This window comes from Gordonia jinhuaensis, from assembly GCF_014639795.1.
Classification (GTDB): Bacteria; Actinomycetota; Actinomycetes; order Mycobacteriales; family Mycobacteriaceae; genus Gordonia_B; species Gordonia_B jinhuaensis.
In genome coordinates this window covers 1-57671 of the sequence record NZ_BMGC01000022.1, presented here as the reverse complement: position 1 = coordinate 57671, position 57671 = coordinate 1, and the positions used below count along the sequence as shown (strand labels likewise).

Here is a 57671-nt window from a genome sequence, read left to right as displayed (position 1 = left end):
GTCCGGCTGCCCGGCTACAGCGGTGAGTTCTCCGCGTCGGTCCGCTCTGCGACTCACCAGGGCCAGCGGTTCACCGTGGTCGCCCTCGACCGGGCCGACGGCATACGCGGCACGGAGTGGACCACCGCCATGATCATCGCGATCGAGCTCCCGGTGGTCGTGGCGGCGGCAGCCACCGCCGTATACCTCCTGGTGGGCAACGCACTTCGACCCGTCTCGCGGATCACCACACAGGTCGGCGACATCGGCAGCGACCAGCTCGACCGCCGTGTCCCCGTCCCCGCCGCCACCGACGAGATCCACACACTGGCCACGATGATGAACGACATGCTCGACCGGTTACAGACGAGCCGAGACGCCCAGCTTCGCTTCGTCGCCGATGCTTCTCATGAGCTGCGCAGCCCGCTGACCACGGTCGTCGGATTACTCGACCTCGCCACTGATGTCGACCGCGACGTGGATCTGCGGACAGTTCGCACGATCCTGCTACCCGAGGCGCAGCGGATGCAGCGCATGGTCGATGACCTGCTGCTGCTCGCGCGCCGACGAGAGGGGGTTGTCCTTGCGCACCACCACCGTCGACCTCGACGCCATCGTCGAGAGCGAACTCACGCGTCTGCGAAGCCGCCGCGATCTCGACGTGCGGGCGCGGCTGCAGCCCATACAGGTCACCGGCGACGCCGACATGCTGACCCGGGCACTGCGCAATCTCACCGACAACGCAGCCCGTCACACGCGCTCGACGATATGGCTGACCATGACCACCGATGAGGATCACGCTGTCATCACCGTCGACGACAACGGCGCCGGCATCCCGGCGGATCAGCGGGAGCGGGTGTTCGACCGGTTCGCCCGACTCGACTCCGACCGCCGCGATGTCACCGGAACCGGTCTGGGACTGGCCATTGCACGCGAGATCGCCCGGGCACACCGCGGCGATGTGCGCGTCGGTGAGGGCGGTCCCGGAGCGCGGGTGGAGTTGGTGGTGCCGCTGGCGATCGGTACCGCGCCACCTCACACTTCGCGGAGCCGGTATCCCGCACCGCAGACGGTCTCGATCGACACCACGCCGAACGGAGCGTCGATGCGTTTGCGCAGATAGCCCACGTACACCTCGACGATGTTGCCATCACCGGCATAGTTCTCGTCCCAGATCGATTGGAGGATATGACGTTTGGACACCACGTCATCCTTGTTGCGGATCAGCAGTTCCAGGATCGCGAACTCTCTGGGCGTCAGCTCGATCACGGTCTCGGCTCGTGTCACCACGCGGCGAGCCGGGTCGAGACTCAGCGATCCTGCCGTCATCACCACCGGACGCTCCCGAGATCCTCGACGGACGACCGCACGAAGGTGCGCTTTGAGAACGACCACCGAAAACGGCTTGAGCAGATAGTCGTCGGCACCGAAGTCGAGCGCTTCGGCTTGGTCGTACTCGCCGTCTTTTGCCGACAACATCACCACCGGCACCCACAACGATCGTTTGCGCAGCTCCCGAACCACTTCGTAGCCGTTGAGCCGCGGCAGCATGACGTCGAGGACCACTGCGTCGAAGTCTTCGTCCACTGCTCGCTGCAGCCCCAGGGCCCCGTCGTGGGCGACGACCACATTCCAACCGTCACTCACCAGAACCCGCTTGATGGTCTCGGCGGCATGCGGATCGTCGTCGACAACCAAGACCCGCATGTGATCAGCCCTCTCCGAGCTCACACAACGACAGGAATTCCCGATGCGTCTGCGCGTACTCGCCCACCCCGACTCGTCGTCGACCCTACGCCCCGTCATGGGGCCGCGCGGGCTCCCGATGAGCGCTGCCAGACAGCTTCGCTCCGATCCGGCACGCCTGGCCACATCCCTGCGGGCACGCGTCGGCGACATCTCCTTCGTGTCGGCTCTCGGTCGCGACATCGTCATCGCACAAGGCCCCGATGCCGCCGCCGAGCTGCTCCGCGACGCCGACCGCGCCTATGCCAACGGCCCGGTGTACGGATTCGCCTTGGGCTCGGTCTTCGAACGCGGGATACTGCTCATGGACGCCCCGGACCACAGGCGCCATCGCAGACTCATGCAGCAGGCGTTCACCGCAGCCCGATTGGATGGCTACCAGCAACGGCTCAACGACCTCATTCGGTCCCGGGTGGCCGGCTTCGGTACCGGCAGCGGGGTCGACATGCGAGCCGAACTCAAAGCCCTGGCACTTGATGTCGCATTGGACATCTTCGTCGGTGAACGGCTGCCGCAGCCGGAGGCGGACCGGCTGAACCGGGCCTTCGTCGAGCTCATCGAGGCCGGCGGTGCGCTGGTCCGGCTTCCGATTCCCGGTACCGCCCACTTCCGGGGCCGCCACGCGCGTCGCGTCGTCGACGAGATGTTCGCCGAGCTGATCCCACGTCGCAGACGAGAACCCGGTACCGACCTGATGTCTGCGCTGTGTCAGGCATGCGAGGCCGATGGCCGGCAACTGAGCGACGCGCAGATCGTCGACCACATGCGGTTCATGCTCTTCGCCGCGCATGACACCGCGACGATTGCGATGACGTCGATGACCTATCAGCTGGGCCGACACCCACAGTGGCGGGAACGCGTTCGCGCGCAGGCATTTTCCTTGAGCGATGCGCCCAGTGCGGCCGAACTTCGCGAATCGGCCGCGATGGACTCGGTGTTCAAGGAGGCTGTGCGACTGCGGCCGCCGGTTCCGGTCATCCCTCGAGCGGCGGTGAAGGACACCGAACTGGGCGGGCACTTCATCCCGAAGGGCACCTTCGTGGTGGTGGTGACCGGAAGCAACCACCGGCTACCCGAGATCTGGCCCGATCCCGACTCGTTCCTGCCCGACCGCTTCGACGGCGACACGACGCGTCATCGCATGGCGTGGATGCCCTTCGGCGGTGGTGCGCACATGTGCATCGGCATGCACTTCGCCTACCTCGAATCGGCGACGGTGGTGCACCACATGCTGCGGCATCTGGACTGGACGGTGGCCTCGGACGCCTATGAGCGTGAGGACACCGCGCTCACCGACAACATCGGCTTCGCCGCCGAGGTGTCGCGACTGTCACCTGCATAGCGCCGCGGTAACGGCATCTCGGGGTTGCGGCGTGCGCACCGCCGACCATCTCCCGAGACCTCCCACCCATCCGTCGGGGAGCCGGTGCCGAACTGCTGTTGTCGACATCCTCAGACGGTTGCCGGCATCCTCAGACGAAGGGATCCACCCGTGCGCGCTCCCCGATCGACCGCAACGACACAGCCGCTCACACCCCCGGCTGGGCCGACCCGCACCGTTGCGACTCGGCAGCCCCAGATCCGGCACCGCCCGCGGGCTACGCGCCGGACCACCTGGATCGGGGCGATGACCGCGACGCTGGCCGCCGTGCTCTCGCTGGTCGTCGGGACCGGACCGGCCGCGGCGGCCGGTTCCTCGCTGCCTGATCAGCTCAAGCCGGTGGCACATCTCGACGTCGACCGGTATCTGGGCACGTGGTGGCAGCTGGCGACGGTTCCGTCGTTCTACGGCATCCGCTGCGCGAAGGACACCAACGCCACCTACACGCTCATCAATCCGACGACTGTCGGCGTGGACAACAAGTGCACCTCGTTCACCGGAGAACCCGACGGCATCAAGGGCCAGGCCGAGGTGGTCGACACGAAGACCAACGCCCAACTCGCCGTGACGTTCCCGGGTGTCCCCAACACCATCAACGCCGGGAAGTTCCCCAACTACATCGTCGCCTGGGTCGCCGACGGCACGACGCCCGACGATCCGTACCAGTACGCGATCGTGGGGGATCCCTACCGACTGTCGGGCTTCCTGCTCTCGCGCCAGAAGGTGGTGCCCACCTCGGAGTACCTGAAGCTGCGCACACAGATCGAGAAGCTGGGCTTCAACTCGTGCACCTTCCTGATCTCCCCGATCACCGGCAGCCGCAGCGACTACTCGCCACTCTGCACCCTCTGAACACCCCCTGATATCCGGCGCTCGAAACCCGGACGGCGGCGGCGAGTACGGCTGCCCCGACTACGGCTGCTCAGCGCCGAGCAGAACACCGGTGCCCCCGAGCCCCATGCGGGGGCACCGGTTGCCCGGGCATGATGGACGCCATGGCCATCGTCAACCGCGGGTTCGTCGGACGACCCGACCGCAGCGGCGTCAAGCTGCCACCCGGTCAATACCGCACGTTCGACTTCCCCGTCCTCTCGGCCGAACCCACCCCCGACATCGCGCTGTCGGACTGGCGGCTAACCGTCCAGCCGACCGGCGGCCCGCTCCGCAGTTACCGCTGGGATGACTTCACCGCACTGCCGCACACCGACATCACCACCGACATCCATTGCGTCACCCGCTGGTCGAAGTTCGACACGCGCTGGCGCGGGGTGTCGATGGACGTGGTCCTCGACGGGATGGTCGACACCGACACCGACACCTCCGCTGAGCAGGGATATCTGATGGCCCACTGCTACGGCGGCTACACCACCAACCTCCCCATCCGCGATCTCCTGCACGGACAGGCGTGGCTGGTCGACACCTACGACGGCGAGCCGCTGGCAGCCGAACACGGCGGCCCGGTGCGACTGCTCGTCCCGCACCTCTACTTCTGGAAGAGCGCCAAATGGGTTCGGCGCCTGCGTCTCATGCCCGGTGACACCCCCGGATTCTGGGAGAGCCACGGCTATCACATGTACGGCGACCCGTGGCTCGAACAGCGCTACTCCTGACGAGTCGAGCCGCATACGAGGCAGTCACGTGTGAAGGAGGTGGGGATGAGCCAATGGCAGCTCACCACGGTGGTGTCCTCGACGATGCAGACCCCGACCGCACGGACCCTGAGTCTGGCACTCTCGCAACCATTTCGCGCACTACCAGGCCAGCACATCGACATCCGTCTGACGGCCGAGGACGGCTACTCCACGGCGCGGACGTATTCGCTGTCGGATGTCCGCGAACCGGGTATCGCCGAGATCACCGTCGAGGCCCTCGCCGACGGTGAGGTGTCGCCCTATCTGGTCGACGTCGTGGAGCCGGGCGATCCACTGGAGATCTTCGGCCCCAACGGCGGCTGGTTTACCTGGGATGCCGCCGATCCGCACCCGGTACAGCTGATCGCCGGCGGCTCCGGTGTCGCCCCGCTGATGTCGATGATCCGCACGCGTGAGGTGCTTGCACCGGCTACGCCCTTCCGGCTGTTGTATTCGGTCAGATCGCCCGAACGGGTCTATTTCCGAGACGAGTTCGCGCTTCTCACCGATCACCGGCGCCTTCCCGTGGACATCATGTTCACCCGACCGGGCGGCGGATCGGATCGGGCGGCGGCGCGACTGGTCGCCGAGGAGGTCTCGGCCGCAACGATTCCCGCTGCCGACGATCCGACTGTATTCATCTGCGGCACGAACCAGTTCGTGGAGTTCTGCGCCGCGGCGATGATCGGCGCCGGGCATGACCCCGGCCGTATCCGCACAGAACGATTCGGTGAATCGGCACCGATTCGCTAGTCCGGCATAACGTACGGACTCCTTCCACCAACACCGATCTGCTCCTACAGTTGACGCATCGGTTGCGCGTGCGGACCGATCTGGTCGTGCCACGAAGGTGATGTCAGGCAGGAGTGCGCGGTTGTCCACAACGGGTTCCACCGAAACGCCCACGCGTCAACCGTCCGGGATGCGAGAGCTGACCGTCCGCGGGATCATCCTCGGCGGCCTGATCACCCTGGTGTTCACCGCCGCCAACGTGTATCTGGGGCTCAAGGTGGGACTGACCTTCGCCACCTCGATTCCGGCCGCCGTGATCTCGATGGCCGTTCTGCGCTATTTCGCCAATCATTCCATCCGCGAGAACAACATCGTGCAGACCATCGCCTCTGCGGCGGGAACGCTGTCGGCGATCATCTTCGTACTCCCCGGCCTGATCATGGTCGGTTGGTGGACCGGGTTCCCGTACTGGATCACCGTGGGCGTCTGCGCATTCGGCGGCGCACTGGGCGTCATGTACTCGATCCCGTTGCGGCGCGCACTGGTCACCGGGTCGGATCTGCCCTATCCCGAGGGTGTGGCTGCCGCGGAAGTCCTCAAGGTCGGCGAGACCGGAGAAGGCGCAGCCGACAACAAGACCGGCCTGCGCACCATCACCACCGCCTCGATCGCCGCAGCACTGTTCAGCCTGCTGTCGTCGATGAAGGTCATCAGCAACTCACTGTCGGCGGCGGTGCGCATCGGTTCCGGCGGTACGTTGCTGGGTGCGAGTCTGTCCCTGGCCCTCATCGGTGTGGGGCATCTGGTCGGTGTCACCGTCGGCGTGGCGATGCTGGTCGGCCTGGTGATCGCCTATTTCATCATCCTTCCCATCCGCAGCTCCGGGCATATCCCCGGTACCGGCGACATCACCGACGCCGTCGACAGCGTGTTCTCCTCCGACGTCCGATTCGTCGGCGCCGGTGCGATCGCGGTCGCGGCCGTCTGGACGCTGGTCAAGATCCTGGGGCCGATCCTGTCCGGCATGGTCGAGGCGGCGGCCTCGGCGCGCGAACGACGCTCCGGGCACACCGTGGACGTCACCGAACGCGACATCCCGATCCAGATCGTCGGGATCGTGGTGCTGCTGTTGATGATCCCGATCGGCTGGCTGCTGTGGGATTTCCTCCACGACACCGCACTCGCCGATTCCGAACCGTTGCTCATCACCGTCTGCATCGCGTTCATTTTGATCATCGGCCTCATCGTCGCGGCGGTCTGCGGATACATGGCCGGGCTCATCGGCTCCTCCAACAGCCCGATCTCCGGAGTCGGCATCCTGGTCGCGATCGCCGCCGCGCTGCTGCTGAAAGTGGTCTACGGCCATGCCGACACCGATCAGTCCGCGGCGCTGATCGCCTACACGCTGTTCACCTCTGCGGTGGTCTTCGGGGTCGCGACCATCTCCAACGACAACCTGCAGGACCTCAAGACCGGCCAACTGGTCGGGTCCACGCCGTGGAAACAGCAGGTTGCCCTGCTCATCGGCGTGGTCTTCGGTTCGCTGGTGATCCCGCCGGTGCTCGAACTCATGCAGAACGCCTTCGGATTCGAGGGCGCCCCCGGGGCCAAGAGTGATGCACTGGCCGCACCACAGGCCGCGCTCATCTCGTCGCTGGTCAAAGGCGTGTTCGGTGGGTCGCTGGATTGGGCGCTGATCGGGCTCGGCGCGCTCATCGGAATCGGTGTGATCATCGTCGACGAGGTCCTCGGCAAGGCCACCGCCAACCGCATCCGGCTCCCACCCCTGGCGGTCGGGATGGGGATGTATCTGCCGATGTCGCTGACGCTGGTCATCCCGATCGGTGCGTTCATCGGCGCCTACTACAACCGCTGGGCCGCCCGCTCGTCGGCCGATGACCGCACCCGCGAACGCAAGAAGCGACTGGGCATCCTGCTGGCCACCGGCCTGATCGTCGGCGAGAGTATGTACGGCGTGTTCTTCGCCGCGGTGGTGGCGGGCACCGGTAAGGAAGAGCCGCTGTCGGTGGTCGGCGACGGCTGGAACAGCAACTGGGCCCAACTCCTGGGCTTGTTCGTCTTCGTCCTCCTGATCGGCTGGCTCTACCGACGAACCCAACGCGCCGCGAGCGATCCGGTCGGCGACGAGTGAGCGAACTGGTCGTGCAGAACTGGTTGCGTCTGTCCACCCCGGCCCCACGAACTGGTTGCGTTTGTCTGAACGCGACCACTTCCCACACACGCAACCATTGCAAAGGATGCGTACGCCAAAACTGGTCGCATCCGTCAAAACTGGCCGCGTCTGTCCACCCGCCCCCACGAACTGGTCGCGTCTGTCTCAACGCAACCACTTCCCACACACGCAACCATTGCAAAGGATGCGAACGCCAAAACTGGCTGCGCGAGCACAAACGCAACCAGTTCACGACCGGCAGCCACCCCCACAAACGCAACCAGTTCTTACGCCGGCGCACTCTCGCTGGCGCCTGCCTGCCGACCAGTTCTGCGCGTCACGGCCCAATCGATCGCGGCCACGATCAGGGCGACCACGATGAGTGCGATGGTGATCGCGGTGGCATCGATGAACGCCCTGGATTCCGATCCGGTGGCCGACAGCCGCGCGAAGAACACTGCACCAACCAGCGCGATGCCCGCCGCGGTCCCAATCCGCTGACCGGTCTGCTGAACGGCGCCGGCGATGCCTGCCCGGGTCACGGGCACCTCGCTGAGTGTCACGGTTTGGTTGGGCGAGATCACCAGACCCGAACCGAATCCCGCGAACAGCAGCGGCAGCGCGGTGGAGAACGCCACCGACCGACCCGAGTCGAGGTCCACCGCGAGAATGGCAACAAGCAGCCCCACCGTCACCATCATCAGGCCGATCACCACCAGTCGTCGGCCCAGCCGCCCCACCAGATTTCCGCCGACCCGCGCGGCGATCGCCGACCCGACCGCGAACGGTGTGGTCGCCAGCCCCGCCTCGAGTGCCGAATAGTGCTCACCCTCCTGGAGCAGGAGGGTGAAGGTGAAGAAGATGGTGGTGAAGCCGCCGAAATACAGCATCCCGATGAGACATCCACTGCTGTACGAGCGAATCCTGAACAACGACAAGTCGACCAGCGGGTCGCGGCCGGTACGGGTGAGGTAGCGCTCCCACAGCCAGAACGCTGCCGCGAACACCGCGGCGACCAGCAGCAGAAGCCACTTCCCGCTGCCGTGCCACTGCTGTTCCTGCACGAGCGGGAGCATCAGCGACACCACCGCGACGCCGAGGAGCACCACGCCCACCGGATCGAATGTCCGCCACGTCAGCGGTTGTTTCGTCTCATTCGGCCGCGCCGGGATGAGCCGGTAGGCACCCACGAGAGCGACGATGCCGATCGGCACGTTGACGAAGAAGATCCACCGCCACCCCGACGTCTCGCCGCCGGCGGCGATGAGCAGTCCCCCGAGCAGCGGCCCGATCGCGGTCGAGATGCCCACCACCACGCCGAACAAGCCGAATGCCCGACCACGTTCGGGACCCCGGAACAGCAACTGGATCAGTCCGGTCACCTGCGGCGTGAGGAAACCGGCCGCGGCTCCCTGCACCAACCGGGCAATCACCAGCAGCATCGGGGTCGGGGCGAGCCCGCAGGCGGCCGAGGCGAGGGTGAACGCGGCGAGACCGGCCATGAAGACGGTTCGCCGTCCGCGGGCGTCGCCGATCCGCCCGGCCGGCACCAGTACGAGGCCGAATGTCAGCGCATATCCCGACACCACCCACGACAGATCGGCGCTGCTCGCGCCGAGCCCGCGACTGATCGAGGGCAGTGCCACGTTGACGATCGACACGTCGAGCAATGTCATGAATCCGACGACGAGACAGACTCCGAGCGCTCTCCACCGCCGTGGGTCGGCGCCGGGGCCGGCTGCGCCGCTCGCCTGCGGATCGGTCATGCTGTTCGGCTCCTGCCGGTCGGGGGAACTCGCGCGCGAGGGCTCTCGCACGTGAGCGCACTACTTCTCCTCAGTGGAGGTGCGCAAGGGTCTGGATGAGCAGCACCACCAGTGCGATGATCACCACGATCAGTAACGCCATCAACTTGCGCAGCAGTCCGACGTCGGTCCGGTGGATGGCGAGGAAGACGATCGCGGCGAGTCCGGCGATGTAGAACCAGCCGGCCGCCTGCAGTGCGGAGTGCAGCGAGATCACCTCGCACCACGCGAGTCCGATCATGAACAACGGGATGGCCGAGGTGGGGAGCGCACCGAGCGCGGTACGCACCTGGTGCAGGAGTTCATGACCGCCCGGAAACCGCTGGTGGACCACGAGATGGGCGATGATGTCGGCGGCCAGACTCGCTGCGGTCACCGCGAGAATACCGACCGCGAGCACCGCGAACGCCTCTGCCGGATCGTCGGATTGACCCGGAACTGACAGTGCCAGAACGATGGCCAACCCGGTGAACGTCACGTAGATGCGCTCTTTGAGGTCACTCACCTGGGCGGCTGTCGGCACGCGAAGGCCGTCGGGCTCCCCGCCCACATCCCCCCGCCCCGCGTCGCTGTCGTGCATCCCTGCGTCGCTGTCCATCACTGTCAGATCCTACGGCGCTCGATCATCCCCGGCCCCCGACCACTTCCCGGTGGCCGGCGTCGATACGTCGAGTCCAGCCGCGCGCGTCGAGATACTCGAGCAACGGGATGGCGACCCGCCGGGTGGTGCCCAATGCCTGACGGGCGTCGCTGGTGGTGAAGGGCTGGCGAAGTCGCGCCAGTTCTCGCATGGCCAGAGCCGGACCGCTGGGCAACAGCACCACCGAGTCCCCCAGCCGCAGCAACCGTCCGGCACGTTCGGCTGCGGCGAGTTCCTTGGCACCCAAACCCCACGCGTGGAGATCGCGCGCCTCGGGCGCGGCAAACGGATTCTCTCCCAGCCGATACTCCAGTTCCGCGAGCGACGTCTCGATCCCGGTCAGGTCGACACCTCGTCCGGCGAGCGCGAGATAACCGGCACGCGAGTCGACCCCGGCCTCCTCGACCACCACCGCCGTCAACTCATCGGACGGCAATCCCAGACTCGACGACACCGATGCGAGCGACAACCCCGGTGCGAGCGGATCATTGTGGTGCACAGCAGATATCAGGTCGCACAACTGATGCGACCAGCGCTCGAGCACATCCCGCGAGATCAACCAGGCGCCCCGGTGGATGAGTTCGCGCGCGGTCGTCTCGGCGAGCAGTTGATCCTCGCCGTCCACTAGAAGGCCCGACCGGCGCAGCGCATCCACCGTCACCGCACCGCGCCGCGACACCTCGGCACGCAGCGCGCCGCCGCCATCGACAGCCGATTCTCGCAGCGTCGCCGCGCGACGGCCCGCGTCGCCACGCCGGGTGAGCGCCGGTGGGTCGTTGTCGAGCACCTCGACGCCGGTGATGACGGCATTGCCGGGATCGCGCAGCACGATGCGATCACCCCGGATCAGCGGCAGTGGCCGATCCAGCTGCAGCCGAGCATGATCAGCGTCGAGCGGACGTACACGCGCGGCGATCGCGGCGGTACCTGCATGAGCGGTCAGGTGAACGGGGCTGTCGCCGAAAGCCGGTCCTGTCACACGCCGCACGTCCGCGATCGCCGTCACCGGCCAGGTATCCGGCGTCAGCAGGACGTCGCCGCGCACGACGTCGCCGACACCCACACCCCGAAGATTCAGCGCCACCCGGGACACCGGGCCGATCTCATCGACCTCGCTCTCCTCGGTTTGGATTCCGCGAACGGACACGGTCTCGACCGCACTGGTGCCACTCAGAGCAAGGGTGTCGCCGACACGGACACAACCCGCTGCCAGGGTGCCAGTGACGACCGTGCCGGCGCCGGCGATCACGAACGATCGGTCCACCCACATCCGCACTCGCTCAGTGCGATCCGGCTCAGGAGTCGATCGCAGGACACCATCGAGTGCATTCGACAGTTCGGTCATCCCGAGTCGTCCGACCGCCGACACCACGACGATCGGCGACCCGCCCAGCCCGGTTCCGGCGAGTTCGTCTCGCACTTGCGCACGAGTGGCCTCGATGCGGTGTCGATCGGCACGATCAGCGCGCGAGATCACTACCACCCCGCGATCGATCCCCAACGCCGCCAACGCATCACGATGTTCCGACGATTGAGACCGCCATCCGTCGTCGGCGGCCACCACGAACATCACCACCGGCGCGGGCCCCACGCCGGCGAGCATGTTGCCGATGAACCGTTCATGGCCGGGGACATCGACGAACGCGACGTCGGCACCCGACGGCAGTGTGGTCCAGGCGAATCCGAGATCGATGGTGAGTCCGCGGCGCTTCTCCTCGGCGAGGCGGTCGGGTTCGATGCCGGTCAGCGCGCGCACCAACGTGCTCTTGCCGTGGTCCACATGCCCCGCCGTGGCGACTACGTACATCTGTTCGCCCGCTCAACTCGCCGGGATCTGCGCACGCAACGCGGTGAGCAACCGCTCGTCGTCACGTTCGGGGATACACCGCAGGTCCACCAGACACGCATCCGCGTGCACCCGCGCGAGGACGGCCGGATCCCCGGTGCGCAGCGGCCCGGCAACCGAAACAGGCAGTCGCAGAGCCCATCCCGGGAGTCGGACCCCGGGCGCGCCCCCACCGCCCACCCGGCCGTCACATTCGACGATCGGCACCCCGAGTTCGCCGGCGAGTCGCTCGGTGCGCTGCTTCACTCTTTCCGGGTCGACGTGCAGGTAGCGCGTGACCGGTGGCTGCGGTCCGGTGAGGGTGGCTTCGAGGGCGGCGAGGGTGAGCTTGTCCGTGCGTACCGCTCGTGCCAGCGGATGCGTGGCCAACCGCGCGATCACATCCTTGTCGCCGAGGAGGATCCCGGCCTGCGGCCCGCCCAGTAGCTTGTCTCCGCTGGCGATCACCACGTCCGCACCCGCCTCGAGTGCCGACGTCGCATCCGGCTCGTCGGGAAGGGCCCAATCATGGTGCAGCAGACCACTTCCCAGGTCCACGATCAGCGGGACACCATACTGATGTGCGAGATCGCGGAGTTCCGACAGTCCCGCCGATGCGGTGAATCCCTGCACCCGGAAGTTACTCGGGTGCACCTTGAGGATCGCGCCGACATGGTACTCTACGCTGCGCGGATCGTATTGCCCTGCGCCCGAGGGCAACCCGGCACCTGGTGAGAGTCCGGCGGGCGAGAACGCGTCGGCATAGTCACGCAGGTGGGTGCGATTGGTCGTGCCGACCTCACGCAGTCGCACACCCGTGGAGACGATGAGGTCGGTGAGCCGGAATCCCGCGCCGATCTCGATCATCTCTCCGCGCGAGATCACGACCTCGCGGCCGGCGGCAAAGGCGGTACACGCCAGCATGAGGGCTGCGGCACCATTGTTGACCACCAGGGCGTCGCCCGCGGCCGGACATGCCCGCACCAGCGCCTCCCGCACGCCGACGCCGCGTGTGGATCGCTTACCCGATGCCAGATCCAGTTCGACGTCGACATATCCACTCGCCTCGACCACTGCGGCAACTGCGGTGTCCGACAGTGGTGCCCTGCCGAGGTTCGTGTGCACGATGACGCCGGTGGCGTTGAGAACCGCACCCAGACTCGACGCACTCTCGCCCCGCACTGCGGCTACGACCTCAGACCCGACGGCGCTCGGGGCCAATTCGCCACGACGTGCCCTGGCCTGAACATCGTGGATGATCCCACGGATGCGGATCTCGCCGAGGCGATCGCGCGCATCGAGCACCTCGGGCAGTCCGAGCAGTACATCCGTGCGAGGGATCGACCGCCGCGGATCGTCGCCTGTCACCGTTCCTCCTGCATCAAAGCCGCGACGTGCATCAGGCCTGGGATGGCTCCGCAGCTGCCGAGCTGATCCGAGGACACGGTGGCGGAGGCGGACGGGAATCGAACCCGCCAGACCGAGATACTCGATCTCCTCGGTTTTGAAGACCGGGAGGCCCACCAGGACCCAGACGCCTCCTCTGCGTGCGCACTCACGCTAACCCAGTCCCTGCGCGACCACCCACGGACCGGCGGGCCGTGTTGCCACGGGGAGCGTCACGCGAACGGCCGAATTGGGTAACAGATCGGAAACAACAGGCGGGCACAAGCAGCAAAACTGTGATGCCCACCACGTATCGAATCGGACCAAAGTCCCTTTCCACCTGCGCAGTCGCTGACGAGCCGTTGCGCATCCGTGCCGCGTTAAGGTTTATCTCAGTTTTCTCTTGGCTTTCACTCAGGCATGTATATCAACCTGTTACATGCAAGAGACAGACGTACGGTCTGTGCAGCACGAGAAGGACGAGTTAGCCATGCGGATTCACCTCGCATGTGCGCATCGCGAACTCGCTGCGGTCACCGGAGCCTGACGGCCACCGAACCCCGCCCGAGCGAGTCGCGGACCCCGACAGGGGCCGGGTGCGACATGCGCGAGACGACAGGATCGTCTCCTCCATTCACAACAGCAACAGCACACCATTCGCCGCAACCGGTACCGAGGTATCGCCATATCCGGCGAATGAACCCGTGCTGTCGTACAACGCTGCAATGGACGGTCAATATTGTCCGAGATCCATTGGGGCCAAACCCAATCAGGAAATTTGCTTCACATGTTCGTTGTCACACAGCCGCTTCGACGTATTCGACGCGCAATCCCCAGTTCCCGCCACGCCGCAGTGTTCGGCGCGGCCTCGCTCGCACTGGCGGGCATCATCACCGCCGGAGCCATCGAGTCCACCGAACCCGCGCATGCGGAGAAGGGGCGACCCGCGCAGTTCATCACCGCGACCGAGCGTGCCCAGGCCACTGCTGCGCCCGTACACGTCGCTCCCAAGCCGGTGGTGCCCGCGCCGGCTGCTGCTCCGGCACCGGCGCCCGCTCCCGCACCGGCACCTGAGCCCGTGGCAGCACCGGCTCCGGCACCCGAACCCGAGCCGGCACCCGCCCCCGCACCGCCGCCGGCGCCGGTGTACTCCGACGATCTCGACGGCTGGATCCACCAGGCACTCGACATCCTCAGCGCCAACGGAATTCCGGCGAGTTACGACGGCATCTACCGCAACGTCATGCGGGAGTCGACGGGCAACCCTCAGGCGATCAACGGCTATGACTCCAACGCCGCCGCCGGTACGCCGTCGAAGGGCCTGCTGCAGGTGATCGACCCGACGTTCAACGCCTATCACGTCGCCGGTACCAGCTATGACATCTATGACCCGGTCGCCAACATCGCCGCCGCCTGCAACTACGCGGCTGCGACATACGGATCGATCGACAATGTGGATTCGGCGTACTGAGTCCGCATGGGCCCACTGAGGTCCACGACAGCTCTTCGTGATCTCGCCTCGTGCGAGAACGCGTCACCAACGGGCGGTGCAACGCCGCCGTCCGAGTGAGCCCAGCCGAGAGGGGTCGGCTGGGCTTCACTCGTCTTGTGCCACGCCACGGGGTCCTCGGCCTACGCTGTGGCCATGACAGGGACCCACACGGATTCGACCGACGTCGCCAACGCTGTTCGCCTCACCGGATATGCACACGGCGGTGGGTGCGCGTGCAAGATCCCACCGGGTGAGCTCGAACAGGCTGTCGCCGGGCTCACCGGCCAGACCGGCGAGCACATCCTCGTGGGTCTCGAACACGGCGACGACGCCGCCGCTGTGCGCATCCGCGACGATCTGGCGGTGCTGTCCACAGCCGACTTCTTCACGCCTGTGGTCGATGACGCCTACGACTGGGGTCGGATCGCCGCCGCGAATGCCCTGTCGGACATCTACGCGATGGGCGGACGGCCCGTGGTGGCCATCAATCTGGTGGGTTGGCCGCGTGACACGCTGCCGATGGAGTTGATGACCGAGGTACTTCGCGGCGGGCTCGCCGTCGCCGAGCAGGCGCAGTGTCCCCTGATCGGCGGTCACAGCATCGATGATCCCGAACCCAAATACGGCCTCGCCGTGACCGGTGTCGCGGACCCGAATCGGTTGATCCGCAACGACTCCGCAGTCGCAGGCCTGCCACTGACCCTCACAAAGCCCATCGGGGTGGGATTGCTCAACAACCGGCACAAGCAGACCGGCGACGTGTTCCCCGAGGCGATCGACACCATGACAACGCTCAACCGCGACGCCGCGACCGCAGCGCTGGCCGCGGGGGTGACCGCGGGCACCGACGTCACGGGCTTCGGCCTGCTCGGCCATCTGTACAAGATGTGCCGCGCCTCGGGAATCGGTGCGATCATCGACAGCTCGTCCGTGCCGACCGTTTCCGGTGCGAGAGAGGCGCTGCGTGACGGCTACGTCTCGGGGGGAACCCGCCGCAATCTGGACTGGGTGCAGGCGCATCTGTCCTCCGACACCATGGCCGACGACGACACCCTGCTCTTACTCGCTGATGCGCAGACCTCCGGTGGTCTGTTGGTGGTCGGTGAAGTGCCCGGCTATCCGATCATCGGTGAAACCGTTGCCGGACAGGGCATTGCGATCCGGTGAGTTCGGCTCGGGTGGTCACCAGCCGGTGGTGATGGAGTCGTCGGTGACCCCCTGCGCACGGCGCTTCTCAAGGCGTCGCTTCTGCGGTTCGATGGTGTAGCGAGGGTCCTTGGCCGATTCGATACCCGCGTGGAACACCCCGAAGCGGGTGCAGGCGGATGCGGCCAGGAGCGCGAGTCCTGAAGCAGCAGAAGCGATTCGGGATCTTCCCCCGAGCATCGCACCGATACCTCCTGCCACCGCGAGACGTTCGCTCCACCTCAGCAGGGTGCCCGCCCGGCCGATGTGCAGTGGCTCGGCGGCAACAGGATCCATCCGGCTCTCCATATAGTGCATCGCCGTCACGTCGGCGACCACGCCGACCGTCGCCAGGGTGCGCGCGGGTCCCGCTTCGCCGACCGGAGTGGTGAGCATCGCCAGACCGCTCGCCGCAAGGCTCGCCGATCCGGCGAACACGAACGGCAGGTCGCGATGCATGGCATTCCAGGTGGGAGTTGCCGTGTCACTCAGCAGAACTGCGGTGTAGACAGCAAGTGGCGCCGAAAACACCGCCGCCGCCAGTCCGGACGGCCCCTCCACCGCGTAGAGCACCTTGCGCAACACGCCGAGTGGAAGGCGTTGAGCGAGAAGCCGATCGACCTCGGCCACCGACGCCACCCCGAGGAAGCCGCTGTATCCCGACAGGATCCACGACCCCATACTCATCGGCGAGGTCACCTTGAACGTGCGGAGCATGTTGTAGAACCTGTCGGGGCGCCCGAGGTCGGCGACCAGTGCCACCGCACCGACGCCCGCGGCTGCGAGTCCCGATAGCCGTGCGTTGCGGCGCAACGCTTGTCGCCCGGTCAGTTGTGCACCCGCAGCCAGCAGGCCCGACCCTCCGGCGACGCCGCCGAGCAACAGATATGCAGCGACCTCATCGCCCCACGGCGCCGGCTTGACCACGGGATGCCCGTAATACGAGGTGAACTCGACCTCGGGCACCATCGGCATCTCGCGGGTTCCATCTGCCGGGACTGCTTCCCCCGGCCGACGTTTGTCACCTCGACGGCGCCGGCGCGGCTGTTCAGGCGGCCGGAAGGAGTCGTATTCTGAGGTCATTTCCTACCTCGCAGGAACGACACCGCAGCCGCGGCGATCATGCCCGCCGCCGCGACGCCGGCACGCTTGTACATCGACATCAGATCTGCGGTGCACACCCGCGGATCCGGTGGCAGGCCGTACACCTCGGGCTCGTCGAGCAGCAGGAAGACCGACCCGGTCCCGCCGACACCGTCATTGCCGTTGGCGCCGTAGAGCCTCGCCTCGGTCCTTCCCTGGTCGTGCAGCTGCGCGACTCGCTCATGCGCGGCCTCCACGAGATCATCGTGATCCCCGAATCTGATGGAGGTGGTGGGGCAGGTCTTGGCACATGCCGGCGTCTCGTCGTCGACAAGACGGTCGTAACACAGCGTGCACTTCTGTGCCACACCGCGTTTGGGAACCGGTGGCTGTTCTCCCTTGCGTTGCCCTTCGCGGGTGGTGGGGGCCGCCGTGCCGTCGGCACGCCGCTCCACCACACCGAACGGACAGCCCGCCACGCAGGTACCGCATCCGTTGCACACATCGTCTTGGACCACCACTGTGCCGAACTCGGTGCGAAACAGCGCGCCGGTCGGACACACGTCCAGGCAACCGGCGTGCGTGCAGTGCTTGCACACATCCGACGACATCAGCCACCGGAATTCCGGGGTGTCCGGCGGGGCGGTATCCACATCGCCCACCACGGAGGGCTCCTGATTCGTCGAGGTCACAGGGGTGGTGGGAGTTGTGGGCATGCCCAGATCGATCAATGCCTGCCCTGATCGACGGGCATCGGCGATCTGTCCGCCGTCCTGCTCGATGAACGCCACATGCCGCCATGTGCTCGCCCCCAGTGCGACGGTGTTGTCGTAGGACATTCCAGTGAGCGCCAGATCTCCGTCGCGCGGGTTGTCGTTCCACTCCTTACAGGCCACCTCACATGCCTTGCAGCCGATACAGATCGACGTGTCGGTGAAGAAGCCCTTGCGGGGATGCTCATGTGTTCCCCAGTGCGCATCGGCGCTGGGATCGGTCGGTCCGGACAGCTGGCCCATCAGCGATGTCCCTCCCCTGGTTGTTCGCCGGCGCCCGGCGCCTCGTCTGTCGGGGCACCGGTTCTGGGCGTCACCCGGATGTTGTCGGTCTCGACCGTCAGCCCGGCGCGCTGCTGGTAGTCACGCACCAGCGCCGGTAGTGCCGCACCCTGCGGTCGCCGGCCGGCCACCACCTCACACGAACCGACCTTCGACTCCTGGATCTGGACATTCGGGTCGAGTGTCACCCCGATGAGGTCGTTGACCGCATCGCCGCTGACCACCGCATCCGAACCCACACCCCAATGGTAGGGAAGGCCGACCTGGTGGACGATGCGACCGTTGATCGTCAACGGTCGCATCCGATCGGTCACCAACACACGGGCCTCGATCGCCGCGCGGGGCGAGATGATCGTCGCCCAGCCCTCGTTCACCAGTCCGCGCTCGGCGGCCAGCTCCGGAGAGACCTCGCAGAACATCTCCGGCTGCAATTCGGCGAGGTAGGGCGACCAGCGACTCATACCGCCCGCGGTGTGATGCTCGGTCAGCCGATAGGTGGTGAAGACGTACGGATACACCTCTGCTCCCGGCTCACCGGCACTCGGCGCGTCGAGATTGTCCTTGCGCGGGAACAGAACTCGTGCAGGTGCCTGCTGCTGGGTGTAGAGCGCGTTGTCGACCGGAGACTCCTGCGGCTCGTAATGCGCGGGCAGTGGTCCGTCCACCATGCCGGTCGGAGCGAAAAGCCATGCCTTGCCATCGGATTGCATGATGAACGGGTCGTCGCCGGCCAACGCCGCCGCACCGCCCACCGCCGGGTCCGGACGGGCGTCCGGTGCACGGTCGACCGGGAAGTCCGGCACATCGGGACCCACCCACCGCTTCTTGTCGGCATCCCACCACAGGTAGCGCTTGCGTTCACTCCACGGCTTGCCGTCGGGATCGGCCGACGCGCGGTTGTAGAGAATTCGCCGGTCGGCCGGCCACACCCAGCCCCATTCCGATTGCGCCACACCGGAACCCTCGTTGGGAACGCGACGTGCGGCGTGATTGGTCGCGTCGGCGTAGACGCCGGTGTAGATCCAGCATCCACCCGCGGTCGACCCGTCGTCGGCCATCTCGGTGTAGCTCGACAGGTTCTTACCCGCATTCGGACCGGTCAGGTAGTAGCCGTTGATCTCTGACATCACCGATTCCGGGTCGGGTTTGCCGTGTTCGTCGAGTCGGTAGTCCCACGTCATGTCGAGCAATGGGCGGTCACGGTCATCGGTCGACCCCGCCAGACGCTCGCGAATGCGCTTACCCAACTCGTAGAAGAAGTCCAGCTCGCTCTGCGCCTGGCCCGGCGGGTTCACGGCCTGATGTCGCCACTGCAGCATCCGCTGGGTCTGGGTGAAGGAACCGGCCTTCTCCACATGGGTAGCCGCGGGCATGTAGAAGACCTCGGTGCCGATGTCCTCGGTGCGGAGTTCACCAGAGGCGATCTCCGGGCCTTCCTTCCACCAGGTGGCCGACTCGATCATGTTCAGATCGCGCACCACAAGCCATTTCAGGTGTGACATCGCCATCCGCTGCTGACGACCGTTCGACGATCCGACCGCCGGGTTCTGCCCGAGGACGAAGTACCCCTCGACCTTGTCCTCGAGCATCGCCACCGTGGTCTGGTAGGTGCCCGCGGGGCCGTTCAGTCGTGGGAGATAGTCGTAGGCCCAGTCGTTGTCGGCTCTGGCGGCGTCCCCGAACCACGCTTTGAGCAGGTTCACCGTATAGGCCCGGGCGTACGCCCAGAAACCCTTCTGGGTGGGCGATGCGATGCCGGCGATGTAGTCGGCGAAGGTGTCGCCGGTCCCGACCGACGGCATCGGCAGATAGCCCGGCAGCAGGTTGAACAGGGTGGGGATGTCGGTGGATCCCTGGATGCTGGCATGGCCGCGCAACGCCATGATGCCGCTGCCTGGCCGGCCGACATTGCCCAGTAACAGCTGCAGAATCGCAGCGGTACGGATGAACTGGGAGCCGAGGGTGTGCTGCGTCCATCCGGTCGCATATCCGAAGCAGGTGGTCCGGTCGCGGCCGGAATTGTTCGCGATCGACTCGGCCAGATACTCGAATTCGGCAGCGGTGATGCCACACATCTGCTCCACCATCTCCGTTGTGTACCTGGAGAAGTGACGTTTGAGAATCTGGAACACCGTGCGCGGGTGGACCAGCGAGTCATCCCGCAGCACACCGCTTGCGTCGAGTGCCGGGCCGCCGGCGCCATGCTGATCACCGGCCGCACGCGCGGACTGGTCGGCGCCGTGCTCGGCATGCCCGGGGGTGTCCACGTGCCCACCTTCGGCATGTTCGTATGCCCAGCTCGACTGGTCGTAATGTCCGGTCTCCGGGTCGAATCCGGAGAAGAAGCCGTCCAGGTCCTCGGTGTCGCGGAAGTCCTCGTTCACCACGGTGGCTGCATTCGTGTAGGCCACCACGTACTCGCGGAAGTACTTCTCGTTCGTGATCACGTAGTTGATCAGCGCACCGAGCAACACCACATCGGAACCGGCCCGGATGGCGATGTGCTTATCCGACACCGCCGAGGTCCGCGTGAACCGTGGGTCGACGTGAATGACCCGCGCGCCACGGCTTTTGGCTTCCGACACCCACTGGAATCCCACCGGATGCGCCTCGGCCATGTTGCCGCCCATCAAGATGACGCAATCGGCGTTGGCCATGTCCTGCAGTGATTGCGTTGCGCCGCCGCGACCGAACGAGGTTCCCAAACTGGGAACGGTGGCGGAGTGTCAAATACGGGCTTGGTTCTCGATCTGTATCGCACCAGCCGCGGTGAAGAGCTTCTTGATCAGGTAGTTCTCTTCGTTGTCGAGCGTGGCGCCGCCGAGCGAGGCGATGCCCATCGTTCGGCGCAGGAGACGACCGTCCTCGTCGCGGTCCTGCCACGTGTTGCGGCGGGATTCGACGAACCTGTCGGCGATCATGTCGATCGCGGTGTCGAGTTCGAGGTCCTGCCAGTCGGTGGCGTAGGGCGCGCGGTACCGGATCGTGGTCTGGCGCAGCGGATTGTTGACGAGTTGCTCACTCGATGCGCCCTTGGGGCAGAGGCGTCCGCGCGAGATCGGCGAGTCCGGGTCGCCCTCGATCCCGATGACCTTCTCGTCCTTGACGTAGACGCGCTGCCCGCAGCCGACTGCGCAGAACGGACACACACTCTGCACCATGCGGTCTGCTGTCGCCGTGCGCGGTTCGACCGTCCGCGTGCGCGCAGATGTGACCGCAGGACCACGACCGAACAGGTCGCCCGACCGCATCTGGCGGACGACCGGCCATTCGAGAGGACTCCACGACGCCACGTGCCCACCATAGCGGGCGATGCGCCGCTTGGAGTGGCGGTTGCGCGGGTTACGCGGGCGGTTTGCCGCTTCTGAACTGGTTGCGCGGATTCGTCGGCCGCTTCAGAACTGGTTGCGCGGGTCGGTCAGGCGCCTCAGAACTGGTTGCATCTGTGCTCGCGCAACCACTTCTTCTCTACGCAACCATTGCAAAGGATGCGCCGGCGAAAACTGGCTGCGCGAAGGCCGACGCAACCAGTTCACAAGCACGCAGCCACTTCACAAGCACGCAACCAGTTCACAACCGCGCACCCGGCCCTGCCTGTCGCAGCGCTGCCGCCGGTGAAAGCGGACACGTTGGTAGCGTGTCCCGGCGACAGACGCCGCGCGCAAGCAGTGGCGAACATGCACCCAGCACCCAGCACCCAGCACCCAGCACCCAGCACCCAGCACCCGAAGGCGAGACCACAGCACATGACGACGTGGATGAACCAGGCGACACCTCCGATCCGCCCGCTCCCGCCGGTCCACCACATCTGGGTGGCATCCGACGGCGACCAGGGTCGGCTGGCCAGAGCCAGCGTGGTCCGCTCGTCCAGCAGCCGCCAGTGGGTGGTTCTCGGCGTGGTGCTCGTCGCGGGTCTGCTGCTGTCACTCACCGGTGGGGTCGTCGGGGCGATCTCGTGGATCTTCGGGATGGCCGTCGCACTCGCGATCATCTTCGGCTCGGCAATGGCTCGCTACAACCGAGTCCTCGCACCGGTGGCCTATTCGGGCGCGGTGTGGACCACCGGATTCGGACCGGCGTCGCTGATGATCGCCAACCCGCTGACCACACAGATCATCGACTACGCGGCCGTGAAGTCCATCGACGCCGGGAACGACTACGTGACGATCCGCACCCGCGCCTCGGTCATCCCCACCACCATCCCGGCCGCGCTCTTCCCACCGGAAGCCCAGTCCTTCGTCAACCAGACCCTCTCGGGGATCGGCTGACCGGCCGCATCGCTGTGTCGCACACCCCGCCACCGACCCGCCGGAACTGCGACGACGCCGCACAACCAGCCCCCGGTCGGCCGAAGGACACTACGTCATTCAGCTGACCGACAGCCGAGACGACCGATGCGGCATGACATATTGCCGTTGAGTACGGTCTGTCGATGCCGGTGCGAGCGCAGCCGACTTCAGCGCTGTCGAGCGCAGCGCTGTCGGGGGCGCACCGCACCACGCAGAGGCGATGGGTATGGGCGATGGGCATGAGGGGACGATCGAGATGACATCAGGGAGCTTCTATCGACGCGCGGCGCTCGCCGCGCTGACGGGCGCCGTCGTGCTGTCCACCGGCGGCGCGTGCGCGGCCAAGAACACACTCGACCCGAAGGCGATGGACCAGCTCGTCGCGGCCGGCCACAAGGCCGTCTCGCTCAGCGACCTCGACGCGTCGGGAGGCGGGTCTGCGCACCACTCCACCGAGGATCTCACCCGCCTGCTGTTGACCACCGACGACATGCCCCCCGATTTCCGGGTGCAGTCGGTCAACTCCACCGCCGATTCGACCGAACCGAGCCCCGACAGCAGCAGCGGCGAGAGCGGCATGTCGGTGACGAATGTGCAGCCGCCCGAATGCGAGTCGGTGGCAGCCGACGGACTCGGCGACGAGCTACTCAAGAACGAAGCCGCCTTCGGGGGGAGCACCTCCGACGGGACGACCCTGGTCGAGGAGCTGGTCCCGTGGGACAAGAAGGTCGAACAGATGGCAGCGCAGATGACCGGCGCATGCGCCTCGATGACCATGAACGACACCTTCGACGGTCAGACGATGACCCTGACATCGACAACCACCGAGACCGACCTTCCGTCGATGCCCGCCGACAAGTCGACCGGCCTGAAGATGGTCAGCCGAGCGAGCGGCATTGGCGACTCAGCCGAGCTCACCTCCTACTTCGCCTTCGTGAAGGTCGGGTCCTACGCCGTCATCATCACCGTCAACGGCACCGGAAACAGCGGATCGAGCAGCGGAACCACCACCGGGGACGACGCGACCAAGCAACAGTTCGACGACTTCACCACGAAGGCTGTCGAGAAGGTCGCCGCGTCGAAATAGCCGGCCACCCCACACCGCCTGGCGCTCGCCGCGCGACCACATCACCACAACATCTGCGCCGAGCGGCGTGACGGAAGGAACCTGTCGACATGACCTCACCGACCCTGCGCGGCACAGTCATCCCCCGTGCAGTCATTTTCTGCGCATCGGCAGCTGCAGTGCTGTCGGTGGCGGCATGCTCGTCGGGTGGGACGGTCGCCGGCACAGCCGTGGACGCTGCGTCAGCAAGCGGCGCGAAGACCGCCGCCAACGGTTCCGGCTCGGATTCCGGCTCCGGCGCCTCGTCCGATGACACGACCACCGCCGCGGCCACCGCCGACCCCTCGACGCTGCTGCTCACCACCGCTGACGTCCCCGCCGGATTCCAGGTGACCCCCGCCGAGGCCAACAAGGCCGGCAGCGACATGTCGCCGAACTGGGAAAGTCTGCCAAGATCACGCCGGAGGGCTGCCGACCGACGAGCCTGTCGAGCACCACCGATGCGAATGCGAAGATCTTCGGCGGGTTCACCCCCGACGGGGTGACCATGGTCGAGGCCGTCCAGGTCGGTGGGGCGGACATCGACAAGGCGACCGAGACCGCGCGTAGCAAGTGCTCGACGATGACGCTCGACAGCAACGTCTCCGGCCAGCAGATCCACAGCGTCAACACCAGTTCCGTCTTCGATCTGCCGCACAACGAGGCCGACAAATCCGTGGGCATCAAGATGACCAGCACCGCGACGATCGCCGGCACCGAGGTCACCACCACCTCGCTGCTCGCGATCGCCCAGGTCGGCGGCTACTCGGTGGTCACGTCGGTCGGCGGCACGCGCAGCGCCCCGTCGCAGTCGACCTTCGACGACTTCACCACGAAGGCGATCGCCAAGGTCGCCGCCGCGTCCTGACCGGGCCGTCGCCCGCCGAATCCACCGAAGCTGCCCGGCCCGATTGCACCGATCGGCTCAACACCGGGACGCGACCGTCCTATCGTGAGCCCACCGCGCCTCAACTCCGAGCGCGAGTTCGTCGTGGCACAGCGGAGGCAGCAATGGTCACAAGACCCGACAACACCGAGCGCGAGATCCTCGATGTGCTGATCGTCGGCGCCGGTATCTCCGGCATCGACGCCGCCTACCGAATTCGGGAGAAGAACCCCGACATCACCTATCGCATCGTCGACAAGCGCGACCGCATCGGCGGCACATGGGATCTCTTCCGCTATCCGGGCGTGCGGTCGGATTCCGACATCCTCACTCTCAGCTTCCCGTTCCGACCCTGGACCGGCGAACGGATGATGGCCGAGGGAGGCGAGATCCGCGACTACCTCACCGAGACGGCCGCCGAGACCGGGATCGACAAGCACATCGACTTCGGTGTCACCGTCACCGCCGCAGACTTCGACACCGCCACCGACATGTGGACGGTCACCACCGAGGAGACGAGCACCACCACCGAGGAGTCGAGCGCTACCACCCAAGAAACGAGTACAACGACCTACCGCGCCAGATTCCTCTATCTGTGTACCGGCTACTACCGCTACGACACCGCCTACCGCCCGGAGTTCGTCGGGGCGCAGGACTTCCCCGGGACTGTCGTGCACCCGCAGTTCTGGCCGGCCGACCTCGATCATCGCGGCAAGCGCGTGGTGGTGATCGGTAGCGGGGCGACCGCGATCACCCTCGTGCCGGCGCTGGCACCCGACGCCGAACACGTGACCATGCTGCAGCGTTCCCCCAGCTATCTGCTGCCCACAGCCTGGCGAGAGCCCACGAGCCTGGCCCTGCGGCGCATACTCCCCGACCGGTGGACGCTGCCGATCCTGCGGTGGCGCAACACGATCGTCACCACCGGCATCTATCTGGCCTGCCGACGCTTCCCGAACGCCGCCCGGAAAGTTCTGCGTCGCATCGCCGTTCGGTCGCTTCCTGCCGGATACGACGTCGACACCCATTTCAACCCGCGCTACCGACCGTGGGACGAGCGACTGTGCATCACACCCGACGGTGACTTCTATGCGGCGATATCCCGCGGCGACGCCGACGTGGTCACCGACCAGATCGAGCGATTCACTCCCACCGGAATCCGACTCGCCTCCGGACGCGACATCGACGCCGACATCATCGTCACGGCAACGGGACTCGATCTCGTGGCATTCGGCGGCACACGCTTGTCCATCGACTCGGTCGAGGTCAAACCGCACGACCGGTTCGCCTACCGCGGCTACATGCTCGACGGGGTGCCCAACTTCGCATGGTCGGTCGGATACACCAACGCCTCATGGACGCTGCGTGTCGACATCACCAGCCGCGCGGTCGCCGACCTCATCGCCTACATGCGCGCCAAGGGATTTCGGCGTGCCACCCCCACCACCGGCAACGAGGTACTTCCCGAGCGACTGCTGTGGAACCTCGAATCCGGCTACATCAAACGCGCCGCACAGACGTTGCCGAAGGCCTCGGACCGAGCCCCCTGGGTGGTCCGCCACAATCCGATCCTCGACGCCATCGACAGCCGCCGACACGACGTCACCGAATCGATGGATTTCACGTCGTGACGTCGCGAGGCGTGCCGATCGTGTGACTCAGCCGAACAGCTTCTTGTCGGCGAGCCATTCCTTGGCCACCTGCTCGGCGGAATCCTTGTCGACCGAACTCTTCGTGTTCATCGCGATCAGATCGTCGGTGGTGAGGTTGGCCTGCACCTTGTTGATCACCTCGGCGGCCTTGCCGTTCGCCTTGGCTGTGTTGATCAGCGGAACCACGTTCTGCGCCAAGATCATGTGCTTGGGGTCGGCGAGCGTGACGAATCCGTTCTGCTTGATCGCCGGTGTGGTCGAGAAGATGTCGGCCAGCTGCACCGTGCCGTCCTTGAGCGCCTTGACCGTCGACGGGCCACCGCCGTCGTTGATCGGGACCAGCGTCGCCGACACCCCGTAGACACTCTTGAGTCCGGGGATGCCGTAGGGACGCGTCTGGAACTCCGGCGGCCCGGCCACCTTCAGCGACATGTTGAGTCCGGCGAGCTGATCGAGGCTGGTGACGTTGTTCTTCTTGCTGAAGTCCGAGGTCACATTGTAGGAGTCGGCATCCTGTGCCTGCGCCTTGTCGAGTACCTCGAAGCCCGAGGGCACTGCCGCCTTGAGCGCTGTGTAGACCTCGTCGGCCGACTGTGCGGTCGCCTTGGAATCGAAGTACTGCAGCAGGTTTCCGCTGTACTCGGGAATCAGATCGATCGACCCGTCCTTGAGGGCGGAAATGTACACATCGCGCGCACCGATATTCGGCTTGACGTTCACCGCGAGCCCATTGTCCTTCAGCGCATCGGCGTACACGTAGGCGAGGATCTCGTTCTCGGCGAAATTCGCCGAGCCGACGGTGATGGTGCCCGACGGTGACGACTCACCGGCGCTGTCGCTGCTCAGCGGGCTCGACGACGAACTACATGCGGCCAGGGCAACGGTGACGGCGGTGGCCAGCCCCGCGGCTGCGAGCACACTCTTGATGGTGGTCATCTGTGGACCTTTCGTCGATGCCGGCTGGCTCATACCCTCCGGCACATCTCATCTGGTCGAACCTTCACCGATCCCCGTCCCGGCGTGCGACTGCAGGCCGGCGATCGGTACAACACGTCTCATTTCTCCTCGATCATCCCCGCCGGTCGAGCGGCCGCCCTCATTCTGCCGCCGATCGCACCGCCGAGGACAGTGCCCGCACACCGGTCGGTGTGGCGAACCGCGTCACCACCGCGAACAGGCCGTCGACGAGCAGCGCCAGCACGATCACCACGATCGAACCGCCGAGCATCTGAGCGTAATCACGGATGGCGAGCCCGTCGATGAGGTATCGCCCGAGACCCCCGACCGGGAGAAAGGCCGCGACCGTCCACGTCGCGATCACCTGCAACGACGCCGAACGGATCCCGCCGAGGATGATCGGGGACCCCAGCGGCAGCTCGACACGAGAGAGCACCTGCCACTCGGTGAACCCTGTTGCCCGAGAGGCATCCACGGTCGTGCGGTCCACCGATTCCACACCCGCGTAGGCACCGGCGAGGATCGGGGGCAGCGCCAGAATGACCAGCGCGATGAGTGGCGCCTTCAAGCCGATGCCGAACTGCAGCGCGAGTACCGTCAGCAAACCCAGCGTCGGCAACGCCCGCAGCGCACCGGTGAACGGGATGATCACCGCGCGCCCGAACCCGGTGTGGCCGATGAGAAGACCCAGCGGCAGGGCGATCACCACCGCGATGAGGATGGTGTACGCCGAGTACTCGAGGTGTTCGGCGATGCGGGCGCCGATCCCCGTCGATCCCGACCAGTTGCTCGCGGTGAACAGCCAGTGAAAGGCCTCCGAATAGGAGCTCATGTGTTGATCGCCTCCCGGGCAACGGCCTCGCGGCGTGCACGTACCCGAGGCGAACGTTTCGCCCACGGCATCGTCACGCGGCCGATGATCACCAGGATCGCGTCGAGCACCAGCGCGATCAGCACCGTGCCGATCACGCCCACCCAGATCTCGGTGGGAAAGTCACGCTGATATCCGTCGATGAAGAAGTAGCCCAGCGAGTTCACACCGATCAGCGACCCCACCGTCACCAGACTGACCGTGCTCACCGACACCACGCGCACCCCGGCGAGCAGCACCGGCCCGGCCAGCGGTAGCTCCACCGTCACGAACCGGCGAAGCGCGCCGTATCCGACCGCATCTGCCGACAAGATGTCGTTGCGATCCACCGAGGCGAAAGCATCTGCGGCCGAACGCAACATGATCGCCAGTGCGTAGATCGACAGCGCCACCTCGACATTGACCGGATCGAGGATCTTGGTCCCCAGGATCGAGGGCAGCACCACGAACAACGGCAGCGACGGGATCGCATACAGCACACCGCCGAGCACCAGCAGCGTGCCGCGGGTGAAGCGGTAACGGTTGGCGATCCACCCCAGCGGGATCGACAACACCGTGCCGACGATCACCGGGACCACCGCCAGCCACAGATGCGCCCACCCGTAGTCGGAGATCTGGTCCCAGTTGTCGGCGATCCATTGCCATTTCACGTCGCGGACTCCGAAATCCGCTGCACTGCACAGATCATCGGAGCACGCACTGGACGCATCATCGGAGCACGCACTGTAAAGATCATCGGAGCACGCACTGGACACATCATCGGAGCACGCTCCTGGGCCGACCGGCGTCGATGAACTCCGCGACGAAATCGTCGGCCGGATGCTCGACGATCTCCGTGGGCGTCCCCACCTGGGCGAGCACACCACCGGGTTTGAGCAATGCCACCGTGTCGGCGAGCAGAAATGCCTCGTCCACGTCGTGGGTCACGAACACGATCGTCTTACCCAGCTGCGACTGCAGGCGCAGCAACTCGTCCTGCAGATCGCGTCGGACCACCGGGTCGACCGCGCCGAACGGCTCATCCATCAGCAGGATGTTCGGATCGCCGGCGAGCGCCCTGGCCACCCCGACCCGCTGCTGCTGGCCGCCGGAGAGCTGATGCGGATACCGCTTGCCCAGCGCCGGATCGAGTCCCACCCGTTCGAGCAGACCCGCCGCCTCCTTGCGCGCCGAGCGACGCGAGGTGCCGTTGAGCACCGGCACGGTCGCCACATTGTCGGTGACCGTGCGGTGCGGCAGCAGCCCGCCGCTCTGCATCACGTAACCGATCGAGCGACGCAGGTGTACCGCGTTGCGATCACGGATATCGGCACCGTCGATGAGCACCCGCCCCGAGGTGGGTTCGACCATGCGGTTGACCATCCGCAACAGGGTGGTCTTGCCGGAGCCCGAGGAACCGAGCAGCACCACGGTCTTGTGCGAGGGCACCGTGAGCGTCACCTCTGACACCGCCGTGGTCCCGTCGGGGTACACCTTCGATACCGCGTCGAACTCGATCACCGCGTTCTTCCCCTGCCCACGCCTTCGCGTCTGGTCGCCGACCAGTGCATCCCGGCGGTTCGAGACCTCCCGGTCGGCCGTGTCCGGTCGGCCTGTCCAGTCGAACTATAGAGGCGGGCAGGGGCGATCCCGGGTCAGAACACGGCCGGGTCGGCCTCGAGCGTGGTGGTGTCGGCAGAACCGACCATCACCAGCTGCTGGCGCACCTTGGGCGACTCGTAGCGGAAGAAGTACTGCGCAGCAAGGCGTTTGCCGTCGTAGAAATCTCCCTGCTTCCCTGCGGCGACCAGCTCCTGCTCGAGCCAAATCCAGGCGATCACGATGTGCCCGGCGGCCTCCAGATAGAGGCTCGCATTGGCCAGCGTGCGCGCCGGATCGCCGACCGACCACGCCTCACGTGTCGCCGTCACCAGGTCGGCGAGCGCATCGCGCAACGACGCGGCGTGATCACGCGTCTCCGCGTTCTCGGCGGTGGTCGCGCGTTCGACGGTCGCCGAGATGGTCTCCACCAGGGCGGTCAGTCCCGCCCCGCCGGCCATCACGACCTTGCGGCCGAGCAGGTCGAGACCGTGGATGCCGTGAGTGCCCTCGTGGATCGGGTTGAGGCGGTTGTCGCGGTAGTACTGCTCCACGTCGAATTCACGTGTGTAGCCGTAACCCCCGTGCACCTGGATCGCGAGGCTGTTGGCCTCCAGGCACCACTGCGACGGCCAGCTCTTGGCGATCGGGGTGAGCACGTCGAGCAGCAGCGTCACACGGTCCCGCTCGGCCGCGTCGGCGGCGGTGGCGCTCTCATCGACCAGGCGACTGCAGTACAGGACCAGCGCGAGGGCACCCTCGACATACGACTTCTGCGCCAACAACATCCGCTTGACGTCGGCGTGCTCGATGATCGGGACCGGCGGCGACGACGGATCCTTCGCATCGGCCGGACGGCCCTGGGTGCGGACCTTCGCGTACTCCAGCGAAGCCAGATATCCCGCATAGCCCAGGGCCATCGCCATCGAGCCCACACCGATCCTGGCCTCGTTCATCATGTGGAACATGTAGAAGAGCCCGCGATGCTCCTCACCCACCAGATAACCGACCGCACCCGGCTCGTCGGCGGGACGGTGGGTGCCGTCGCCGAAGTTCAGCAGCGTGTTGGTGGTCGCGCGATTACCCATCTTGTGGTTGAGGCCCACGAGCTCCACATCGTTGCGGGTCCCGTCGGGAAGGAATTTCGGCACGATCATCAGCGAGATGCCCTTGACGCCGGGCGCTCCGCCGGGGACCTTGACCAGCACCAGATGGACGATGTTCTCGGTGAGTTCGTGCTCACCCGCGGAGATCCACATCTTGGTTCCGGTCACCCGGTAGGTCCCGTCGGCAGCCGGCACCGCATTGGTGGTGATGTCGGCCAGCGACGACCCGGCCTGCGGCTCCGACAGGCACATGGTGCCGAAGTAGCGGCCCTCCACCAGCGGACGCACCCAGGTCTCGATCTGCTCGGGGGTGCCGTACTCGGCGAGAAGATGCGCATTGCCCACGGTCAGGAACGGGTACGAGGACATACCCGGATTCGACGCCTGGAACCAGGCCATCGCCGCCCGGTTGATCACCGTCGGGAGCGACATGCCGCCCACCGACTCGTCGAATGAACCGCCCATCAATCCGGCCTTGACGAACTCGTTGATACCCGAGCTGATCTCGTCGGGGAGGACGACCTTGCCGTCAGGGCCCACATACGGCTCGTTCGCGTCGCCGAGCTTGTTGAACGGTTTGAACCGTTTGGTGGCGATGTCCTCGCTCAGCTCGAGGACCGCGTCGAAGGTCTCCCTGGAGTGTTCGGCGAACTCGGTTCGCGCGGTCAGCGACTCCACATCCAGCCACTCGTAGAGCAGGAATTGCAGGTCGCGGCGGGAGAGTGGGGCTGCCATGGGTGACTCCTTCGTCGTGATGTCGCGGCGTCGTGATGTCGCGTATGTGACGTCAGTCTCCATGGTGCCTCATACTTGAATCGCGCGTCAGGTCGGGTCCTGTCGAGAGCGCGACCGGCGGCTCAGACGATCGCGACCTCCGCATCGCCGCGAGGTTCACGGGCGAACCTGTCGAGGCGGAATCCGGTGATGTCGTAGCCGGGTGTCACCTCGTTGACCAGGTCACAGACGATCTCACCGGTCGCAGGTCCCATGAGGAAGCCGTGCCCGGAGTAGCCGGTCGCCACGAACAACCCGGGCACCTCGGTGCTGCGGTCGATGATCTGATTGTGATCGGGGGTCACCTCGTACAGGCCGGCCCAGCCGGTACGCACACCACACGAGAGGATCTCCGGCGCCCGCTGCGCCGCCACGCGCGATACCCCGGCGAACCAGTCGTCGGGTTCGAAGCGCACCCCGAACCCCGGCAGCTGGTCGGGATCCGACCAGCCGATCAGCAGACCACCGCCCTCGGGGTGGAAGTAGAAACTGGAGGCGAAGTCGATCGTGAGCGACGGCGAGTGCGTCGGCAGACCGTCGCGAGGTGCGGTGAAGGCGATCTGTCGGCGGACCGGAGTCACGGGGATGTCCACCCCCACCATCTGTCCGATCCGACCCGACCAGGCGCCGGCCGCACACACCACCCGCCCGGTCGCGATGGTCCCGCGGTCGGTGATGACGCCGGTGATGGTCCCGCCGCTGCTCTCTATGTCGAGAACCTCGGTGTGCGTGCGGATCACCGCACCGTGCCGGCGTGCGGTGCGCGCATAGCCCGCCACCACCGACTCGGGGGTCGCCTTGGCATCGCCGGGCGACCAGCACGCCCCGAGCAACCCCTCGGTACTGATCAGCGGCGAGAGCTCGAGGGCGCGGGCCGGGCCGACCATCTCACTGGCCATCCCGTACGAATTCTGCAGCGCCACAGCAGCTTCGAATGAGTCCATCTGCGTCTGGTCGGTGAGCAGGTAGAGATAGCCGTCCCGGTGGAAGTCGATCTGCTGCCCGTAGAGCGCGGCGAAACGTGAGTACACCTCGAGTCCGCGCAGACCGATCTCGATATTGGCCGACTGCGAGAAGCTGGCGCGGACGCCGCCGGCGGCGCGGCAGGTGGATCCGCCGGCGAGGTCTCCCTTGTCCACCAGCACCACGCCGTCGAGACCGGATGCCGCGAGATGGCAGGCGATGGACGTGCCGATCACGCCGCCGCCGATCACCACCACCGATGCAGAATCGGGAAGATCGTCGGCCATCGTCACACCTCCGGATCGATCGGAGCGGGCCGGGTTCATCGGATCAGTCCGGGTCGATCACCGTCGGCATGACCCGATCCGCAAGGCGCTGCCCGGTTCTCGCCGCAGCTCTGGGCCGACACTATCGGAAATGTCGTGCACCTATCGCACATCGACGGGGCAAACATGGCCACGACCCGGCGAATTATCACCAGCCGAAGCATTGCCGTAACAACGACGAAACCATCAGTGCGTCACCATGATCTGCAACAGCCGGACTCGACTCGAGAAGGATGCACCGTGCCCGAAGGCCACGAAGTACTCACCGAAGACGAGCAACACCTCGCTCGTCTCGGATACACCCAAGAACTGTCCCGATCGTGGTCTGGATTCTCCAACTTCGCGATCTCGTTCTCCATCATCTCGATCCTGTCGGGGTGTTTCACCTCGTTCGGATTGGGCTGGAACAACGGCGGACCCGCCGCCATCGCCTGGGGATGGCCGATCGTGGCCGTCTTCATCCTGCTGATCGGTTTCTGCATGGCCGAGCTGGTCTCGGCCTATCCCACATCCGGCGGCCTGTACTGGTGGGCCTCGAAGCTGGGCGGGGTGAAGGCCGGCTTCTACACCGGCTGGCTGAACCTGATCGGTCTGATCGCCATCCTCGCGTCGGTGGCCTACGGTGCGGCGACCTTCGTCGACCTCACCCTCGGCGTCTACTTCTCGTCGTGGAAGAGCGGTGATCTGACCACCATCTTCATCATGTTCGTGGTGATCCTGGTGGCCGTGGCGCTCATCAACATCTTCTCCGGCAATCTGCTGTCACTGATCAACAACGTCTCCGTGTGGTGGCACGTATTCGGCGCCGCCGCAGTGATTCTCATCCTGTTCCTGATCCCCGACCACCATGCGTCGGTGTCGGATGTGTTCACCAAGACGATCAACAACACCGGCATCTTCGAGGGCAAGACCTCCGGTGCGGGATTCCTGTTCTACGTGCTGCCGATGTCGGCGATCCTCACGCAGTACACGATCACCGGCTACGACGCCTCGGCTCACCTGTCCGAGGAGACCAAGGGTGCCTCCGGCGCTGCCGCCAAGGGCATCTGGCGTTCGATCGTGTACTCGGCGATCGGCGGATGGCTGCTCCTGCTCAGCTTCCTGTTCGCGGTGCAGAACGCCGATGACGTCTCCAAGGGCGGCGGCGCGGTGGCCACCATCATCACCTCCGCACTGAGTTCCAAGTGGGCCGGGCTTGTCCTGCTCATCTCCACCTTCGGCCAGTTGTTCTGCGCGGCCGCCTGCCAGACCACCGCATCACGGATGATGTTCGCCTTCAGTCGCGACGGCGGGGTGCCCGGCCATCAGCTGTGGTCGAAGGTCAACAAGAACAAGGTGCCCGCCAACGCGGTCATCGCCACCGCCGTGGTCGCGGCGATCCTCACGCTGCCGGCCCTGGTGCCCGTGGACATCAACGGCGCCCCTGTCCCGGTGGCCTTCTTCGCCGTCGTCTCGATCGGCGTCGTCGGGCTCTACCTGTGCTTCGCCATCCCGATCTACTACCGATGGAAGGCCGGCGACAGCTTCGAGGCGGGATCGTGGAACCTGGGCAGCAAGTACAAGTGGATTGCACCGCTGGCCCTCATCGAGATCGTGGTGACGTCGATCATCGCGATGTTCCCCACGTCTCTGGGCGGTATGCCGTGGGACCCGAGCTTCGCGTGGAAGTACGTCAACTACACGCCGCTGCTCATCGGTGGAGCACTGATCCTGCTGTTCCTCTACTGGCATCTGTCGGTGAAGAAATGGTTCACAGGTCCCATCCGTCAGGTGGCAGGCGATGAGGTGTTCGACACCACCGCCGCAAGTGGGACGACCTCGGCAAACGACTCCTCCGCCGACGGCGCGACGGTCTAGACTGAGCTCATGCGTCGCATCGGTATGGTCGGCGGGTTGACCTCGTCGGGATCGGCGTCAACGAGAGTGACGTCGCAGGGTTCACCGTCGTGTGTGATCCCCCGCTGGTTCGCGGTGTGCGCGACCGCCTATGTGGCACTCACCGCGCTCGCTGTCGTCGTGATCGTGGCCACCGATCTCGAACAGGGCCATGCCGGACCGATGACACTCCACGACCTGGCAGATACGCCAGCGCGACTGTGGCTGGCGGCCATCGCGATCGCCGCCTGTGTGGGCATGCTGCTGTGGCGGACGCTCACCTCGGCCTGTTCATCGAGAACGAGATCCGCAAAATAGTCACCTGAGAGCGCCGTTGAGGATATATGTCCTCAACGGCGCTCTCTCGTGACCATCTGGTACATCCACCCGGCCTACAGGTCGGCGATCACGATCTTCGTCATCGACATCAGGTTCTCGAATGCCCCCGGCTTCGCGAGGAGATCCTGCAGGTTCTCCGGGATGATCTGCCAACTGACACCGAAACGGTCGCGGCACCATCCGCACTGTTGCTCCCGCGCGAATGCGTCATGGGAAGGACCGAAATTCACCATGAGTGAATTCGCCGGGATGAAGGAGAATTCGGGACCCGCATTCAGTGCGGCGAACCGTACTCCGGCGAGGTCGAATTCGATCATCATCTCGTCCCCGGCATGGTCTTTCTGAGTCTCCGGGAGTCCCTGTTCGGGATAGCGCTGCGCGGCGGCCACCGAACCCTCGAAGCCTGGCGCACAGTCGAACGCGTCGACGTAGAAGTCGACGGCCTCACGGGCAACACCGTCGAACCACAGGCAGGGAACGATTTTCTGGGACATGTTGTCCATTCTCGCCCGCCGTCCCGGTGTTAGCTGTTACTTTTCGTCACGTTTAGCGTGACGAATCGGGGGACGGGGTGGTTCGCGTGACGTCGAACAGCGATGGGCTGTCCACACAGATTCCGGCCAGATCGAATGCGACCGGATGGAACTGGACCGGACCAGATCGGCCAGGACCAAATCGGACAGGGTCGGGGCGACTGCGGCCCGGTGGATCCTGGCCGCGGTGCTCCCCGTACTGCTCTCCTTGGTGGTCACACCGGCCACCGCATCTGCGGCCATCATGGCCCCCGATGCCGGTGCGGTCGGTGCCGCGTGGCGCGCTTCCCATGACGGTCCACAGCCGTATGCCGGGATCAACATCAGCTGGGATGTGCCGATCCGGATGAGTGACGGCACCATTCTGCGCGCCAATGTGTATCGCCCCGCCGACAAGCAGAACGTGGCAACCAGCGCGAAGACCCCCGTGATCGTCACCATGACCCCGTATACGAAGCTGGTCTCGGCAGTCGCCGCCGCGGCGCTGCAGAACCCGGTGCTCACCCCCTACGTCACCGCGCTCACCAACGCGATCAATCTGCACGGCACACCGATCGACGGCATCACCGACATCGCTCACACCGTCCGTGACGGCGGCATCCGCACCTTCAGCGTCGACTACAACCTGGTCCGATCCGGCTACACCACGGTGGTCGTCGATGTGCGCGGCACCGGTTTCTCGCAGGGCCACTGGGATGTGTTCGGCGCGCGTGAGCAGCAGGATTCGGTCGAGGTGATCGACTGGGCGTCCCGTCAGCGCTGGTCGAACGGCAAGGTCGGCATGATGGGTGTGTCGTATTCGGCCATCAACCAGATCCAGGCCGCCAACAAGCGCCCGGCGGCACTCAAGGCCATCATGCCCGTCGAGCCGGGCGGTGATCTGATCCGTGACATCGTGATGCCCGGCGGAGCCGTCGGCGTGGGATTCCTGCCGCTGTGGCTGGGTCTGGTCAACGGCACCAAGCTGATCCCCAATGTCGCCTCGATGCTCAACGGGACCTTCGACTGGAAGTGGTTGGCAGCCCGGGTCTCCGACCCGGTCACGTTCTTCCCCCAGTTCATCGACGCGCTGACCGCACAGAGCTACTCCACCGCCCCCGACGAGCTCAAGGCTCTCCTCCTACCGGATTCGCGAGAACGCCAGTCGTGGCTCGACCACGCCGATCAGATCACCACCCCGACGATGATCTACGGCGGCTGGTTCGATCTGTTCACCAACAGCGAGGTGCGGATGTTCAACAACATCCCCCTGCCCGCCGGGCACAAACAACTCATCATGGGCCCGGGCTACCACACGACGATCGGCGGCGGACAGGGTCAGGCGGGCACTCCGCCGCGCCTCGATGTGCTGCAGAAGGCGTGGTTCGACCACTGGCTCAAGGGCGTCGACAACGGGGTCGACCGCTACGGCCCGGTGAACCTGAAGCAGATCGGCGGCACGTGGGTGTCGGCGCAGTCGTTCCCGCGTCCCGGCATGGTGCGTCAACGGCTCTACCTCGACGGAACACCCAGTGGCACAGCCGCAGCCGCCGCGGGCGACGGCAGCCTTCGCACCGCGCCGAGCTCGTCACACCGGCGGCTCACCGTCGCACCGGGTCTGCTCAGCGTCTGCTCTCGTGACGGCGCCCAACAGACCGCGGGGGCGTTGGCGATCTTCCCCGGCTGTGCCGACGACGCGAGGGTGTCCGAACACGACGCGCTGACATTCACCTCCGCACCTCTCACCGAGGCACGGTCGATCTCCGGACCCATCAACCTGCATCTCAACACGGTGCTCGACGCCACCGACGGCTACTTCACCGCGACCCTCAACGATGTCGCCCCCGACGGCCGTTCCACCGTGGTGAACTCGGGTCAGCTGGTGGTCTCGATGCGCGCACTCGACACGTCGCAGACCACCTACGGCGCCAACGGCGACGTGATCGACCCGTTCTACACACTGACGCTGGGCACCAGGCAGCCGGCTGTACCGGGCAAGGCCACCCCCATCGACCTGGGCATACTGCCGACCGATGCGGTGATCAAGGCGGGGCACCGACTGCGGATCGACGTGTTCGCGATGAACCTGCCGCGCGGGCTGCCAACCCGTCCGTCGCTCAACGCGTCCGGACTCAAACCCGAACACATCCTGCTCGATCCCGCCAGCCCGAGCTTTGTGAACCTGCCGATCTCGGCGCCGCTGCGCTGACCGGCACGCTCCGCCGAGCGGTGAGCGGCCCCATCCGTCCCACACGGTCGCGACCCCATGGCGACCGTGTGGGATGCTCGACAAGGTGAGCAACCTCGATCAGATCAACAACGGACACAACGACATCGATCGCGCAGATCACACCATCACCGGCGCCCAGAGTCTCCTGCGCACACTCCTCGACTGCGGCGTGGACGTGTGCTTCGCCAATCCCGGGACCTCCGAGATGCATTTCGTCGACGCCCTGGACTCGGTTGACGGGATGCGGTGCATCCTCGGCCTTTTCGAGGGCGTGGTGACCGGTGCCGCCGACGGCTATGCGCGGATGCTCGACCGGCCCGCAGCCACCCTGCTCCACCTCGGGCCTGGGCTCGCCAACGGTCTGTCGAATCTGCACAATGCCGGACGCGCACAGTCTCCGATCGTCAACGTGATCGGCGACCACGCCACCTACCATCGCTCATTCGACGCACCGCTCACCTCTGACATCGAAGGTGCGGCGAGGCCGTTCAGCTCATGGGTCCGAACCTCGCCCAATGCCGAGTCGGTGGCGACAGATACCGCGGTGGCCGTCGCGGCGGCGACGTCGGCACCGGGCCGCGTCGCCTCGCTCATCCTGCCCGCGAACACCGCATGGAGCACCGTCGACTCAAGCACCCCGACTCCACGAGCACATCCCAATCCTCCTGCTCGGCCGTCGGATTCGGTGATCGAGTCCGCTGCCGCGATCCTGCGGGAGGGCGGGTCCACCGCGCTCGTACTCGGTGGCCGCGCGACCCGCGAGGCCCCCCTGGCACTGGCGGGCAAGATCGCCGCTGCCACCGGCGCCGACCTGCTCGCACAAACACACAATCCCCGGATATCGCGCGGCGCCGGCCGTGTGGAGGTCACGCGCATCCCCTATCCGATCGCCGAATCGGTTGCACTGCTGGAGAAATACGACAATCTCATCCTCGTGGGCGCCAAGGCGCCGATCGCCTTCTTCGCCTATCCCGACCGCCCGAGCACACTGTATCCGCCGTCGGCACGCATCCACGAACTCGTCCGCGTGGACCAGGACATCACCTACGCACTCGATCACCTCGTCGACACCCTCGGGGCCGGTTCGCTCGGCGCTGCGGTCGCCGACTACGGGCCGCCGGACATGCCCTCCGACGGCCCGCTGACCGGACGCACCATCGGTGCGGTGGTGTCGGCGATGCTGCCGGAGGAGGCGATCGTGGTCGACGAATCACTCACCACCGGCGGCAGCTTCTTCGACGATCTGCGCCACTCGGCCCCGCACGACGTGCTGCTGTCGACGGGTGGATCGATCGGCTTCGCGATGCCGAATGCCATCGGCGCAGCCGTTGCCTGCCCCGATCGCAAGGTCATCGCGCTCGAGAGCGACGGCAGCGGTCTCTACATGCCGCAAGCCCTGTGGACGATGGCTCGGGAGAATCTCGACATCACGGTGCTGGTGTTCGCGAACAACCGCTACCGCATCCTCGACAACGAGATGTTCAACGTCGGAGCGCACGGCGCCGGACCGGTGGCCTCGACGTTGTTCGACCTGACCCGGCCCACCATCGATTGGGTGTCTTTGGCCGAGGGTTTCGGGGTCGCAGCGGTCCGCACTGAGACCGTCGCCGAACTCGGCGATGCCCTGCGGACGGCGTTCGCCCACTCGGGTCCGATGGTTATCCAGATCCCCCTGTGACCGAACGTGGGGAGCCGGGTGGCACCGGTATGCACGCAATCGCGAAACATCCCGGATTGTGCTGAAACGGCGCTCGCAGCGGAGTCGTCCCGCACGACACCACGGTGCAGTTCTTCGGGGCGTACGGTCCGACGCCGAGCGCGCCCAGCGTGATGGAGGGATCGGTGAACTGCATCGGGTCGACGTCGAGATTGACCGACGGCCGGTAGGGGCCCGGGTCGGGCAGCCGCGGAGAAGTGAACGCTGCGATGAGGATGCGGAAGAAGTCGTGGTAGAGCTCGCTGTTGACTCCCGCGCTCAACACCGTCGCGGGGTCCGGCGAGACATCGCCGAGCACTCCGGTCCAACTGACCAGCAACCCCAGACTGGGGACGATGAAGTTGTTCTGCTGCAGTAATCCCACCATCGCGTAGGCGTCACTCGGCAGGCCTTCCAGCGGTGCCATGTCGATCGTCTTCCGCGACGGGAATGACGGACCGGTGCAGGGTTTCGCGTTGAGCCAGAACAGGTATCCATAGCAGCGGTTCGCCGGTGACGGCGTACGCAGGGCGGCGATGTAGTCGTGGGAGATGATGCGCGTCGATCCCCACATCCCGTCATCGGCCATCAGCATGCCGAGTTTGGGATAGTCGGCGGGAGGCATGTAGAGAAAGGCGGATCCGTAGGTGTGTCCGCTGCGATCACGCGCCCAGTAGTAGTCGGAACTCTCGATCCCCAACGGGGTGAACAGTTCCCGCTGCGCGAAGCTCTGCAGATCCTCTCCGACAGCACGCTGCACCACATACGCGTGGAGATCAGGGCCGTGCTGGGTGTATTCGAAGAAGGTGCCCGGTTGATGGGTGACCGGCAGCGCCAGCGCCTGTTTGGCGATGTCGGGGTCGAGATCGAGACCGGCCGTCGCCGCCTCGGTGACGATCGACTGTCGCAGGCCCGAGGTCTGCGTGAGCAGGTCTTTGACCGTGATCGCCGCGTGGGCGCGATCGACCTCGCCCGCGGGCAGATATCGGGCGATGGACGCGTCGAGGTCCAGTTTGCCGTGGGTCACCGCAATTCCCGCGAGCATCGACACCACGCTCTTGGTGGAGCTGAAGAGGTTCCACGGTGTCGATCCGGTCAGCTGGTTCGCCGGCCCGTTCCCGACCAGACAGTTGTTGCGGAAGACCTGGACGAAGGTGCGCATCCGCGAGGCGGCGAAGGCGATGGCGTCATCGAGCCGTCGCTGGTCGAGTCCGGCCTGTCTGGCGGTCGCCGTCTGCCAGCCAGCGCCTGCTGCCGGTGGCGAGCAGTGCGCCGGCGCGACGCTGGTCGATGTCGGGGACGCGGCCGCCTGGGCGGCAGGGAGACTCACCGCGACGACAACAGCGGTGATGAAGGTGCACACCACGACGGCCGCCACCACGGCCGACTGCGCTACCGAATGCCACGTTCTCGATGCTCTGTTCATCCTCAGCCCCCTGCGCCGCCCGCGTTCGTCGGACGTGCCCTGAGGATCCTGTCACCGTGTCACCACATCGCGGAGTCGATTGCGCAGATGCGCGACACACGTCAGCGCCAGATGCGCGCGAGTCAGTCGAGCAGCTGATCCAGCGTCGAGTGGGCGCCGTCCTCGCGCAGCGCAGTCAATGCCCACAGATAGGGCTCGCGGAACTTCGGCTTCTGCGCGAGATCGCCGAACAGCTCCCGGTCACAGATGAATGCCGTGGGCTCGGTACGACTCTCGATCGCAAGCCGGTGCAGCGTATCTGCACGCGTGTCGTCGATCGGAATCGGTTTGCCCTGCTCATCGACACCCTCGTCGAAACGGGTCCAGCTCGCGATGACGGCAGACGATATCGGGATCTGTCCGCCGGCCGCCAGACGTTCGTTGATCACCGGCACCAGAAACGTGGGTGCACGATCGGAGGCGTTCTGCGCGATACGCAAGATGGTGTCACCCACCGCAGGATTGCCGAATCGTTCGATGAGAGTGTCGATGTAGTTGTCGATGTCCATCCCGTCGACGACCGTCAGCGTGGGACGAGCCTCCTCATTCATGTAGCGGCGCAACAACTTCTCGATCAGTGGATCGCTCGCGGCCTCGTGCACGTACCGGTATCCCAGCAGATAGCCGAAATATGCCAGCGTCTGGTGGCCGGCATTGAGCAGACGCAACTTCATCGATTCATACGGGGTGACGTCGTCGACCATCTGGACGCCGACCTTCTCGAACTCCGGTCGCCCGTCGGCGAATCGGTCCTGGAGAACCCACTGGGTGAACGGTTCGGCAACCACCGGCCACCGGTCGTCGACACCGGTTCGCCGGGCCACCTCGGCACGCAGTTCTGGCGGTGTCGAGGGCGTGATGCGGTCGACCATCGAGTTCGGGAAGGTCACATGCTCGTCCATCCAGTCGCCGAGCTGCGGGTTCTTGCGCCGCGCATACGATACGAACGCCTTGCGTGCGAGGTCGCCGTTACCGTCGATGTTGTCGCATGACATCACGGTGAAAGCATTGGCGCCCTTGCCACGTCGTTGTGCAAGCCCCTCGGTCACCTGACCGAAGACGGTCCGCGGGAGAGCACCCGGCTCGAGGTCGGCGGCCACGGCCTCGTCATCGAAGTCGAACTCCCCGGTCGACGGATCGACGTTGTAGCCACCTTCGGTGATCGTGAGGGAGACGATCTTCACCCGCGGGTCCGCCAGTCGGACGATCACCATCTCCGGATGCTCCAGTGCGAACAGGTACTCGCGGATGGAGCCGATGACTGCGGTCTCGACCTGTCCGTCAGGATGTTTCAGCGTGAGGGTGTACAGGCCGTTCTGCGGTACCAGCGCGTCGCGCATCACCACGTCATGCGGTCGGGTCCCGATGCCCGAGATCGCCCAGTTCTCCGATCCCCCCGCCGACAGCAACCGGTCGACATACATCGCCTCGTGGGCACGCATGAAGCCACCCACCCCGAAATGAACGATCCCGCACACCAGTTCGCTGCGGTTGTATCCGGGTGTCGGGATCGAGGTGATCTGCCCGAGGTGGGCATCGTCCAGACCAATGGCGTCGACGTTTGCGGTCATCGCTTCCCTCTCGGTGGACAACACAGGTGCTGTTCACGATACGGACCGCGTCGGCTTCTGCGCGAGCGCCGAATTCAGACCTTTCCGGTGAACTGTTCACGCTTCCCGCGATCTAGCGCCTCTTCGCGGCGGCCGATTGCCGATTGACTGCGATCGCCGAGGCGATGAGAGCGGCGAAGGCGGATTCGTCGATCTCGTCGGATTCGTGAAAGTCGATGGCGCGTCGTGTGTTTCCGGTGAGACTGGCGTTGAACATGCCCGCCGGATCCGGCAGTGACGCACCTTTGGCGAAGGTCGCCTTCACCGCCGCCTTGTAGGTCTCCCCGGTACAGATCATCCCGTCGCAATACCAGACCGGCACGCCGCGCCACTTCCACTCCTCGACCACTTCCGGGTCGGCGGCGAGGATCAGTTCGCGTAGGCGAGCCAGCGTTCGACCACGCCAGTCGCCCAACTCGGTGATGCGCTCGTCGATACGCTGCGAGGGCGTCTTCTCGGTGGTGTCGTCGGCCATCATCCTTCTCTCGTCGATTCGTCGAACCCGACTCGGCGTGACGATACGCATGTACGCGCGGGACCGCTGTCATGTCGCCTGTGCTGCGACCACCCACAGTGGTTCGTCACGCCATCCATAAGCACTGTTATATTAGGGCTGTGACATCTGAGCTCGCACGCCCCCGCTCAGTCGCCGACCTGCCCGATTTCTGGCGACATTTCCTCGCTCTGCGCGACAGGATGGAACACGGCATCACCGAGGCCTACGCCGAGTTGGGCATCGAAAACATCAATCCACGCTTCACCCGTGCGGTGATGTTCCTCGCCGACGGCCCGCTGACCATCCGGGAGCTCGCCGAGCGCGCACAGGTCACCCACTCGGCGATGAGTCAGTCCGTGGCCGCCATGCGCAAGGCCGGCCTGGTGACCACGGAGATCGGCGAGGATGCGCGCGCACGGGTGATCTCGTTGACCGAACGCGGCCATGAGGTGGCCCCACTGCTCTGGGACGAGTGGTATGCGACCGAAGCCGTGGTCACCGAGGTCGAACGCGAAACCGGCATGTCGCTCGATGCCTGGGTGGAGGCGATGGACCGCGCGCTGGACCGACGTTCGTTCAGCAGTCGACTGCGCGACCGGCTTCACGAACAACGCCATGAACGCCGCGCTCGGTGAGCATCACGTCCTATGCACTCGATCTGAAGCCAGTTCGCGCCAGCAGATCGTTTCGCCATGTCTGGATCGGGCAGACCATCTCCCGCTTCGGCGGTCAGATGAGCGGATTCGCGCTCATGTATCTCGTCTGGGTCGCCACGAGATCACCGGCACTTGTCGGCCTGATCGGGGTGATCCAGGGCCTCGCGCTGCTGGTCTTCGGTCTCGTCGGTGGACATGTCGCCGACATCGCCAACCGGAAGGCGATTCTCGTCGCGTCACGCGTCGGCCAGCTGGTGGCGAGTTGCCTGATCGCAGCGCTCGTGCTCACCGGAACCTGGCACCTTCCAGCTCTTTTCGTGCTGACTGCGGTGTCGGCGGCATTATCGGCATTCGCAGCTCCGGCCGACCAGACCATCGCTCCACGTCTACTGGACCCAGCCCAGCTGCCCTCCGGACTGGCACTGATGCGCGTCTCCTCCCAGATTGCGATCCTCACCGGGCCGGTGATCGCCGGTTTGGTGATATCGACAGCCGGAATCGGCGTGTGCTTCGTGGTCGACTCGGTGACCTTTCTGGCCGCACTGTGGGGCATCTCGGCGGTCCCTCGACAGGCCGCGCAACCTGAGCGTCGGCCGGATGATCCCGAAGACCCGGATGATCCCGAATACACCGTGAAGGGTCTGCGCGCGACAGTGGAGGGTGCGCGATTCCTCCTCGGCGACAAGACGTTACGATCGGCCGCGCTGGTCGACATCGCCGCCACCGTGCTCGCCCTCCCGATTGCGGTGTTCCCGGCGATCAACGCCGAGCGATTCGGCGGATCACCACACACCCTGAGCCTCATGTTGCCGGCCATCGGGCTCGGTGGGGTGGTGGCAGGACTGATGTCGGGCAAGCTGACCGGCTACCCTCACCAAGGCCGAATCATGCTCATCTCGTGCCTGTGCTGGGGTGGCGCGATCGCGGCATTCGGACTGAGCACCAATCTCGCTGTCGCACTGAGCTTTCTGGTGATAGCCGGGGCCGCCGACACCTGCACCGTGATCGCTCGCGGGTCGCTCGTACAGCTGTCGACACCGGACCGGCTGCGCGGCCGGGTCAGCTCGATCGATTACCTCATCGGCGCAGGAGGCCCGAGTCTGGGCGCGATGCGGGCCGGTCTCGTCGCCGACGTCACATCCGGTGCGATCAGCTGCATCACTGGCGGTACGGCCTGTGCAGCAGTGGCGATCTGGATGGGCCTGACGTCACCGAACTTGCGCCACTGGACAATCCCACGGTCGGCGGGTCAGGACCCCGCCGAGTGAACGCGCCCGCTCATGGAATCGAGGGAGATCCTCCCTCGAGCTTGCGGATGGTGTAGGAGCACGCATTTCTCGTGTGGGTATCAGCGTCGGAGGCGAATCGGGTGGTCGCCGCATACAACGCATCGATGACCGGCAGTGCATCGCGTCCCACACGATCGAGCGCATTTGCGGCCTGCAAACGTAGCCACCCGTCCGGGTCATGTCTCAGCGCCGAGGCCAGATGATCGAGCCCGCGGCGGTCATGGGCCACCGCGACCAGCGCCTCGGCAAGCGCAAGTCTGGTGAACCGCGACGATTCACGATCGAAGGTAGCGGCCAGCTGGCCACGATACGTCGCAACAGCGCGCCCCCGTATCCGGAATCCTGCTGCCGCCCAGTACCTCACGATCTCGTTCGGGTGTGAGAGCGCATCCCGCAGGGCCGGTACCGATGCCTGCGTGCGGTCGATGGCCGACGCCGCAACAGCCGTGATCTCCGGCAACGGATACAGGGCGCGATCACGACTGCGCACATACCCCTCGGCCGTCTCGCTCTCGGGGATGAAGCCATTGTCGTTGACCGCGAGCATATGCGCGTCGAGTGCCTGTCGCAGGCGTGCCAGTTCGGTGCGGAAGTCCGGTCGCGCGGCGAGATTCACCACCTCGTGGGGATCGGCATCGGTGTCGTACAACTCCTCCGCCGGTCGGGGCCGCCAGAATCGGCCGGTCAGTTCGCTCAGCTTCCCTGCTCGGTTGAGTTCGGCCCATTCGCGATATCCCGCCTACAGATAGGCGAACTGCACATGTTGACCGTCAGGTACGTCGGGCATGTAGTTGCGGATGTAGCGGAAGCGCTTGTCGCGCACCGTACGGACGAAGTCGTAGCGCTCATCCATCCGATTGCGCATCGCGAAGGCGTAGTCATCCTCCTGTGCCTCCGGTCCGGCGAAGGCCTCGCCGTCCATCCACTCGGGCACCGGCAGTCCCACCAGGCCCAGCACCGTCGGCGCCAACGCGGTCCCGACACACACCGGCTCGTCGAGAACACTGCCCGGGCGAGCCGGCGCCAGATGCGCGACGCGGCGACCGAAGCGAGCAACGAGCGGGATGTGTAAGCCACCGTCGTGACAGAACCTCTTCGACCGCGGCAGCACCCCACCGTGATCGCTGAAGTACAAGACGATCGTGTCCTCCGCGAGCCCCGACTCGTCGAGTTCCCGTAGCCGGTAGGCGAATTCGGAATCCATCTGGTTGATCTGATTGGCATACAGCGCCGCATCAGAGCGCGTCGTCGGCGTGTCCGGGTAGTAGGGCGGGATGTGGACGTCGGCGGCGGTGGTGGGTCCGCCGACTATCGGGGTGGTGGTCACCGCATGAATGCCGCTCAACTGCTCCAGATACGGTGTCGCGACCTTGCCGTCGAGCTCGGCTGTCGGAGTCGCCAGTGCCATACATGATTCGTGGGTCATGGTCGGGTTGAACACCGCGTAGAACGGTGCACCCGCCGGGCGATGCCGCCAATGTGCGGTGATCGACGACTCATCCCACGTCGCACCGATGTCGAGTCCGGCGGCCTTGTAATCCTCTTTGGCGTTGTTGGTGCAGTAGTAGCCGGCCTCGCGCAGCATCCGTGTCCACCCCGAACCGTCGAGTTCCGGTGCCAGCGTGCCGCTCGCGCGCATGTGGTTGGCCGGTGCAGATCTCTCCGGCACGACCCCGGTGATCATCGCATAGCGCGACGGCGCACAGACGGGTGCGGCGGAAAATGCGTTCTCCCAACGGATGCCGGTGCGGGCAAACCGATCGATGGTCGGAGTGTGCGCCACCCCGCCGTAACAACCGAGATGCTGCGCCCCGCAGTCCTCGCTCACGAAGACCAGGATGTTCGGCCGCGGCCGCGGTGCGGCCGAGGCGCCACCGGCCGCCACTGAGCTCGCGGCAACCGACGCGCCGAGAGCAGCCATCGCCGTTGCGACCAGGGCTTCGCGTCGGGTCACCCCCGATGCGTTCACCGCACCGGCGCTTCCCGGACTGGCCAATTCCGAACCGGCCAACCCCGACTTCGCATCTCTCACCGCGTTCACCTGTCCTAGATCACCTGCGAGAGGAACGACCGCAACCGGTCTGACTTCGCATCGGTGAACATCTGCTCCGGAGCACCGGTTTCGACCACTTCTCCGTGGTCCATGAACATCACGTTGTCGGCGACGTTGCGGGCGAACGCCATCTCGTGCGTGACCACCACCATCGTCATCCCCTGTGTGGCGAGATCCGCCATCAGTGCGAGGATCCCCTTGACGAGTTCGGGGTCGAGCGCCGAGGTCGCCTCGTCGAAGAACATCACCTGCGGGTCCATCGCCAGTGCCCGCGCGATCGCGACGCGCTGCTGTTGTCCCCCGGACAGATTCGTCGGCCGCACATCGGCTTTCGCCGCCAGCCCCACTACGTCGAGCTCGCGGATCGCACGGTCGTGGGCCTCCTGCTTGCCCAGCCCCCGCAGCTTGTGCGGGCCGAGCGCCACGTTGTCGGCAACACTCATGTGTGGAAAGAGGTTGAAGTGCTGGAACACCATGCCGATGCGGCGGCGCAGCTCATCGGGGTTGTCCCGCAGCACCGATCGTCCATCGAGCAGGATGTCGCCGCGGTCGGGTTCGTGGAGACGATTGAGCACTCGCAGCAGCGTCGACTTGCCCGACCCGGACGGGCCGATCACCGTGGTGGTGGTGCCGGCGTCCACGTTGATGTCGATGCCGCGCAGCACATGGTTCTTGCCGAAGGACAGGTGAAGGTCGGTGCCGGTCAACGAGACGGCCTCGCGACGCGCGGCCTCGGCGGCGGTGGTGCCGGTGGTGTCGGTCATGGTGATCAGTTCTCCTGCAGTGCGCTCGCCGATACCGGCGGCGTGCTCTCGTCGATCTGCTTTCCGGTGCGCAGTCGCTTGTCCACATAGTTCACGACGTGCGTCAGCGGGATGGTCAGACACAGGTACACGATCCCGGCAGCGACCAGTGGCGACAGGTTGCCCTTCTGCGCGTTGAGGTCTCGCCCCACGGCGAACAGTTCACGCTGACTGGCGAGCAGACCGAGGAAGTAGATCAGCGAGCTGTCTTTGATCAGGCTGATGAACTGATTGACCAACGCGGGCAACACACGTCGCACGCCTTGCGGTACCACCACCAGACGCATCGACTGCCGGTAGGAGAATCCGATGGCCCGCGAGGCCTCCATCTGACCAGGATCGACACTCTGGATTCCCGAACGGAAGATCTCGCCGATGTAGGCAGCCGCGAGCAATCCCAGTGCGAATGCGCCGAGCCAATACGGATTGTTGCCGGTGAGATCCTTGACCACCGGGCCGATACCCAGGCCGACGAGCAGGATCACCACCACGGCAGGAAGTCCCCGGAAGATGTCGGTGTAGACCCGCGCCGGCCACCGCAGCCACCGGGAGCGAGAGATACCGGCGACCGCGAGCAGCATGCCCAGAACTGTGCCGATCAGACCCGACACCACCGACAGGATCAGAGTGTTGGGCAGGCCCGTGGTGATCAGATCGGGAAATGCCTTCTTGTACAGCGACCAGTCGAAGAACGTCGACCGCAACTGTTCGAGCGTGCTCTTGGGTTTGACGGCGGCGTCCTGGCCGGATCGCTTGGCCTCGTTGGCCTTGGCGATGGCTAAGAAGTCGGGCAGCTTCGGTTCAGGAGCCGCCTTGCTGCCGGGCTTCCACCCAGTGGGCAGTTGTCGCGGCACCCAGTCGGTGTAGAGCTTGGCGTAGGTCCCGTCGGCGATGATCGCATCGAGTCCGGAGTTCAGCGCGGCGACCAGCTTCGGCTTGTCGGGGGCCACCGCCCAGGCGACGAAGTTGTTGACGCTGAACGTATTCTCGATGATGGCCGTCCCGTCACCGGGTTTCACCGCACCCTCGGCCTGCTGCGAAGGCGCGACCCAGGCATCGATCTGACCGGACTTGAGGTTGGCGTAGGCGGTGGCATAGTCGGGGAACTTCACCGGGTCCAGGTGCAGGGTGTTCACCACGTAGTCGTCTTGAACGGTGCCCTGCACCACCCCGATACGCGTGTTCTTACCGAGGCTGCCGAAACCCTTGATGTCTCCGCCTGCCGGTGCGACTAGGGAGAAGTAGCCGAAGTCGTAGCCGTTGGTGAAGGCCACGGTCTTGCGTCGTTCGTCGGTGGTGGTGATCGACGAGGAGCCGACGTCGAAGCGGTGATTGGCCACCTGGGCGAGCAGGCCGGAGAACTCGGTGCCCGAGAACTCGATCCTCAGGCCGAGTTTGGTGGCAATCGCCTTGAGCAGCTCGTTGTCGAAGCCGGTGAAGGTGCCCTTGCTGTTGACGCAGATGCTCGGTCCGGCATCCGACAGCGTTCCCACCGAAATCGTGCCCGGCGTCCCGAGACCGAGATCGTTGACGTTGATCTGGTCGAGCGGGGTGGTGGTCGCCGTGGTGTAGCGGTCCTCACCTCCCTGCTCGGCGGCCGCGAGGTTCGTCGGTGCCGCCGACGCCGAGTTCTTGCCCGGTGGCGAACAGTTGTCGGACGGCGCCGCCGAGGCGCTCGGCACCGGACCAGCCACCGCGATCATCAACGCGACGAGTACAGCCACGATCCCGAGCGCGGAGATCCGCGCCACGCGACTCGGCGATGTCTGGGGTGTCGGACTCGTGAGGGTCACCGAAGCACACTAGCGAGCCGCGTGTGCAGAATCCCAAACGTTTCGATCGGCGTGCGTAAAAGTCGGCGCCGGTGAGTCCGTGCGGCGGCGTCGTCTACCCAGAAGCGGCCAGACGCGCCCGCAACGCGGTCTTGTCGACCTTCCCGATTCCCGTGCGCGGCAGGTCGGCAAGCATCTCGTAGCGCTTGGGCTGCTTGTACCGCGCCAACTGTGATGCGGCGTGCGCGCGGATCGACTCGATCAGTTCGTCGGTCGGCTCGATGTCGTTCTCACACACCACGAAAGCCGCACCCACCTGATGGAAGACGGGATCGGGGATGTCGACCACCACCACTTCACGGACCGCGTCGTGGGTCTCGATGGCTGCCTCCACCTCCCGCGGATACACGTTGTAGCCACCGGATTTGAACATCTCCCTGGTTCGTCCGACCAGTTCGATGGTGTGGTCCTCGCGGAGGACTGCGACATCGCCGGTGCGCAGGAATCCGTCCTCGGTGAACGCTTCTGCGGTGGCCTCCTCCAGCCCCCGGTAGCGGGTGAGCAGGGTGGGGTTGCGCAACAACAGTTCACCCGGTTCGCCCACCACCGTGCGATCACCGATCCGCCATTGCATCCTCGGGTCGGGACGTCCGATGGTGGCGGCGAGCTGTTCGTCGGTCGCATCGGGATCGTTGTAGGCGACCGACACGCAGGACTCCGTCAGCCCGTACACGGTGCTCAACGACGCACCGGTCGCGCGCAATTGGGGGATCAGTCCGATCGGCATCGGCGCACCACCCCACACGAGATAGCGCAGTGAACTGAGATCTGCGGTCTTCCAGGCCGGGCGCGCGGCGGTCAGCGCCAGGATCGTCGGGACGCCACCCCACATCGTGATGCGTTCGCGCTCGATCAGCTCGAGGATCCCGTCGGGGTCGAACTCGGCCATGAAGTGGATGCATCCGCCCGAGGCGATGGGCACCCCGGCCATGTCCAGCAGCCCCGCAACGTGATTGACCGGGAGGTTCGCGATCGCGTGACTGTCCTCGTGGAAGAACCGCGAGGCCTGCAGGTAACACCCGGTCGCGAGCGCCCGATGGCTGATCTCGGCGCCTTTGGGCCGGCCCGTGGTCCCCGAGGTGTAGACGATCACCGCTGTCGCATCGACGTCATAGGCGTTCTCATCGGCCGGCGCCGTGACGTGCTCGCCACTTCCGGCTCCGCCGAGCCCCAGCACGTCGTCGAAGCCGACAACCTCCCCGACACCGGCGATCTCCCGTGCCAGCCTGGTCAGCTCCTCGGCGACCGGACGATCGCGGTACACACCGATCGACACGATGAGCGCCGGGCGGGCATCGGTGAGGACGTGGGCGAGTTCGGGTACGGAGTAGGCGGGGTTGAGCCCGACCCACGTCGCACCGAGTCTGCTGCACGCCGCGTAGAGCGTGATGAACTCCGCACTCGGGCCGACCAACGCCGCGACCACGTCGCCGACACCGATCCCCTTGTCCGCCAACCGAGCCGCGCACTGCTCGATGTCGACCAGCGCCTGGCTGTAGCTGCGCCGGGCCTGCACCCCGTCTCCGCGTGCGGTGTCATGATCGAACGGTGCCTGCGGCGTCCGCTGCGCCCAGTAGGCGATGTAGTCGATGAGTCGCCGGCACTGCGGAACGGCGTCACGACCTGGGAACAGCGCCGGGTCGAGTGCGGGCTGCTCGACCGGTGCACTCACTTGTCCGACACTTCCTGCGTATCGGCCGGGGCCGCGTTGTCCACCAGATAGGTGATCCAGTCGGCAACCATCGCCGGGCGTCCGTCGCGCTTCTCGATCGTGTTGCGCGTCAGCAGTCGATAGGTCCCCGGCTTCTTCACCGTCACATCCAGAAGTTCAGTCCGACAACGGATGTCATCACCGGCGAGGACCGGGGTGAGGAAGCGTAACTTGTCGGCGCCGTAGTTGAGGGCATACCCGTCCTCGAGATGGAAGGGCAGATATCTCTTGTGGAAGGCAACCAGGATGCTCATGAGCAGAAAGCCGGAGACCAGTTCCTCGCCGTAGGGGTCATTGCTCTCGAGTGGGAAACCCAGGAAGTCCTCGTGGACCCAGGTCGCCTTCTGGAACGCCAGTTCGTCGGCCATCGTGATCGGGTGGTAGTCGGTCAGGAAGATCTCCTCGCCGACCCGACCGCGGATCTGTGCGTCGACATCGGCGGCCTGGGTTGTGTCACTCACTGCGTCACTCCTTCGAGACTGGTGGAACTGTCTATTGCGTTGCCGAGTCGGCGATACCGCTCGGGGCTGGTGCGCGCGAGGCGGGCGACATACAGGGCCGCGATCACGCCGAGAGCGAGAACGACCCAGGGCATCGACAGCATCACGGGGTTGTGGGAGTCGGCCAACACGTCGAAGTTGGCGAACAGGAAGTAGGTGGCAAGCGCCATGCCGACGCATGCCAGCACGGGAGCGACGATCGTGGCGAAGACCCGCGGGTCGCGTCGGCGACGGAAGAAGACCACGATCGCCACCGAGGCCAGGGTCTGCAACAGGATGATCCCCAGTGTCGACAGACCGCTCATCACCGAGACGAGCTGACGATACGGATCCAGTCCGAGCACCGCGAAGACCGCCACGACCACCGCGATGAGCACCGCCTGCGCGCGACTGGCCACGTACGGCGACCCGTACGTGGGATGCGTACGTCCCAACGCCGACGGGAGGAGTCCGTCTCGACCCATGGTGAGCAGATAGCGCGAGGTCGCGTTGTGTGCCGAGAGGAGTGAGGCGAAGACGCTGGTGATCACCATCAGTCCGAACAATGCGCTGGCGATGTCGCCGAGCTTGTCGGCGCTGAGGTCGAGGAAGAGCTCACCGGAGTGGTCGGCGGCCTGCTCCCTGGCGCGATCGGCACCGATCGCGCCGATCATCATCCAGCTGGTGAACAGGTAGAACCCCCCGATGACCAGCACGGCGGCGTAGGTGGCGCGCGGAACGGTTCGGGCCGGGTCCTTGGACTCCTCGGCGTAGAGGGCTGCGGCCTCGAATCCGAAGAACGACCCGAAGGCGAACATCAGCGCCACTCCTGGTGCGCCCGAGAAGATCTCGTGCGGGGAGAAACTCGACCAGGTGAACGCCCGGCCGCCCAGCTCGATCATGACGGCGATGTCGAAGACGCTCAGGACAACGATCTCGGCGATGATGAGCACCATCAGCAACCGTGCCGACAGATCGATGCGCCGGTAACCCAAAAATGCCATCAGTGCCACGCCGGCCAGGCTGCACACCCACCAGGGCAACGGCAGACCCAGCCCGCTGGTGAGGAAGTATCCGACGCCTCCGGCCAGTGCGGCCACCAACGCGTTGTATGCGACCATCGCGAACACCGCACCCGCAGCGGCCGCCGGTCGGCCCAGCCCCTCGGCGACATAGGTGTAGAAGCCGCCGCCGCGCGTGACGATCCGCGCCATCGCGGCGTAGCCGACGGCGAAGAGCAACAGCGTGACGGTGGCGATCAGGTACGTGCCCGGCACGCCCACACCGTTGCCGATCCCGATCGACAGCGGAACCGTTCCCGCCATGGCGACCAGCGGTGCCGCGGCGGCAACGACGAGGAACACGATCTTCGCAGTCGACAGCGACCGCTTCGAGGTCTCGGGCATCGCCCCTCCGTAACCAAAACCTGAATCCGATTCAGGATTAGCTCGGATGTTAATCTCGCGGTGTGATTCCGGCGACAGATTCGATCAGACTGACCGAAACTCCGACCGCCTCGCCGCTGCGCCGCGAACCCCGGCAGAAGCGCAGCCGCGAACGGGTCGCCGCGATCCTCACGTCCACCGCCGAACTGCTGGAGGAATCCGGCTACCAGAGCCTGACCACCGCATCCATAGCCGAACACGCCGGCCTCAGCGTCAGTTCGCTCTACCAGTTCTTCGCGAACGTCGACGCGATCATCGTCGAGCTGGTTCGCGAGTGGACCCAGCAGTTCGACGCCGTACTCGCCCAGGTCGAGGTACCCACGCTCGACGACTTCCCCGCCTCCCTGGACAGCATCGTGGATTCGTATGTGCGGTTTTTCCGAGAGACTCCCGGCTTTCGGGCGGTCTACTTCAGCAGCTCGCTTCGCGGTGAGGCACGGTCACTCGACAAGCAGAGCAACGCCCGGCTCGCGAATCTCTTGGCCACGAGCTGGGCATCGCTTCTCGACGATCCGCCCGCAGATCTCGAGACGGCAGATCTGGAGACGACTGATCTCCACACCGCTGCGCTCGTCACAGTCCACATCGCCGATTCCCTACTCGGACTGGCATTTCGCGTCGACCCGTCCGGCGACGACGACACCATCACCGAGGCGAAGCGGGCCGTCCGCGCCTACCTCACGTCGCGGATTCCCGCGCTGTGGGAGTCCGGCGTGTGAACGCCCACCTCATCCGCCGACGGGGAACACCGCACACGAACTCGTCGCCGTGGCAAGCAGTTTGCCGTCCGCATCGGTGATCTCGGCCTGCGCGAAGGCAGCCTTGCGACCGGGCTTGGTGACCCATCCGCGCACGGTCACCTCGCCGGTCGCCGCGGTGATCTGCCGCAGGAAGCTGACGTTCAAGTCCAGTGAGGTGTAGGCCTGACCGGCGGGAAGCGTTGTCTGCACGGCACATCCGCACGCCGAGTCCAACAGCGTCGCATAGAAGCCGCCGTGGACCGAGCCGATCGGGTTGTAGTGCGATTCGTCGGGTGTGGCGGCGAAGACGACCTTACCCACCTCCGCGCTGACGAATCGCATGTTCATATGCGCGCCGATCGGCGCTGACGGGATCTCTCCGGACCCGATCTTCGACAGGAAGTCGAGACCGCTCAGCGCCAGCGCCTGCATCGCCGACTCCTTCGGGTCGGCCCACTCGATGGTCTTCTGCTGCAACACCTCGGTCATCATCCATCTCCCGTCGAAACGTCGTGTACGGAAAATGAGCCTAGTAGACCGATCGGTATACTGCCAAGGAGTAGCCGCGTGGTTCGATGGATGGCGCGGGTGACCAGAACCGATGCGACGAGAGGAGTGCGGTGATGAGCGTCCGGGACAAGCTGGTCTACACGACGATCGAACTCATGCGTCGAGACGGCGTCGCCGGCACGGGTGTTGCCGAGATCCTCGATCGCAGCGGTGTCTCCCGACGTTCGATCTACCTGCAATTCCCCGAGGGGAAGTCCGAGCTCGTGACCGAGGCGACGCGTGTCGCCGCCGCCTTCTTCGACCGAATCCTGTCCACCATGGCCGAGGAGAACCCGGTTGCGGCCGTGGGCCATCTGATCGATCACTGGGTCGCGATCGTCACCGAGTCGGACTTCCGCTGTGGCTGCCCGGTGGCCGCTGCAGCACTGGCCAGATCGTCCTCCCCAGAGGCGACCGGTGAAGCAGCGCAGGCATTTTCGCGATGGAGTCAGACTCTCGTCACCGCACTCGTCGCTGACGGGATACCTGTGGACCGATCGCACCGATTGGCCCTGACGATCCTGTCGGCCATCGAGGGGGCCATCATCATCGCGCTGGCCTCCGCCTCGACCGAACCGCTCGAGGCGTGCCGCGACCAGCTGACCCTCCTGATCGACTGCAATCGTCGGGGCGCCGGCACCGACGACTGAGCTTCAGTCCGTGTGGGTTCAGGCCCGAGGGGTTCGGGTCCTTCTCGCATCCCGACGCGGGGCTGGTGTCGCGAATATCTATTAGGCTAGCCTCACCTCATTTTAAAGAGGTTGCCCTTCCTGGCTGTTGTAGCCGTTGCACTCGCCACGGCACTCGTCGCATGTTCGAGCGGTTCCACGTCGACGAGCGAATCAGCGAACTCGTCGTCTGCGCCGGTGACGATCGCCCATCAGTACGGTTCCACGCAGATCCCCGCTCATCCCACCAAAGTCGTGACCTTCGGCGGGGCCTGGTCGGATGCGCTGATCAAACTCGGCGTGCCGATCACCGCAGAATTCGTCACCGCCGGCTATTCCGGCCCCAACAACCGGTTCGAGTGGACGCCGGAACACTCCTCGACGGTGGTCCCCGTGCAGGGCGTCCCCGACATCAGTGCCGTCGCGAAGTTCGACCCCGATGTGATCCTCACCGGATATCTCCCCGACAAGTCGACGTGGGAACGGCTTTCGCAGATCGCACCCACGATCCCCGTCCTCAAACAGGGCACGCAGGTGGACAGCTGGGAAGACATCACCCTCACCGCCGGAGAGATCTTCGGCAAGCAGAAGCAGGCTGCGGCCGCCGTTGCCGAGGTGAACGACCAGCTCGCGAAGGTGAAGGAGAAGTACCCCAACGCACAGGGCAAGACGTTCACCTTCGGGCAGCTCACTCCGCAGCAACAGTTCGGTGTGGTGACCTCCGACAACGACCCGTCGTCCAAGCTCATGGCACAGATGGGGCTCGCACTCGACCCCGCGGTGAAGTCGCTGTCGAAGGACGGCAGCCGTGTGCTGGTGTCGGCAGAGCGAGTCGACCTGTTCAGCTCGGATCTGCTGATCTTCTGGCCGCTGGTCGGGGGACCGGAATCCTTCGACAAGATCCCCGGCTGGTCGTCGCTGCCGGCAGTGCGCAACGGGAGCACCGTCTTTCTGACCAACGACAACGCGGCCGCGTTCAGCACGCCGTCGATCTACTCGGTTCCGTGGGCGATCAACAAGGTCGAGCCCGCGCTGGCCAAGGTTCGCGGAAATGCCTGAGCGCCAATCGGTCCCTGACCACCCCGTGGTGACCGCCATCCCGATGCCAAAGCCGGTATCCGTGCCCGTGCGCAGGCGGGCTCGCTGATCTCGGTGACCGCGCAGGTCATCGCGATCACGCGGCCGTCGCCGGGCTATACCCGGGTGTACCTCCAGTCCGACGAGATCACCTGTCATCGCTTCGGACCCGCCGACGGGTTCAAACTCCTCCTCCCCCCGTCATCGGAGTTCTCAGGATCGACATCCTCGATACCGATGCCGACACCTGAGCGAGATGCCACCGGCGTCCCACGCTGGTCGAACCCCGCCGCACAACCGTCCCTGCGCGCACTCACGGTCCGCCACCACGACCGGCGGTCGGGGGTGATCTCGACCGACGTGATGCATCACGAGCGCGGGCTCCTTGCCTCCTGGCGGACCGGCCTCCACGTGGGCGACTCGGTGACATTCTCGGGCATGCGCGCCGAGTGGTACCTCCCTGCGGCAGTGCGTAATGTGCTGCTGATCGCAGACGGGTCCGCGCTGCCGGCCGCACTGATCGAGGCGATTCCCGACGATGTCGATGTGCAGGCCTACGTCAGCGCGGAGAACACCGAGGACCTGAGCCTCATCCCGTCGCATCCGCATCTGGCGCTGGAACGCGTGACATCGCTGACCAATCTGTTGCACCGCACTCCACGGTTGATCCGTACCGGCGAGCGTGTTCAGGTGTGGATCGCAGGCGAAACCGCCGAGGTCAGAGAATTGCGCCGCCATGCCGTCGAGGCTTGGCACGTCGACCTGGGTGACTTGATCGCCCGCGCGTATTGGAAGGCCGGTGTGACCAGCACCGAAGCCGACGCACAGCGGCTCCCACGGTTCGTGCAGGCAGTGTCCGACGGTGCCGATCTCCACGACCCTGCACTCGCTGAGAACATCGACCTGGAGCTGTCGGCCTGATCGAACTCCCTCGATCGCACGCCCCTTCGACGACACGACACTGCCCGCCCGGATCAGTCTCCGGGCGGGCAGTGTCGTGTATCGGCCACAACGCTCAGTCGGGTCAGTACCAGAGTCCCCCGAGTGCCATTCCGATGGCGAGCAGCGTCAGCACTGCCTGCACGATCAAGCCGACCAGGGGGAACGCACGCGCCGACTTGTCGAGCCACCGCAACAGTCCTACGCCGATCCCGCACGTCACGACGACCAGCGCGCTTCCGTAGCCTGCCACTGCGAGAGCGTGTTGCATGGCTGCGGTCTGCGGGGTAGTAGAAGAGGAACCGGACGTCGTCGCCGTCAGCATCACCAGAATCAGCATTGTCGCGAAATAGACCCCGAGCTGCAGGCACCACAACGCAGGTGCGCTCGGGCGTTCACCTCGGTTGTCGCTACTTTCACCGGATTGCTCGGAACGGGATGGCGATTGCGCCGCAGTCATCGGAAAGCTCCTGTCGATTCGACCGGGCCTGGTGCACGGATAGGTGACAGGGTTAGTCACGCGGCCTGAGGGGCCTCGTGGTTGATGATGGTCTCGAATTCAATGGGGGTCAATCTGCCGAGGCGGT

At 65.6% G+C, this 57671-nt stretch carries 51 protein-coding genes and 1 tRNA gene (1 of these 52 running past the window's edge); 24 read left to right on the top strand and 28 right to left on the bottom strand.

Features of this window, described 5'->3' with window-relative positions:
* Window positions 1-771, top strand: the 3' portion of a protein-coding gene (locus IEW22_RS14075) for a sensor histidine kinase (RefSeq protein WP_188587247.1). The gene continues 447 nt to the left of window position 1, outside the view; the window shows 771 of its 1218 coding nt (coding positions 448-1218); the start codon falls outside the window, past its left edge; it ends in the stop codon at window positions 769-771.
* On the top strand, window positions 686-1102 hold the full coding sequence (locus IEW22_RS14070) for a sensor histidine kinase (protein ID WP_188587246.1): 417 nt from the start codon (window positions 686-688) through the stop codon (window positions 1100-1102). Before IEW22_RS14075 ends, IEW22_RS14070 begins: the two co-directional genes overlap by 86 nt.
* Here the strand turns inward: IEW22_RS14070 and IEW22_RS14065 are convergent.
* Window positions 1015-1686, bottom strand: coding sequence for a response regulator transcription factor (locus IEW22_RS14065; protein WP_188587245.1), 672 nt, complete (start codon window positions 1684-1686; stop codon window positions 1015-1017). The two genes, IEW22_RS14070 and IEW22_RS14065, sit on opposite strands and share 88 nt — an antisense overlap.
* 43 nt (window positions 1687-1729) lie before the next feature.
* Between IEW22_RS14065 and IEW22_RS14060 the strand changes: the two genes are divergently transcribed.
* The 5 genes from IEW22_RS14060 (at window position 1730) to IEW22_RS14040 (ending at window position 7621) form a co-directional block, all read left to right on the top strand.
* Window positions 1730-3067 carry a cytochrome P450 gene (locus IEW22_RS14060; RefSeq protein WP_188587244.1) on the top strand — a complete coding sequence of 446 codons (1338 nt, stop codon included), beginning with the start codon at window positions 1730-1732 and terminating at the stop codon, window positions 3065-3067.
* Window positions 3068-3352: 285 nt separating this feature from the next.
* Window positions 3353-3958 carry a lipocalin family protein gene (locus IEW22_RS14055; RefSeq protein WP_188587243.1) on the top strand — a complete coding sequence of 202 codons (606 nt, stop codon included), beginning with the start codon at window positions 3353-3355 and terminating at the stop codon, window positions 3956-3958.
* 143 nt (window positions 3959-4101) lie between these two features.
* Window positions 4102-4716 (top strand): molybdopterin-dependent oxidoreductase, encoded by a 615-nt coding sequence (locus IEW22_RS14050; protein ID WP_188587242.1) that lies wholly within the window; start codon window positions 4102-4104, stop codon window positions 4714-4716.
* Window positions 4717-4761: 45 nt separating this feature from the next.
* Complete coding sequence (locus tag IEW22_RS14045) at window positions 4762-5490, top strand: FAD-binding oxidoreductase (RefSeq protein WP_188587241.1); 729 nt, start codon at window positions 4762-4764, stop codon at window positions 5488-5490.
* A 169-nt stretch (window positions 5491-5659) separates the two neighbouring features.
* Window positions 5660-7621, top strand: a complete 1962-nt coding sequence (locus IEW22_RS14040) for an OPT family oligopeptide transporter (RefSeq protein ID WP_229742672.1) — start codon at window positions 5660-5662, stop codon at window positions 7619-7621.
* Window positions 7622-7929: 308 nt separating this feature from the next.
* On the opposite strand, the gene IEW22_RS14035 is transcribed toward IEW22_RS14040, so the two are convergent.
* The 5 genes from IEW22_RS14035 to IEW22_RS14015 form a co-directional block, all read right to left on the bottom strand.
* The gene (locus tag IEW22_RS14035) at window positions 7930-9408 is read right to left on the bottom strand and encodes an MFS transporter (protein WP_188587239.1); all 1479 of its coding nucleotides are present in this window, start codon (window positions 9406-9408) and stop codon (window positions 7930-7932) included.
* A 70-nt stretch (window positions 9409-9478) separates the two neighbouring features.
* Entirely contained in the window at window positions 9479-10045 is a 567-nt protein-coding gene (locus tag IEW22_RS14030; RefSeq protein ID WP_188587238.1) for a hypothetical protein, read from the bottom strand.
* A gap of 25 nt (window positions 10046-10070) precedes the next feature.
* Entirely contained in the window at window positions 10071-11894 is a 1824-nt protein-coding gene (gene selB, locus IEW22_RS14025) for a selenocysteine-specific translation elongation factor (RefSeq protein ID WP_188587237.1), read from the bottom strand.
* Between the two features lie 12 nt (window positions 11895-11906).
* Window positions 11907-13280 carry an L-seryl-tRNA(Sec) selenium transferase gene (locus tag IEW22_RS14020; RefSeq protein WP_188587236.1) on the bottom strand — a complete coding sequence of 458 codons (1374 nt, stop codon included), beginning with the start codon at window positions 13278-13280 and terminating at the stop codon, window positions 11907-11909.
* A 79-nt stretch (window positions 13281-13359) separates the two neighbouring features.
* Window positions 13360-13454 (bottom strand) — tRNA-Sec (locus IEW22_RS14015).
* A gap of 631 nt (window positions 13455-14085) precedes the next feature.
* Here IEW22_RS14015 and IEW22_RS14010 point away from each other — a divergent pair.
* Both IEW22_RS14010 and selD read left to right on the top strand, forming a co-directional pair.
* On the top strand, window positions 14086-14769 hold the full coding sequence (locus tag IEW22_RS14010; RefSeq protein WP_188587235.1) for a transglycosylase SLT domain-containing protein: 684 nt from the start codon (window positions 14086-14088) through the stop codon (window positions 14767-14769).
* A gap of 174 nt (window positions 14770-14943) precedes the next feature.
* The gene (selD, locus tag IEW22_RS14005) at window positions 14944-15957 is read left to right on the top strand and encodes a selenide, water dikinase SelD (RefSeq protein WP_188587234.1); all 1014 of its coding nucleotides are present in this window, start codon (window positions 14944-14946) and stop codon (window positions 15955-15957) included.
* 15 nt (window positions 15958-15972) lie between these two features.
* Here the strand turns inward: selD and nrfD are convergent, their stop codons facing one another.
* Genes nrfD through fdh form a run of 3 tightly spaced genes read right to left on the bottom strand, consistent with a single transcriptional unit; the run spans window position 15973 to window position 21406 of the window.
* Window positions 15973-17058: an NrfD/PsrC family molybdoenzyme membrane anchor subunit gene (gene nrfD / locus IEW22_RS14000; RefSeq protein ID WP_188587233.1), complete on the bottom strand. Its 1086-nt coding sequence runs from the start codon at window positions 17056-17058 to the stop codon at window positions 15973-15975.
* Window positions 17055-18074, bottom strand: coding sequence for a 4Fe-4S dicluster domain-containing protein (locus IEW22_RS13995; protein ID WP_188587232.1), 1020 nt, complete (start codon window positions 18072-18074; stop codon window positions 17055-17057). Before IEW22_RS13995 ends, nrfD begins: the two co-directional genes overlap by 4 nt.
* Entirely contained in the window at window positions 18074-21406 is a 3333-nt protein-coding gene (gene fdh, locus IEW22_RS13990) for a formate dehydrogenase (protein ID WP_229742671.1), read from the bottom strand. Before fdh ends, IEW22_RS13995 begins: the two co-directional genes overlap by 1 nt.
* 453 nt (window positions 21407-21859) lie before the next feature.
* Here fdh and IEW22_RS13980 point away from each other — a divergent pair, with 453 nt between their 5' ends.
* The 5 genes from IEW22_RS13980 (at window position 21860) to IEW22_RS13960 (ending at window position 26024) form a co-directional block, all read left to right on the top strand.
* Window positions 21860-22381 (top strand): hypothetical protein, encoded by a 522-nt coding sequence (locus IEW22_RS13980; RefSeq protein WP_188587230.1) that lies wholly within the window; start codon window positions 21860-21862, stop codon window positions 22379-22381.
* A gap of 277 nt (window positions 22382-22658) precedes the next feature.
* Entirely contained in the window at window positions 22659-23489 is an 831-nt protein-coding gene (locus IEW22_RS13975; protein ID WP_188587229.1) for a hypothetical protein, read from the top strand.
* 89 nt (window positions 23490-23578) lie between these two features.
* Window positions 23579-24013 (top strand): hypothetical protein, encoded by a 435-nt coding sequence (locus IEW22_RS13970; RefSeq protein ID WP_188587228.1) that lies wholly within the window; start codon window positions 23579-23581, stop codon window positions 24011-24013.
* A gap of 2 nt (window positions 24014-24015) precedes the next feature.
* Window positions 24016-24375, top strand: a complete 360-nt coding sequence (locus IEW22_RS13965) for a hypothetical protein (RefSeq protein ID WP_188587227.1) — start codon at window positions 24016-24018, stop codon at window positions 24373-24375.
* 143 nt (window positions 24376-24518) lie between these two features.
* Window positions 24519-26024, top strand: coding sequence for a flavin-containing monooxygenase (locus IEW22_RS13960; RefSeq protein ID WP_188587226.1), 1506 nt, complete (start codon window positions 24519-24521; stop codon window positions 26022-26024).
* Between the two features lie 27 nt (window positions 26025-26051).
* Here IEW22_RS13960 and IEW22_RS13955 read toward each other — a convergent pair whose 3' ends face one another.
* The 6 genes from IEW22_RS13955 to IEW22_RS13930 form a co-directional block, all read right to left on the bottom strand.
* A complete protein-coding gene (locus IEW22_RS13955; protein ID WP_188587225.1) occupies window positions 26052-26981 on the bottom strand; it encodes an ABC transporter substrate-binding protein in 930 nt (309 codons plus the stop codon).
* 160 nt (window positions 26982-27141) lie between these two features.
* A complete protein-coding gene (locus IEW22_RS13950) occupies window positions 27142-27834 on the bottom strand; it encodes an ABC transporter permease (protein WP_188587224.1) in 693 nt (230 codons plus the stop codon).
* Window positions 27831-28523 (bottom strand): ABC transporter permease, encoded by a 693-nt coding sequence (locus tag IEW22_RS13945; RefSeq protein ID WP_188587223.1) that lies wholly within the window; start codon window positions 28521-28523, stop codon window positions 27831-27833. Before IEW22_RS13945 ends, IEW22_RS13950 begins: the two co-directional genes overlap by 4 nt.
* A 106-nt stretch (window positions 28524-28629) precedes the next feature.
* A complete protein-coding gene (locus IEW22_RS13940) occupies window positions 28630-29373 on the bottom strand; it encodes an ABC transporter ATP-binding protein (RefSeq protein ID WP_188587222.1) in 744 nt (247 codons plus the stop codon).
* A 134-nt stretch (window positions 29374-29507) separates the two neighbouring features.
* Window positions 29508-31292 carry an acyl-CoA dehydrogenase gene (locus tag IEW22_RS13935; RefSeq protein WP_188587221.1) on the bottom strand — a complete coding sequence of 595 codons (1785 nt, stop codon included), beginning with the start codon at window positions 31290-31292 and terminating at the stop codon, window positions 29508-29510.
* A gap of 122 nt (window positions 31293-31414) precedes the next feature.
* Entirely contained in the window at window positions 31415-32581 is a 1167-nt protein-coding gene (locus IEW22_RS13930) for an NAD(P)/FAD-dependent oxidoreductase (protein ID WP_188587220.1), read from the bottom strand.
* A 279-nt stretch (window positions 32582-32860) separates the two neighbouring features.
* On the opposite strand from IEW22_RS13930, the gene IEW22_RS13925 reads away from it, so the two are divergent.
* Both IEW22_RS13925 and IEW22_RS13920 read left to right on the top strand, forming a co-directional pair.
* Complete coding sequence (locus tag IEW22_RS13925) at window positions 32861-34477, top strand: amino acid permease (RefSeq protein WP_188587219.1); 1617 nt, start codon at window positions 32861-32863, stop codon at window positions 34475-34477.
* A 9-nt stretch (window positions 34478-34486) separates the two neighbouring features.
* On the top strand, window positions 34487-34813 hold the full coding sequence (locus IEW22_RS13920; RefSeq protein ID WP_188587218.1) for a hypothetical protein: 327 nt from the start codon (window positions 34487-34489) through the stop codon (window positions 34811-34813).
* Between the two features lie 74 nt (window positions 34814-34887).
* Here IEW22_RS13920 and IEW22_RS13915 read toward each other — a convergent pair whose 3' ends face one another.
* A complete protein-coding gene (locus IEW22_RS13915; RefSeq protein ID WP_188587217.1) occupies window positions 34888-35328 on the bottom strand; it encodes a VOC family protein in 441 nt (146 codons plus the stop codon).
* A 145-nt stretch (window positions 35329-35473) separates the two neighbouring features.
* Here IEW22_RS13915 and IEW22_RS13910 point away from each other — a divergent pair, with 145 nt between their 5' ends.
* On the top strand, window positions 35474-37555 hold the full coding sequence (locus tag IEW22_RS13910; RefSeq protein WP_188587216.1) for a CocE/NonD family hydrolase: 2082 nt from the start codon (window positions 35474-35476) through the stop codon (window positions 37553-37555).
* 85 nt (window positions 37556-37640) lie between these two features.
* Window positions 37641-39254 (top strand): acetolactate synthase large subunit, encoded by a 1614-nt coding sequence (locus IEW22_RS13905; RefSeq protein ID WP_229742669.1) that lies wholly within the window; start codon window positions 37641-37643, stop codon window positions 39252-39254.
* Here IEW22_RS13905 and IEW22_RS13900 read toward each other — a convergent pair.
* The 3 genes from IEW22_RS13900 to IEW22_RS13890 form a co-directional block, all read right to left on the bottom strand.
* The gene (locus IEW22_RS13900) at window positions 39235-40698 is read right to left on the bottom strand and encodes a serine hydrolase domain-containing protein (protein WP_188587215.1); all 1464 of its coding nucleotides are present in this window, start codon (window positions 40696-40698) and stop codon (window positions 39235-39237) included. The two genes, IEW22_RS13905 and IEW22_RS13900, sit on opposite strands and share 20 nt — an antisense overlap.
* A gap of 122 nt (window positions 40699-40820) precedes the next feature.
* Window positions 40821-42308 carry a mannitol dehydrogenase family protein gene (locus tag IEW22_RS13895; protein WP_188587214.1) on the bottom strand — a complete coding sequence of 496 codons (1488 nt, stop codon included), beginning with the start codon at window positions 42306-42308 and terminating at the stop codon, window positions 40821-40823.
* 112 nt (window positions 42309-42420) lie between these two features.
* The gene (locus IEW22_RS13890) at window positions 42421-42825 is read right to left on the bottom strand and encodes a DUF1801 domain-containing protein (protein ID WP_373284187.1); all 405 of its coding nucleotides are present in this window, start codon (window positions 42823-42825) and stop codon (window positions 42421-42423) included.
* A 137-nt stretch (window positions 42826-42962) separates the two neighbouring features.
* Between IEW22_RS13890 and IEW22_RS13885 the strand changes: the two genes are divergently transcribed.
* Entirely contained in the window at window positions 42963-43478 is a 516-nt protein-coding gene (locus IEW22_RS13885) for a MarR family winged helix-turn-helix transcriptional regulator (RefSeq protein WP_229742667.1), read from the top strand.
* Window positions 43475-44767: an MFS transporter gene (locus IEW22_RS13880; protein ID WP_188587213.1), complete on the top strand. Its 1293-nt coding sequence runs from the start codon at window positions 43475-43477 to the stop codon at window positions 44765-44767. Before IEW22_RS13885 ends, IEW22_RS13880 begins: the two co-directional genes overlap by 4 nt.
* A 10-nt stretch (window positions 44768-44777) precedes the next feature.
* Here IEW22_RS13880 and IEW22_RS13875 read toward each other — a convergent pair whose 3' ends face one another.
* The 7 genes from IEW22_RS13875 to IEW22_RS13845 form a co-directional block, all read right to left on the bottom strand.
* Window positions 44778-45437 carry a hypothetical protein gene (locus tag IEW22_RS13875; RefSeq protein WP_188587212.1) on the bottom strand — a complete coding sequence of 220 codons (660 nt, stop codon included), beginning with the start codon at window positions 45435-45437 and terminating at the stop codon, window positions 44778-44780.
* Between the two features lie 90 nt (window positions 45438-45527).
* Window positions 45528-46820 carry a sulfatase family protein gene (locus IEW22_RS13870; protein WP_188587211.1) on the bottom strand — a complete coding sequence of 431 codons (1293 nt, stop codon included), beginning with the start codon at window positions 46818-46820 and terminating at the stop codon, window positions 45528-45530.
* 14 nt (window positions 46821-46834) lie between these two features.
* Complete coding sequence (locus IEW22_RS13865; RefSeq protein WP_188587210.1) at window positions 46835-47605, bottom strand: amino acid ABC transporter ATP-binding protein; 771 nt, start codon at window positions 47603-47605, stop codon at window positions 46835-46837.
* 5 nt (window positions 47606-47610) lie between these two features.
* Window positions 47611-49347 carry an ABC transporter substrate-binding protein/permease gene (locus IEW22_RS13860; protein ID WP_229742674.1) on the bottom strand — a complete coding sequence of 579 codons (1737 nt, stop codon included), beginning with the start codon at window positions 49345-49347 and terminating at the stop codon, window positions 47611-47613.
* 184 nt (window positions 49348-49531) lie between these two features.
* Complete coding sequence (locus IEW22_RS13855) at window positions 49532-51148, bottom strand: class I adenylate-forming enzyme family protein (protein ID WP_188587209.1); 1617 nt, start codon at window positions 51146-51148, stop codon at window positions 49532-49534.
* On the bottom strand, window positions 51145-51648 hold the full coding sequence (locus tag IEW22_RS13850) for a hotdog family protein (protein ID WP_188587208.1): 504 nt from the start codon (window positions 51646-51648) through the stop codon (window positions 51145-51147). Before IEW22_RS13850 ends, IEW22_RS13855 begins: the two co-directional genes overlap by 4 nt.
* Window positions 51645-53072, bottom strand: coding sequence for an APC family permease (locus IEW22_RS13845; RefSeq protein ID WP_188587207.1), 1428 nt, complete (start codon window positions 53070-53072; stop codon window positions 51645-51647). Before IEW22_RS13845 ends, IEW22_RS13850 begins: the two co-directional genes overlap by 4 nt.
* 62 nt (window positions 53073-53134) lie before the next feature.
* On the opposite strand from IEW22_RS13845, the gene IEW22_RS13840 reads away from it, so the two are divergent.
* Window positions 53135-53830 (top strand): TetR/AcrR family transcriptional regulator, encoded by a 696-nt coding sequence (locus IEW22_RS13840; RefSeq protein ID WP_188587206.1) that lies wholly within the window; start codon window positions 53135-53137, stop codon window positions 53828-53830.
* 9 nt (window positions 53831-53839) lie between these two features.
* Here IEW22_RS13840 and IEW22_RS13835 read toward each other — a convergent pair whose 3' ends face one another.
* Window positions 53840-54340 (bottom strand): PaaI family thioesterase, encoded by a 501-nt coding sequence (locus IEW22_RS13835; RefSeq protein ID WP_188587205.1) that lies wholly within the window; start codon window positions 54338-54340, stop codon window positions 53840-53842.
* A 134-nt stretch (window positions 54341-54474) separates the two neighbouring features.
* Between IEW22_RS13835 and IEW22_RS13830 the strand changes: the two genes are divergently transcribed.
* The 3 genes from IEW22_RS13830 (at window position 54475) to IEW22_RS13820 (ending at window position 57066) form a co-directional block, all read left to right on the top strand.
* Window positions 54475-55050: a TetR/AcrR family transcriptional regulator gene (locus IEW22_RS13830; protein ID WP_188587204.1), complete on the top strand. Its 576-nt coding sequence runs from the start codon at window positions 54475-54477 to the stop codon at window positions 55048-55050.
* 99 nt (window positions 55051-55149) lie between these two features.
* Window positions 55150-56127, top strand: a complete 978-nt coding sequence (locus IEW22_RS13825) for an ABC transporter substrate-binding protein (RefSeq protein ID WP_373284189.1) — start codon at window positions 55150-55152, stop codon at window positions 56125-56127.
* A 93-nt stretch (window positions 56128-56220) separates the two neighbouring features.
* Window positions 56221-57066: a siderophore-interacting protein gene (locus IEW22_RS13820; protein ID WP_188587203.1), complete on the top strand. Its 846-nt coding sequence runs from the start codon at window positions 56221-56223 to the stop codon at window positions 57064-57066.
* 103 nt (window positions 57067-57169) lie between these two features.
* Here IEW22_RS13820 and IEW22_RS20160 read toward each other — a convergent pair whose 3' ends face one another.
* Window positions 57170-57544: a hypothetical protein gene (locus tag IEW22_RS20160; protein WP_229742663.1), complete on the bottom strand. Its 375-nt coding sequence runs from the start codon at window positions 57542-57544 to the stop codon at window positions 57170-57172.
* Window positions 57545-57671 lie beyond the last annotated feature (127 nt).

What these genes read in the sequence shown, in the direction of transcription:
- IEW22_RS14070 (WP_188587246.1), top strand. Translation starts at nt 686, where the DNA reads ATGCTGACCCGGGCACTGCGCAATCTCACCGACAACGCAGCCCGTCAC.
- IEW22_RS14065 (WP_188587245.1), bottom strand. Translation starts at nt 1,686, where the DNA reads ATGCGGGTCTTGGTTGTCGACGACGATCCGCATGCCGCCGAGACCATC.
- IEW22_RS14060 (WP_188587244.1), top strand. Translation starts at nt 1,730, where the DNA reads ATGCGTCTGCGCGTACTCGCCCACCCCGACTCGTCGTCGACCCTACGC.
- IEW22_RS14055 (WP_188587243.1), top strand. Translation starts at nt 3,353, where the DNA reads ATGACCGCGACGCTGGCCGCCGTGCTCTCGCTGGTCGTCGGGACCGGA.
- IEW22_RS14050 (WP_188587242.1), top strand. Translation starts at nt 4,102, where the DNA reads ATGGCCATCGTCAACCGCGGGTTCGTCGGACGACCCGACCGCAGCGGC.
- IEW22_RS14045 (WP_188587241.1), top strand. Translation starts at nt 4,762, where the DNA reads ATGAGCCAATGGCAGCTCACCACGGTGGTGTCCTCGACGATGCAGACC.
- IEW22_RS14040 (WP_229742672.1), top strand. Translation starts at nt 5,660, where the DNA reads ATGCGAGAGCTGACCGTCCGCGGGATCATCCTCGGCGGCCTGATCACC.
- IEW22_RS14035 (WP_188587239.1), bottom strand. Translation starts at nt 9,408, where the DNA reads ATGACCGATCCGCAGGCGAGCGGCGCAGCCGGCCCCGGCGCCGACCCA.
- IEW22_RS14030 (WP_188587238.1), bottom strand. Translation starts at nt 10,045, where the DNA reads ATGGACAGCGACGCAGGGATGCACGACAGCGACGCGGGGCGGGGGGAT.
- selB (WP_188587237.1), bottom strand. Translation starts at nt 11,894, where the DNA reads ATGTACGTAGTCGCCACGGCGGGGCATGTGGACCACGGCAAGAGCACG.
- IEW22_RS14010 (WP_188587235.1), top strand. Translation starts at nt 14,086, where the DNA reads ATGTTCGTTGTCACACAGCCGCTTCGACGTATTCGACGCGCAATCCCC.
- selD (WP_188587234.1), top strand. Translation starts at nt 14,944, where the DNA reads ATGACAGGGACCCACACGGATTCGACCGACGTCGCCAACGCTGTTCGC.
- nrfD (WP_188587233.1), bottom strand. Translation starts at nt 17,058, where the DNA reads ATGACCTCAGAATACGACTCCTTCCGGCCGCCTGAACAGCCGCGCCGG.
- IEW22_RS13995 (WP_188587232.1), bottom strand. Translation starts at nt 18,074, where the DNA reads ATGGGCCAGCTGTCCGGACCGACCGATCCCAGCGCCGATGCGCACTGG.
- IEW22_RS13980 (WP_188587230.1), top strand. Translation starts at nt 21,860, where the DNA reads ATGACGACGTGGATGAACCAGGCGACACCTCCGATCCGCCCGCTCCCG.
- IEW22_RS13975 (WP_188587229.1), top strand. Translation starts at nt 22,659, where the DNA reads ATGACATCAGGGAGCTTCTATCGACGCGCGGCGCTCGCCGCGCTGACG.
- IEW22_RS13970 (WP_188587228.1), top strand. Translation starts at nt 23,579, where the DNA reads ATGACCTCACCGACCCTGCGCGGCACAGTCATCCCCCGTGCAGTCATT.
- IEW22_RS13965 (WP_188587227.1), top strand. Translation starts at nt 24,016, where the DNA reads ATGGTCGAGGCCGTCCAGGTCGGTGGGGCGGACATCGACAAGGCGACC.
- IEW22_RS13960 (WP_188587226.1), top strand. Translation starts at nt 24,519, where the DNA reads ATGGTCACAAGACCCGACAACACCGAGCGCGAGATCCTCGATGTGCTG.
- IEW22_RS13955 (WP_188587225.1), bottom strand. Translation starts at nt 26,981, where the DNA reads ATGACCACCATCAAGAGTGTGCTCGCAGCCGCGGGGCTGGCCACCGCC.
- IEW22_RS13950 (WP_188587224.1), bottom strand. Translation starts at nt 27,834, where the DNA reads ATGAGCTCCTATTCGGAGGCCTTTCACTGGCTGTTCACCGCGAGCAAC.
- IEW22_RS13935 (WP_188587221.1), bottom strand. Translation starts at nt 31,292, where the DNA reads ATGGCAGCCCCACTCTCCCGCCGCGACCTGCAATTCCTGCTCTACGAG.
- IEW22_RS13930 (WP_188587220.1), bottom strand. Translation starts at nt 32,581, where the DNA reads ATGGCCGACGATCTTCCCGATTCTGCATCGGTGGTGGTGATCGGCGGC.
- IEW22_RS13920 (WP_188587218.1), top strand. Translation starts at nt 34,487, where the DNA reads ATGCGTCGCATCGGTATGGTCGGCGGGTTGACCTCGTCGGGATCGGCG.
- IEW22_RS13915 (WP_188587217.1), bottom strand. Translation starts at nt 35,328, where the DNA reads ATGTCCCAGAAAATCGTTCCCTGCCTGTGGTTCGACGGTGTTGCCCGT.
- IEW22_RS13910 (WP_188587216.1), top strand. Translation starts at nt 35,474, where the DNA reads ATGGAACTGGACCGGACCAGATCGGCCAGGACCAAATCGGACAGGGTC.
- IEW22_RS13900 (WP_188587215.1), bottom strand. Translation starts at nt 40,698, where the DNA reads ATGAACAGAGCATCGAGAACGTGGCATTCGGTAGCGCAGTCGGCCGTG.
- IEW22_RS13895 (WP_188587214.1), bottom strand. Translation starts at nt 42,308, where the DNA reads ATGACCGCAAACGTCGACGCCATTGGTCTGGACGATGCCCACCTCGGG.
- IEW22_RS13890 (WP_373284187.1), bottom strand. Translation starts at nt 42,825, where the DNA reads ATGATGGCCGACGACACCACCGAGAAGACGCCCTCGCAGCGTATCGAC.
- IEW22_RS13865 (WP_188587210.1), bottom strand. Translation starts at nt 47,605, where the DNA reads ATGACCGACACCACCGGCACCACCGCCGCCGAGGCCGCGCGTCGCGAG.
- IEW22_RS13860 (WP_229742674.1), bottom strand. Translation starts at nt 49,347, where the DNA reads ATGATCGCGGTGGCTGGTCCGGTGCCGAGCGCCTCGGCGGCGCCGTCC.
- IEW22_RS13845 (WP_188587207.1), bottom strand. Translation starts at nt 53,072, where the DNA reads ATGCCCGAGACCTCGAAGCGGTCGCTGTCGACTGCGAAGATCGTGTTC.
- IEW22_RS13835 (WP_188587205.1), bottom strand. Translation starts at nt 54,340, where the DNA reads ATGACCGAGGTGTTGCAGCAGAAGACCATCGAGTGGGCCGACCCGAAG.
- IEW22_RS13830 (WP_188587204.1), top strand. Translation starts at nt 54,475, where the DNA reads ATGAGCGTCCGGGACAAGCTGGTCTACACGACGATCGAACTCATGCGT.
- IEW22_RS20160 (WP_229742663.1), bottom strand. Translation starts at nt 57,544, where the DNA reads ATGACTGCGGCGCAATCGCCATCCCGTTCCGAGCAATCCGGTGAAAGT.